This window comes from Brevibacterium sp. FME37, assembly GCF_014897485.1.
Taxonomy (GTDB): Bacteria; Actinomycetota; Actinomycetes; order Actinomycetales; family Brevibacteriaceae; genus Brevibacterium.
On the sequence record NZ_JABUYE010000007.1, the window covers coordinates 115343 to 172843 of the forward strand.

Below are 57501 nucleotides of genomic sequence, written 5' to 3' on the forward strand. Positions count from 1 at the left end.
TCTGACCCTTCGGCGGCTTACGGACCAAGGTAGCTGCGAAGAGCGCGATCCCGATGCCGATGAGGTCGACGGAATTATGACCGGTGTCGATCAGCAGCGCCAGGCTGCCGGTCATGATCGAGCCGATCACCTGGAAGACGAAGATCACCAAAACGATGCCGAAGACGATCGCCAAGCGTCGACGCGAACCTGAAGTGTGTGAGTGGTCATGTGCCATGGGAACCTCCTACACAATCACATTATCATATGCGCATGTCTTTATGAATCGGTGCACCATCACGCGATCTCACCATGACATTCAGACCGCAGAATGCGTACGTGCCCGGCACCAAATGCCGAGCGCGCACGCATCAATTCTGCACAGAGGCCTCGGATCACCCGAGGCTGCCGTCAGTGCCGATCACAGCACAGACTACTTCTTGTCAGGACCACCCTTCGGCCCCTTCGGACCGCCCTTAGTACCGTTCGATCCGGAGCCGTCGGAGTCACCATCATGGCCGTCGCGCCGGCGCAGCGCATCGGCGATATAGGACTGCACATCGATTCCGGTGGCCTTCTTCACATCGTCTCCGATGTGGCTGAGGTCGAGCTCACCGTTCTCGTCGAGGTAGTCCTTCGGGTCGAAGTTCCCACCCGACCAGGCGCTGGGATCCCCCAGCCCGGAAGGCTTCGACCCTCCGCGGCCCGAGTGATTCCTGGAGCCCTTGGAGCCGCTCCCTTCGGAACCGTTCGCCTCGGAAACCTGGCCTTCGACGACCTGGTCATCATCGGCAGAGGCCTCCGATCCAGAGTCGTCCGATTCAGACCCTGCGAATCCAGCCCCGCTGGAATCGCCCGATTCATCGAACGTGGTCGAGTCATCGTGGACCCACCCGCTGGCGGTCTTCGATCCGCCCTGATTCTGGGCCTTATCGACCAGGTTGCCAAGGTCGATGCCTGTGGTGCCGCGCACGACTTCGAGCACCTGTGCGAGGTTGTTCGACACGGAGTTCGCCAGTTTGGACTCTCCGTCGGTTGAGACGATCGAGAGATCCTTGATGTTCGCATACGGTGCGACGAGTTCGCCGGCGATGGTCGGCAGGACCTCGAGGACCTTCGACAGCACGGCCGCATCGTTGAACTTCTTGTAAGCCTCTGCCTGAGCCTGGAGGGCCCCGGCTTCTGCCTCACCGCGGGCCTTGATCGAATCGGCCTGGGCTTCACCTTCGAGGCGGATGGCCTCTGCGTCCTTGGACCGACGATGCAGTTCGGCTGCAGCCTCGGCCCGACCCTGAGCTTCGATCTCGTAAGCGCGGGCATCGGCTTCTGCCTGCTGACGGTAACGTTCTGCGTCTGCGGGGCGCCTGACCTCAGCGTCGAGCTGTTCGGCGCGCAGTTCTGCGGCTTCCTTCGCGACCACACGGTCGCGTTCGAGCAGCTTCTGCTTCTCTGCCGCGTTCGCCAAGGGACCCGCGTTGTCGGCCGACGCCTGCCGCTGATCAGCTTCTTCCTTCAGTGCCGCACGGCGCAGAGCCAACTGCTGCTGCTGTTCGGCGATGGCCTGATCGGTCAGAGCCTGCTGCTTCTGGGTCGATTCGTTCTGCAGCGCCTCCTCGACGGACGATGCGCGGCTGGCGTTCGCCTCGGCGATGGCGGCGTTCTTGGCGACCTCGGCGGCCTGGGGGCGGCCCCAGTCGCGCAGGTAGCTGCCTTCGTCCTCGACCGCGGAGATCTGGAAGGTATCGATGACCAGACCCTGGTTGTTCATCGAGTGCGCGGACTCTTCCTGCACCTGAGCGGCGAAGGAAGCACGATCCTGAATGATCTGCTCAACGGTGAGCGTGCCGACGACGGCGCGCAGGGTGCCGGAGAGGATTTCCGTGCTGTAGGGCTCGATCTGGTCCTGCTGGTCGAGGAAACGTTGCGCGGCCTTGCGCACATCTTCCTCGGTGCCGCCGACCTTGACCTGAGCGACGCCATGCAGGCGCAGCGCAATGCCGTTCATCGAGATGCCGTCGATGGCGACGGCGATCTGACGTGAGGACAGCGACAGGAAGAACGCCTTCTGGACGACCGGGTACACGACCGCGCGACCGCCGATGACGATGCGGCCGCTGCCGCTGGAACCGCTGGCATTTCTGCCGGTGATGATCAGTGCTTCCGAAGGGGAAGCGATTTTGTAGGACCGCAGCATGACGATAGCTGCGATGATGACGATGAGAACGAGGACGCCGATACCACCGGCGCCGAGAAGTAGGTCCATCAGTGGGCCTTCCAGCATTCGAGGATGTTCATGGCGGCCCAAAGGTGGATATCGGGCCCGTTGTCCTCATCCTAGGGCAGGCCCCGACTATTGCACAGAGCCGTCCAGCGCCGAGGTGGTTCTCAGGTTCACTTGCCCCAGTCACCGGGAGGGCCGAGGAACAGCAGCCCGCTGAAGACGATGACGACAAGGATGATTCCGGCGCCGATGGCCAGGAATGGTGAGCGGATCGCCCAGGAGGTGAGTTTCTCGAACCAGTTGCGCGGGGTGCGTCCGTTCGCGCCCAGCCCCCAGCCACCCTCGAGTGCTCCGGCCTTGGCCACGGAGACTTCGAAGGGAATCGTGAGGTAGGGAATGATGGCCGAGCCCAGGCCCGTGGCGATACGCTTCTTGCTCCACATTTGTGAGGTGCCGACGCCGATGACGGCGATGACGAAGCAGATGAAGACGAACCCGTGGATGCCACCGCCGATGCGCACACCGATCTCGGTGATATGGGTGTATTTGAGGATCATGCCGATGATGAGCAGTGTCCAGGTGATGGTCTCTGCAATAGCGAAGGTCTTGAAGAAGAGTTTGGGAGTCACACGGCAATTCTGCCTGAACAAGATGGGCGAGCGCTGAAGGCCCTGAAGCTGACGGCCGTGAATGGGCACGCGGGCCGGTGAACTTTTTCAGTCACCGGCCCGCGTGGCATTCGGGGGATGCTCAGGCCCTGCGGCGGCGAGCTCCCATGGTCATGATCACGCCGAGCACCATCAGTGCGCCAGCCGAGATCACCAGAGGCAGCGCCTCATTACCTGTGCGCGGTAGCTCTTCGCCGCCGTCACCGGCACCCGGACCGTCGCTGTCGGCGGCCAAGACCTCGAAGGAACCGGACAGCGGGTCACCGCCCGCGCAGTCGACCGTGACGTCGTAGGTGCCGACATAGGTTGCGGCCTTGGACTCGTCGAGACCGCGCACGCCGAACTTGGCCACGGAATCGGCATCTGCCGTCGCGGCCTGCTCGAATTTCTCGATGTTGCCGTTCTGCGGCTCCACCGTCATCGTGGCGGAGGTGTCTGGGGTACAGCCGGAGGCTGCCACCTGGACGCCCTTCTCACCGACGAAGTCACCCTGATCGATCGTCTTAGGATCAATGCTCAGACTCCGCTCACCCGGGGCCCGCGTCGGATCATCCGTCGGCGTCTCGGTAGGAGTCTCCGTCGGAGGATCTGTCGGAGGCGTAGTCGGAGGGTCGCTCGGGCCTGGGGCATCGCTGAGATCGTAGGCCAGCGTGTGCACCGCGTAGCCGATGGCCGGCGCGAAGATATCGAGAGACTCTTGGTTCACGTTCTCGATCGTGTCCGTGGACTGGTGGTAGTTGGTGTCGTGCTTATCGCCAACGGTTCCGCCGAACCATTCGGCTTCCTGCTCCGTCTTGGTGCCATCGGCTCCGGAGAACAGTCCACTGGAGGGAATACCGTTGTCGATGAACGCCTGGTAGTCCGAACGCCCCGAGAAGTCCGTTCCGACGTTGGGCTGATCGTTGTCGGCGAAGTAGTCGGTGAAGATCTCCTCAAGCTCCGCCGAGCCCTCGGGCACAGTGACGTCATCGGGGATCGGCACATCGGAGCCGTCCGAATCCAGCGTGCCGACGATGAAGTTGTCGGAGCCGATCATGTCGAAGTTCATGTACGACTTGACCTTCGAGAGCTCTGACTCATCCAGGCTCTCCACGTAATGGGTCGAGCCGACGAGTCCGACCTCTTCTGCAGCCCACCAGCCGAAGCGGATGGCGTTGTCATTCTCGGTCGGCTGCTCGGCCAGGGCCTCGGCGCTGGCCAGCAGTGCGGCCGTACCGGAACCGTTGTCGTTGACACCCGGACCCTCGTTGACGCCGTCGAGGTGGGCGCCGAACATCTGGACGTTGTCATGGTCGCCGGCCTTGGTCTCGGCGATGACGTTCCATGTCTTCGAGGTGGTGTATTCGGTTTCGAGGGTGAAGTCCGCCAGCAGCGGCTCATCCTCGGCAGCGTCCTCGATCTTGGTCAGCAGGTCGTTGCCGACGTTGTAGCTGACACCGACGGTGGGGGCACCGTTTTCAACACGTTCGCCGAGGGTGGCGTTGAGCTCCTCATCGGGTGCTGAGGTGTCGTTGTTGTAGAGGATGACCGCTGCGGCCCCGGCGTCCGTGGCCGCCTGGGTCTTCTCTCCGAAGGAGCAGCTGCCACGTGCCACGAGGACGAGTGCACCCTTCGCACTGTCGTCGAAGTCGCTGGCTGCGCAGCCGAGCTGACCACCGGCCAGGTCGCTGTAGTCCTCGTCGACCGGCAGCGCCACAGACAGGTCAGTCAGCGGTTCTTCGGTACCCTCTGTGTAGCTGGCCGGAGTGACTTCGAGCTTCTCGCCGTCCACGCTGACAGCGACCTCATCGAATGTCTGATCGTCAACCTCGAAGGCCTGTCGTTCGACGTCGAACTTGCCGGTTGCTTCGAGAGTCTTCTCGACATACTCCACGGCCTCCTCATAGCCGGGCGTTCCCAACGCGCGGAATCCCTCATCGGAATGCGACGTCGAGATGTCGGAGATCTTCTGCAGATGATCCATTACGGCGCCTCCGGTGACGCCCATATCGGTGTGTTCACTCGGTCCCGCGTTCCCGGCCGCCAGGGCCGGACTGAATCCACCGAGAGCCAGACCGGTGGCGGCGGTGACCGCCAACCAGGTTTTAGTACGCAACTTCATAGAGTTCCTTTCGCTCCTCAGGTGCCAGACGAACCATGGCTGCTGTTCGCACACAACTGCGAGCGGGCATCTCTGACCGCGTCCGGTCATCGACCGGACGTCACCCACGGGGTAATCGCAGCACACGAATAGCTGAGCACGAACGGGAGGCGCCGGCACTGTCAGAAGTAGACAGCTGCACCGGTGCCAACCTGTCGAACTCAAGGGGAAGCTTGATTCTCACGTTTCGCAATGTCTTCGCTATTGGTAACGAAATACATACATCTATAACGAAACGGTGACACAACTCACATTGAGCTTTAATCTAGTCCATGCTCTGAGCGTTTGAGGTAACGAATTGATAACAACCAACACTTACTCGTTTGCGCAAGTATTGAATTTGCACGTCTACTTCCAGTAGAATCTGACCAGTGATGAACGACGAATCAACAGTCCCCGATGCGCGCCAAGAGCACGATCGCAGGACAATCAGACGCTGGCAGAGATACCTGGCGAACGAGCGACTCGAGGAGCGTGTCTACCGGAATCTGGCCGAGCGTCGCTCCGGTGAAGATCGGGAGATTCTGCTTGCTCTGGCCACCGCCGAGTCTCGGCATCAGGAGCACTGGATCGACCTCCTCGGCGAGCATGCACAGAAGAGGCGGACTCCCGATCTGGTCACTTTGAGCCTCGCAGTCCTGGGCCGACTGTTCGGGTCGGTCTTCGTTCTGGCTCTGGCACAGCAGTCGGAGACGAGTTCACCCTACGACGACGAGGAAGCGGCATCGGCAGAGATGGCCGCCGATGAGCGCATCCATGCCGAGGTCGTCCGCGCTCTCGCCGCCCGCTCCCGAGCCCGCCTGTCAGGAAATTTCCGCGCCGCCGTGTTCGGCGCCAACGACGGCCTGGTGTCGAACCTCGCTCTCGTCCTCGGCGTCGGGGCAGCGGGCGTGGGCAACCATGTCATCTTGCTGACCGGTGTGTCCGGACTGCTCGCCGGGGCACTGTCCATGGCCGCCGGGGAATACATCTCCGTGCGGTCCCAGCGCGAGCTGCTCGATGCTTCGACTCCGGATCCCGAGTCGCGCCATGCACTCGCCGATCTCAACATCGATGCCAATGAGCTCGCTCTCGTCTTCCGTGCCAGGGGCATGGACTCCCCCGCAGCCGATGCTCGAGCACATAGGACGATCGCGGCGGCGAAGAATGAAAAGGCGCCACAACTGCCCGGCATCGACTCCGGCGTCGACCGCAACGAACTGGGCACCGGGTTGGGCGCGGCACTGTCGAGCTTCGGCTTCTTCTCCTCGGGTGCGCTCATCCCGATCCTGCCCTACATCTTCGGCATGACCGGACTGCCCGCCGTGCTCCTCTCAGCAGGCCTCGTCGGACTCGCGCTGCTCTTCACCGGCGGCACCGTCGGGCTGCTGTCGGGAACTGCTCCGGCCCCACGTGCTCTGAGGCAGCTCGGCGTGGGATTCGGCGCAGCTGCCGTGACCTATGCCCTGGGCCTTCTGTTCGGCGTCAGCACAGGCTGAGTGCAGCCGAGGCTCGGCGCAGGTTCCCAAGAACCTAGACTGTCGGTATGACCGATGCTCTAGTCCTCATCGACCCCGCCGCGTCCACCGTTGAGGTGGCCGATCTCGGTGCCCCGCAGCTGCCCGTCACGGATCTGTCGGCCCATCGCGGTGACGGCATCTTCGAAACCGTTCTCGTGCGCATCGGCGGCGGGATGACCGTTGTGTCACGTGACCGTCATTTCGCACGATTCTGCGACTCCGCCTCGGCGCTGGGCCTGCCCGATCCCGATCGGGAGCTGTGGGACCGCGGGCTCGACACCGTGATCGCCGAGGTGCACGCCGCCGATCCGACCACCACCGAGTTCGGGGTCCGCTATGCGCTGTCACGCGGCACCCAGAATCCCGACGGAAGCCAGAGCCCTCGTGGCTGGGCGTTCAACGTTCCCGTCGATGAGAAGATCAAGCACGCACGAGCGCAGGGGATCTCGGCCGTCAGCCTCGATCGCGGCTACGACGCCTACCTCGGAAGCAAGGCACCCTGGCTGCTCGTCGGGGCCAAGACTCTGTCCTACGCGGTCAACCAGGCCGCCGGCAGGTACGCGGCGGAGCAGGGTGCCGATGAGGCTCTGTTCGTCTCTCACGATGGAGTCGTCCTCGAGGGGCCGACATCCAACCTCATCATTCGCCGAGGCGACACTCTCCTCACGCCGCTCCCGGAAGCAGGTCTGCTGTCGGGGACGACCCAGCGCCTGATCTTCGATCACGCCGCAGAGCTCAGCTTCAGTGCCGAATATGCGGACCTGAGCCTGAGCGAGGTCATCGAAGCCGACGGCGCTTGGTATGTGTCCTCGATGCGCACGGCCGTGTCACTCAATCAGCTGGATGGAAACCCGATCTCACGCGATGAGGAGCTGACCGCGCAGCTGCAGGCGCTGATCAAGGCCGGCTGATGCCGTCGGCCGGGCCCGTTGCGGTGCGGCACGCTGCAGGATGACCTGAGACAGACGTTCCCGCTGCCCGACGATTCTCCGCAGAGCGAGGAGACGGCACGATGACTGTCAGAATCAGTGCGAGGATGCAGGCACCGCAGCCGGCGAACCACAGGATCCAGAAGATGTCGGCGAACAGGGGGAAGAGCCCCAGGATGAAACTCAGCGCACCGAAGACGAACAGCCCGGTGATGACCAGGACTTTCCATTTGCTGAGCATTTCTGCTCCTCTCGTACGCTGAAGCTTCAATCTATCGGTCGCCTAAGCGGTGCACATCCCTCAAAAGTATGAAGTTCCGCCTCCTGCGTATGAGCCGGTGTCCTGCGCTAGTGTGGTCACGAACGGATTCGCACTCCAGCGACATCTGCGCGACGCATCATCGTCGCAGGCAAAGCGTCTAACGAAAGGACACGAGCATGGGAAAGCTCGCATGGCAGGTCATCGGCGTCGGAGCGCCCATCGTGGCAGCATTCGCGGCTCGCAAGACCTTGACCTTCGCTTGGGAGAAGTCGACCAAACGTCCCGCACCGAACAACCCCGTCGATGACGAGATCTCGATGTCCGAGGCTCTGGCCTGGACGATCGTTTCGGGTGTCGGCGTTGCAGTGGCTCAGCTCGTCGTGCAGCGTATCGCCGCCAGCACCGTGCGCAACAACTTCGGCGACGATGCTCTGCCCAAGAAGTTCCGCAAGCAGATCGAAGAAGACGTCAACTGATCTGTCGACATCGTTGAACGATCAGCACCACTGATCGTTCTCCACGCTGATCGGGCAGAATCGCTGACCCGTCAGCCGTAGAGTCGGTCGATCATCCCGGCCAGATCCGCCACGGCGATCTGGCCGGGTGCCGACGACTCCCCGAGTTGCGCAAATGTTGCACAGCTGCCGAAGTCAGCACCCATGACCCGGCTGGCCCTGCCCAGCTGACCCATCGAGATCCCGAGGACTGGAATCTCCAAGTCGTCCTCCGCGAGTGCAGTCGACCGCAGGAGCTCCGCGACATCCGCACTGCTGGTGGGCATCATCGCAATCTTCGCGACATCTGCCCCTGCCTCAGCCATCGCCGCGAACATGGTTGCCAATGCCTCTGCCGAGTCCGTTCCGGCGAAATTGTGATGTGAGGCGACCACTGAGATTCCGTGGTTGTGAGCCGCACCGATGAGTTCTGCCGCACCGCCGCGATCGATCTCAACATCGAGTGCCCATACGGCTCCTGAAGTGATTCCTGCCAGGCCAGTAATGATCGCCCTGAGAATCTCCGTATAGTCTTCTTCGCTCACCTCCGCGCTTCCGCCCTCGTATCCTGTTCGCAGCGTGATAAGAACCGGAAGCCCTGCAGCGGACACGTGTGAGGCAAAGCCCAAGACCGCCTCGGCGAGGCCCTGGGGGTCGGCTGCACCGGGCTTCGGATCCCGCGACTTCGTGATACCGGCGATCACGGGATCGATGCGCCATTCGATGACGTCGACGGCTCCGGTATCGGCGATGGCGCTGCACTGCCGCGCGATCTCGTCGGGTGCCGTTGCCTGGACGGGAACGATGATGGCCGGGCGCCGTGGATCAGCGACCGCCGGAGTCGCCGCTGACAGGGTCGTTGCCGCTGCGGACGAGTCGAGCACCGATCGGGGACCTGCGGCATCATTGAGGAACGGCAATTGCTTCATGGCCCAAGCCTAGGCGTTGAGGCCGGCGCACCAGTGGAGAGGAACACCACGTGGAGACCAAGGACCAGCTCACGATCACCACTCGCGATGGATTCCCGCTCGCCATCCAGGTCAGCGGCCCACCCGAGGCTCCGGCCCTGCTCCTCCTCCAGGGGCAGTCGAACTCTCACGAATGGTGGGACGAGCTGCGCTCGGACTTTGAACCCCAGTTTCGCACCGTCACATTCGACTACCGCGGCACCGGCGGCAGCCGGGGCGAACTGAGCGAACTGTCGACGGCGAGCTTCGCCGCCGATGCTGCCGAGGTTCTCGCTCATTTAGGTATCACCCAGGCTGTTGTCTATGGAACGTCGATGGGTGGGCGCATCGCTCAGATGCTGGCCTTGGATTTCCCCGACCTCATCAGCGCATTGGTCCTGGGGTGCACAATGCTGGGAGGTCCGAAGTCCGTCAAACGGCCCCGCGAGGTCGGGCAGTCCTTGGCGCGGCTGCGCGGTCGCGAACACACCCAGTATCTGTTCTCGCTCTTCTACACGCCGAACTGGACCGTGGCTCCCAGGTACAGCAAATTGCTCGGCGATGACACGATGACCGCCGAGGAATCTGCGGCACATCTGCGCATCAGCGCTCACCACAACGCCTGGGCCCGTCTGCCGGAGATCGCTGCGCCAACTCTCATCGTCCATGGCGATGCTGACCTCATGAACCCCGTCGACAACGCCCACCTGCTGCATGAGCGCATATCGGGCTCCCGGATTCTCATCTGTCCCGGCGGTCGACACGGTTTCTTCGAAGAGTTCGCCGAGGTGGTCAACCCTGAGATCCTCGGGTTCCTGAGCGCCAGCTCTTGAACAACTCTTCCTGAAGAGTCCCTGACTCACGGCCACATCTCCCCGGAGAGCTGACAACCTCGTTCACCATCAAAAATCCGCATTGTGTAACAAATCGGATAAGGCTATGCCTATATGCCTCAAGAGCTGTTTGTAACAATCAAGTAACGCATGCTTTTACATCACTCCAGGTCAGATGGGTCGTCAAGTCCGCCACACCGCGTTCTATCGACAAAGCCTCTTCCGAAATTCCTGAACAAAACTACAATAGGGAGTGAGATATCCGTGTGCGGTGAGGCGAGTGTGCGATCCAACCAGTTCGGATCGACCACCACCGCATCGCAAAACGGGGGTGAAGCCTCTCGTTCTTGCGGAGAGTCAAGAATGCAAGGAGGAATCGCGTGAGCGTTGTCAAAGCGTCAAACGTTTACAAGGTCTTCGGCAAGCGCCAGAACGAGGTCGTCAAACGACTCGAACAGGGCGCAGACCGCAAAGACCTCACCAAACTCGGCACAGCCGCAGTCATCGATGCCAGCTTTGAAGTCGAAGCAGGCGAAATCTTCGTCGTCATGGGACTGTCAGGTTCCGGCAAATCGACATTGATCCGCACGCTCAATGGCCTGTGGTCGACCACAGCCGGATCCGTCGAGGTCCTCGGCACCGATTTGGCCAAAGCTGATGCGTCTACGATCCGAAAGGTCCGCGGAAAACACGTCTCGATGGTGTTCCAGCACTTCGCGCTGCTGCCCCACCGCACGGTCCGCGAGAACGCAGCTTATGCTCTTGAGGTCCAAGGCATGGCGAAGGCCAAACGCCTGGAAAAGGCTGAAGAATGGCTGAAGACTGTCGGTCTTGATGGTTGGGGCGATAAATACCCGCAGCAGCTGTCGGGCGGCATGCAGCAGCGCGTCGGCCTGGCCCGCGCACTTGCGGCCGAAACTGACATTCTGCTTATGGATGAAGCATTCTCCGCTCTTGACCCCTTGATCAGGCGCGAAATGCAGGAACAGCTGGTCGAACTCCAGTCACGCCTGAACAAGACAATCATCTTCATCACCCACGACCTCAATGAGGCAATGTTCCTCGGCGACCGTATCGCCGTTATGCGCGACGGCAAGATCGTCCAGATCGGTACCGCGGAAGAGATCCTCACCGAACCCGCAGATGACTATATTGCCGAGTTCGTTCAGGACGTCGATCGCACTCGCGTGCTCACCGCATCGTCGATCATGCGCGAGACCAAGGCCACGATCAGCGTTGAGGCAGGTCCCCGCCTGGCGATGAAGACTCTTGAGGACAACAATTCCTCGGGACTCCTCGTCCTCGACGATAACCGCACTGTCCTCGGACTGGTCAGTGATCGCACTGTGGTGAAGGCTGCCAAGGAAGGCCATCAGACGATCCGCGACATCGTGGAGAAGACAGACCTCATCACCGTCAGTCCGGACACTCCGCTGTCCGAACTCTTCGCACCAAGCTCCACAGCCAAGGTGCCGTTGACTGTCGTCGATGAGAATAGCCGACTGCTCGGAATCGTGCCCCGAGTCGCGCTCCTCAACTCGATGGCCGATCCCGGTCCTGCCACAGGAGAGCTCCCGACGGTCCAAGAAGCACCGGAGCCGATGGTCGAATCACCGACCGCTGGCGATAACGATTCTGAAAAGGGTGCGGCTTTCGCTCAGGAATACACGCTCCCGACGGAGTCGACTTCCACCGGTGATGCCGTCGAAGCCAACAATGACGCAGAAGGGAGGGACCTCTGATGAACTTCATGAATCCGCGTATTCCGCTCGGTGATTGGGTCAGCGACTTCCTCGACTGGTTCACGAAAGCGTTCCAAGGGCTGCTGGACTTCATCAACTTCGTTCTCGGTGGCCTCTACGACGTTCTCTACCTCGTCTTCTCATCCCCGATCTATTTTGTGATGATCGTCATTCTCGCGATCATCGCCTATTTCGCATCGGGATGGAAGCTTGGACTCTTCACCCTCATCGGCTTCTACTTCGTGCGCACACTCGACCAGTGGGACAACACGATGTCGACCCTTGCGCTGGTGCTCGTCGCAGTCATAGTCGCGCTGATCATCGCGATCCCACTCGGTATCCTGGCTGCGAAGATCAGCTGGGTGTCAACGGTCGTCAAACCGATACTTGACTTCATGCAGTCGATGCCTGCTCTGGCCTACCTCGTGCCGGCGATCCTGATGTTCGGCATCGGCCAGACCCCAGGCGCAATCGCAACAATCATCTTCTCCCTGCCCCCTGGCGTCAGGCTCACTGAGCTTGCGATCCGCCAGGTGAACACCGAGGTCGTTGAAGCCGGGCAAGCGTTCGGCGCCTCCCCAGGACACATCCTCAGCAAGATTCAGATCCCTCTGGCGATGCCGACGATCATGGCCGGCGTCAACCAGGTCATCATGCTCGCCCTGTCGATGGTCGTCCTCGCCGGCATGGTCGGTGCGGGCGGACTCGGTGGCGCCGTCGTCGGCGGCATCAGCCAACTTGATGTCCCACTCGCCGTTGAGGCTGGCCTCGCGGTGGTCGTCGTGGCAATCTTCCTCGACCGTGTGACCGCTGCCCTCGGACAGAGGACACCGATTGAACGGGCACGCAAGGCATCTTCCTGATCCACACATTTCAAGAAATGAAGGAGCATCTCATGAAAACGAGAACACTAACCAAGCTGGGCGGCATTCTTGCTGCCAGCGCCCTCGCCCTCACCGCTTGCGGTGCCTCGAACTCAGGTGGCGAGGAAGCAGGCGGGGGCGACGAGACCAAGGCCAGCGACAAAGACTGGTCAGCTTGCAAGCCTGGCGATGACTCCAAGGACGTTGCAGATATCAGCGATGATAAGAAGGAAGTATCGCTGGGAATCTTCAACGGCTGGGATGAGTCGTACGCCACCACATATCTCATCAAGAACGTCCTGGAAGAAGACGGCTACAAGGTCAAGACCGACGAGCTCGACGCTGGACCGATGTTCACCGGTGTGGCAAAAGGCGACATCGATTTCTTCACCGACGGTTGGCTGCCGCTGACCCACGAGAGCTACATCGAGAAGTACGGTGATGACCTCGTCGATCATGGTTGCTGGTATGACAATGCCAAGCTCACCATCGCCGTCAACGAGGACTCTCCCGCCAAGACCATCGAAGACCTCAAAACGATGGGCGACGAGTACGACAACACACTCTACGGAATCGACGCTGGTGCAGGTCTGACGAAGACCACGAAGGAAAAGGCGATTCCGGAATACGGTCTCGACAACCTCGAATTCAAGATCTCCTCGACCCCAGCCATGCTCGCACAGCTGAAGAAGTCGACCGATGCCGATGAGAACGTGGCAGTGACACTGTGGCGTCCGCACTGGGCCTACGATGCTTTCCCAGTTCGTGACCTCAAGGATCCGAAGAATGCCATGGGAGACGCCGAGAGGATCTTCAGCTTCTCCGGCAAGGACGCAGCCGAAGAGCACCCATATGTCTCACAGCTGCTCCAGAACCTCGTCCTTGACGACGACCACCTCGCCAGCCTTGAGAACCTTATGTTCTCCGAGGACAACTACAACGGCAAGGACCACGAAAAGGCCGTCGCCAAATGGCTGAAGGAAAACCCTGACTTCGTCGACCAGTGGAAGAAGGGCGAACTCGCCAAATAAGCGAGCTTGCCGTCGATGACAGTTTGCTGTCATGCGACGAGGGGCAGTATTGCAAGCTGATGACTTGCGATGCTGCCCCTTTCTTCCGCACGTGCGATTGCCTGTGCTCCCGGCGACTCTCAACAGAACAAAAATGAAGAAGGATGAACTAATAAAATGTCTCGGTTGATCAAACTTGGCGGTGTCTTGGCAGCAAGTGCCCTCGCATTGACTGCCTGCGGTGCATCGAATTCGGGCGGCGCCGGCGGTGAAGAGACAAAGTCTGCATCGGACAAGGATTGGGCGAACTGCACACCCGGCGACGGCTCCAAGGACGCCAGCGACCTGACTGATGATGACAAGGATGTTTCGTTCGCAGTGTTCAACGGCTGGGACGAGTCATATGCCACCACCTATCTGATCAAGAACGTCCTCGAAGCCGACGGCTACAAGGTCAAGACCCAGGAGTTGGATGCCGGTCCTGCCTATACGGGCATCACCCAGGGCGACGTCGACTTTGTCACCGACACCTGGTTGCCGCTGACCCACGCAAGCTACTTGGAGAAGTTCGGCGACAAGATGGTTGATCATGGTTGCTGGTATGACAATGCCAAGCTCACCATCGCCGTCAACGAGGACTCTCCCGCCAAAACCATCGAAGACCTCAAAACGATGGGCGACGAGTACGACAACACACTCTACGGAATCGAAGCCGGTGCAGGTCTGACTGAGACCACGAAGGAAAAGGCGATTCCGGAATACGGTCTCGAGGACCTCGACTACAAGATTTCGTCGACCCCAGCCATGCTCGCACAGCTGAAGAAGTCGACCGATGCCGATGAGAACGTGGCAGTGACACTGTGGCGTCCGCACTGGGCCTACGATGCTTTCCCAGTTCGTGACCTCAAGGATCCGAAGAATGCCATGGGAGACGCCGAGCGCGTGTACAGCTTCTCCGGCAAGGACGCAGCCGAAGAGCACCCATATGTCTCACAGCTGCTCCAGAACCTCGTCCTTGACGACGACCACCTCGCCAGCCTTGAGAACCTTATGTTCTCCGAGGACAACTACAACGGCAAGGACCACGAAAAGGCCGTCGCCAAATGGCTGAAGGAAAACCCTGACTTCGTCGACCAGTGGAAGAAGGGCGAACTCGCCAAATAAGCGAACTTGCCGGGATCACAAGTCCGACATCAGTCAGGGAACTGACTGAGCAAGAAGAGATCGCAGTGAGGGAGGGTTGCAGACGTCTATCTGCAACCCTCCCTCACTTGCTGCAACGAGACGCGTTAGCAACGCCTGGCCGCTCATGCATCTTCTCAGCGCTGCCGACAGCGCCCGCGCCTCGGGAAACAAATGGACAAGGAGTAGTCATGCAGACCAAGAAGTTCTTACAATTCGGCGGAATCGCCGCCGCAGCCGTGCTGATGATGTCAGCGTGCGGAGCGAGCAACAGCGGTGGAGGATACGGCGACGACAACGATTCTGCTGCCGGTGATAAGGATTGGTCGAAATGCGCGCCGGGCGCGGACGGCGCTGACCTGGAGTCGCTTGAGGCCGATGATGACAAGAAGGTGAAGTTCGCGGTCTTCAACGGATGGGACGAAACCTTTGCCAGCGTCTACACCATCAAGAATCTGCTCGAGCAGGATGGTTACGAGGTCGAGGTCCAGGAGTTGGAAGCAGGACCCGCCTACAGTGCTGTGGGGCGGGGCGACATCGACTTCCATATGGACATGATGATGCCCACGACCCACGCAAGCTATTACGACAGAGTCAAGAACGATATCGATCTGCAAGGCTGCTGGTACGGTGCGGCCCAGAACACCATCGCCGTCAATGAAGATTCCCCTGCCCAAACCATCGACGATCTAAAGACCATGGGCGACGATTACGATAACACCCTCTACGGAATCGAAGCGGGAGCAGGACTGACGAAAGTGACCAAGGAAGAGGTCATTCCCGACTACGGTCTCGAAGGATACGAATATAAGATCTCGTCGACACCGGCCATGTTGGCCCAAGTGAAGAAGTCCACCGATGCAGGAGACAACGTCGCGGTCACCTTATGGCACCCACATTGGGCCTACAGCAAGTTCCCCATGCGTGACCTCGACGACCCGAAAGATTCGTTCGGTGACAAAGAGATCCTGTACAACGTTGGAAACAAGGACTCAGTGAAGAAGTTTCCCTACGTCTCTCAGGCGGTCAAGAACTTCGCAATGACCGAGGAACAGTTGGCAGACCTGGAAGCCCTCATGTTCTCCGAGGACGAATACAACGGGGAGACACCTGAAAAGGCGGTTGCTGAATGGCTGGGTGACAATCCAGCTTTCGCCAAGGACTTCCGAGCTGGCAAGCTCGAAGGCTGAATGCCGAATGCGTGTGGCCCGGTTGTCATCGACCGGGCCACACGTGTGCGCTAGGTTGGCAGTAGAAGGCTCCAGCATTTCTGCGAGAATGCCACCACTAGAGCCGATCCGACGATGCTGAGGAGACCTGAGATGGATCCGATCGAGGCACCCCGCACTGAAGCCGAGGACGACGATCTCTCCCAGACGACGATGACCACACCCGTCGGTCCCATCACCGTCACCAGCTATGGGCAGTCCATCGTCCGTGTGAAGTGGGTTGAGCCCGACGACAGCACAGGCAGCGACGCCGTTGTCCCGGACCTCAATGCATCCAATCCGCTCCTGGCCGAAGCGCTTCGACAACTACGCGCCTATTTCGACGGCAGTCTCACCACTTTCGACCTGCATCTGGACCTCGGCCCGATCTCCGCGACTGCGCGACAGGTCCTCACTACTCTCAATGACACTGTCGAATTCGGCACCACCGTCACCTACGGCGAACTCGCCCAACGCAGCGGAACCGGAATCCATGCCAGAGGAATCGGCAGCATCATGGGGATGAATCCACTTCCGCTGGTCATCCCCTGCCATCGTGTCGTCGCCAGCGACAGCCTCGGCGGGTACTCAGGCGGCCGTCGTGGCGAGGGGGTGGCCACGAAACGCTGGCTGCTCGAGTTCGAGGATGCACTTCCCCCAACACTGTTCTGAATCACCCTTCGAAGAGGCTCTGCCCGATGTACTCCCCCTCTTTGATTCCTGGCGGAATCGCCCACACGGTCGACCCGATCGGAGTGGTCCATTCGTTGAGCAGATCCACCTCGGCGAGGCGGCGTTGGATCGGAAGGAATTGCCGGTCGATATCCGCCTGGAACGAAGCGAACAGCAATCCCGCGCCCTGACCGGCACCTGTTCCATAGTTGAACGTGCGCCGGTGGATCTGTGTCTCGGGACCCAGACCATCGCGCGCCCTGGCCACATGTGAGGCCGCCGAGATCTTCGTCAGTCCTCGCTTGTCGACCGCCTCGAAGTCGGGGACATCGAACTCGTCGGAACCGGACAGCGGTGCCCCGGTGTCGAGTGTTCGCCCGGTCGCGAACTCCCGCGCGGGCCGATCAGCCTTGTCCCAGGTGTCGAGGTTCATCGCAATGTCGCGCAGCACCAGGGTCGTTCCCCCGCGCATCCACTCCGGCAGATGATCGCCGAGGTTGTCCGGCGGTGCCCCGCGTGCAGAGTGGACTGCATCGGACTGTCCGGTCCCCTGCCCCCAGATGATACGAGCGAAGTCCTCAGATCCAGGCCCGGGATTGGCCGTCCCGTCCAACTGCCCGAAGAGATTTCGTTGGGTTCTTCCCTCCCCTTGGCTGCCGTAGGAACGGCGGAATCCCTCTCTCTGCCAGGCCACCTCGGCGAAGTTCCGGGAATCCTTCCACAGCATCCGTTGGGCATGTGCCAGGGTCAGAGGGTCATCACCACAGATCTGGAGGAGCAGATCCCCTGTACAGCGGTCGGGGTCGAGATCGTCGATGGGGAACTTCTCCAGCGGGCCCAACCATTTCGGCACGGATTTCTCACCCGCCAGCTTGACCAGTCCGCGTCCGAATCCGAAGGTGACTGTCAGGCGCGCGGGGTCATGGGCGAGTTCGGGTTCGGAGTCAGCCAGTGGACCGCTCCCCTGTGTCAGTGCCGCGGCATCGGCGGTGAGCAGCCTCAGCCAGCGAGTCACGTCGGTGGCCTTGATGCCGGGTTTCAGCGTCAATGCCAGGAAGAGCGCGTGCGCCTGGGGTGGGGTCTCGACTCCAGCCTGATGTGGGGCGTAGAACGGTTCGGTGACCGGGCCGTTGGCTCCGCTGAGGTCTCTGGACGGTGCGGCTTCAGCACGGTCACCAGCAACGGATCGTCCCACCCCGAAGCCTGCGACGGCGCCGACGACTCCTGTTCCCCCGGCCGCAGCCGCCGACGCGATGAGGCGCCGGCGGCTGAACCCGTGATGACGAGGTGCGGTTTCTGCGGACTCAGTGGTCACCGTGATCTCCGTGGTCCATCTCGTCGTGATCCATATCCCCGTGATCCATATCCCCGTGATCCATGTCCTTATGGTCCATGTCCTTGTGGTCGCTGTCTGAGCCGTCGCCCTCGTCGTCGGCCTCGCCAGGGGCGTAGTTCTCCTGCGCCCCGGAGTAGTCCTTGGCGATGGCGGTCACCGGGATGGTCTGTTTGTCGGCGGTGACGAGGTCGAGTGAGATCTCCTCACCCGGCTTGATCGGCTTCGCCAACCCCATGACCATGATGTGATCACCACCGGGCTTGAGACTCAGGGACTTACCCGCAGGGATCGTGAAGCCGCCCTTCTTCTCCTGCATCGACATTCCTCCCGAGTTGTCTTCGAGAGTCTCGTGGAGTTGGACCTGGTCGGCGTCATCGTACTTCGCAGCGACGAGGTTGATGTCCTTGTCGCTGTTGTTCTTGAGTTCTCCGAATACAGCGGTCATGCCGTCGTCGGCGGCCTTGACCCAGGCGTCGTCGAGGCTCAGGGAGTCGACGCTGATCTGGGAGCTGCTCGCCTCTTCGGGCTCGCTTGCCTGGCTCTGGTTACAGGCACTGAGCCCGATCATGAAGGCAACTGACATGGTGGCCATCAAGGTGGTGTTCTTTCGCATTTCGTCTGCACTTTCAGTGTGTCGGTGCAGCCGGGCACGGGTCGTGACGGATGGTGCGGCAGGTGCGTTGAGGCAGGCGGGCACCCGGTGTTCGGGCACCCGGTGTTCCGGCACCCGGTGTTCCGGCACCCGGTCGCACGGTACGCTTCGTCGACGACGGTGTTCGGCTGTCACCAATGATGTGTGAGTCGGCGGAGTTTCCGCCGCTTGTGATGCTCTGAGGTCAGACGAGTGCGGGCGGACCGCGGCGGTAATTGGAACCGACGACGGCAGAGGTGATGGCCTGGGGCAAAACGACTTCGCCCTGGGCGACTCGGCCAGGGAATTCGGCCAGGACACCGACCGCCTCGGCGAGGGCGCGGAGTGCGGTGGCGATCGGTCCCAGTGCCAGCTGCAGGATGGTGAGAATGATGTCTTCGCCGCGTTTGAGAGCCACCGCGGTGACGAGGACCGCGGCCAGGTGCGCGAGCACCATGGCCAGACCTGCACTCGTCCCGTCACCGACCATGTGCGACATCGGATGCGACATCGGAGCAACCTGACCCAGGTCGAGGGCACCGGTCCCGTGGTTCATGTGCTGCTGGTGGCCCATGGCCGATCCGGTCGTCGCGGCAGCGGTGGAAGCGGGCGCGGCAGTGAACCAACCCATCGACAGGTGCATGAGGATCTGCCCCAGACCGAGCAGTGACCCCAGCGCCAGATACCCGAGGCGACGGCCAGCGAGGATCGTTGCAGCCCACAGAACGAAGACGAAGACGATCACGATGCCGAGGGGAGAGGTCGTACCGCCCGCGCCGACGTGCATGAGCACGGCCAGCAGGGTCGTAATGAGCGCGGCGAAGAGAGCACGAACCGACTTATTCGACCCGGTCATGCCTCTCCTCTCTTGGGGCTGCGCACACGGCTGACATCAGGGGTGAGACTCAGAAGACTCAAAACTTCTACTCAGTGTAGAACTAAGAGGGCATCAGACGCCAGAGAAGTTACATCCTCAACCAGGTGTCGGCGGTCTTCTTGATCATGGCTCCGGCCTCTTCGGCCTCGCCCAGCCAGGTCACCGGCTGCCCCTCGGGGTCGATCACCGCGTCGGAGAGGATGATGACGTCGAAGTTGCAGACGAGTGCGGCCATCGCCGAAGCACGGACCGATCCCGGCAGGTCTCTGGCACCGGCGTCGTCATTGTCGCCTGCCGCGTCCGTGTCGTCGGAGGTGTCGTCCGATTCATCTTCTGCGTCGTCGAGAGTCTCGATTGTGTCCACGTCACCACCGGCGATGACGATGCGGTCAACGCCCATGTCGTGGAGGCCGGGTGCCAGGTCGCGGATGCCGTCGAAGACATCGGGCTTCTCCGATCGCAGCACGAGATCTTCCTCGTCGGGGACGAAGATGGACAGTTCCTCATCGTCGACGTCGACGAGTTCGTCCTTCGTTGAGGCGAAGATGAGCACACCGCCGACCGTGCGAGTGCGGCCGACGATGTCGACTAAGATCTCGGCGTTCTCGTCGGAGGTGTAACTGGCGTCGTCGGTGTCAATCAGGAGCAGGGCATCCATGTCTCCTATCGTGCCATGTTCTCAGCCTGGATGCTCATGTCCGCGTTCAGCAGCAGGTAGTCAGCGGGCATTCCGACGCCCAGCAGACTGTGCTGGTCATCGGCGCTGAGTCCCAGTGTCCGCAGCGGTACCAGACTCGCGGCCTGGACGGCTTCGAGCGGGCTCATACCCACCTCAGCCACCGCTCTCATCACCGCATCGTCCATCGTCAGCGTGGACCCGGCGATGGAGCCCGTCGCACCGTCCTCGCCCAACAGTCGGGCCACGGAATCCTCCACCTGTACCGGCAGCGCTCCGAGCATGTAGTCCCCGTCAGCCATCCCAGTCGCGGCCATAGCATCTGTGATCAGCGCGATCCGCCCAGGAGCCAAGGTCGCCAACATTCGCGCCGGCGCGGCCGCCACGTGCACTCCGTCGTTGATGAGTTCCAGCGTGACGTGTCCTGCCTCGATTGCGGCGAGGATCGGGCCCGGTGCCCTGTGGTGGATTCCGGGCATCGCGTTGAACGTGTGGGTGAGGACGCTCGCGCCCGTGTCGAAGGCCCGTGCCGCTTCCTCGTAGCCGGCGCCCGTGTGCCCGATGGCCACGCTCACCCCCGCCGAAGCGAACCGTGAGATCGCGTCGAAGGCACCCGGCAGTTCGGGGGCGATCGTGATCTGAGCCAGCGTTCCGTCAGCAGCCGTAAGGATCGATTCGACCGCCTCGGGGGTGGGAGCTGTGAGCACTTCGGGTGCGTGCGCACCCTTGAAGTCCGGGGACAGGAACGGACCCTCGGCATGGAGACCGAGCACAGCAGGGTTGTCATGGCAGAGCCTTGCTCCTGCGCTCAGCGAGCTGCAGAGTCCCTCGATCGTGTCCGAGACGTAGGAGAGGGCGAGCGCCCGGGTTCCGTGCCGGTGATGGACTGCGAGCACTTCGCTGAGTCCGGCCTCCCCGTCTTCGGCGCTCGATCCCCCTGCCCCGTGGCAGTGGATGTCGACGTAGGAGGGGGCCAGGTACGCTCCTCCTGCGTCAATGGTCTGGACTCTCGCCGAGGCGGGCAGGTCCTGCCAGCCCGAACCGCGGCCGCGTGAGATGACGGTGCCGTCGGCCTCGGCTAGCCAGTCATCGGCGCCCTCTAAGGTGAAGCCGGCCGGATCGCCGTCGAGGATGATGACGTTGTGGATGATCGTGTCCGCGGGCGCGTCGGCAGGCTGTGCGCTCATGGGCTCTCCTGGTGCATCGGTGCGAGCTCGACGTCGTACCCGGCCTGGACCAATTCGTCGGCAGCGCCTGCCTCGAGCTGGGAGTCGGTGATGATCGTCTGGAAGACTTCTGTGCCGCCGACCGAGGCGAAGGATCGTCTGCCGTACTTCGAGGAGTCGGCGACGACGATGGCCTGCTCGGCACGTTCGGCCATCAGTCGGTTGACGTAGGCTTCGTCCTCGTTGGCTGTCATACCCCCGGCGGAGGCGGAGATCGCGTGGACGCCGACGAACGCCAGGTCGAGCCAGATGCTGCGCAGCACGGAGTCGACGAAGGAGCCGACGAGTTCGAAGCTCGAGGTGTTGATGACTCCCCCGCACACGATGACCTTGATGCCCGGGTGGATGGCAAGTCTGTTCGCGATGTCGACCGCATTGGTGACGATGGTGAGGTCGCGCAGGAGATCGTCGCGTCGACTCAGGGCGTCGGCGACCATGAACGTGGTCGTGCCCCCGGAGAGTCCGATCACGGAGCCCGGGGAGATCCGGTCAACTGCCGCTCGCGCGATCGCCGCCTTCGCCTCTGTTGAGGCTGCCTCCTTGTAGCGCAGCGACAGGTCATAGTCGACGGCGCGCCTGGTGGCGCCCCCGTGGGTGCGTTCGACGAGCCGGCGCTGTTCGAGCAGGTCAAGGTCACGGCGGACAGTGGCCAGGGAGACGCCCAGCTCCTGGCTGAGTGCCTCCACGCCGACGGTTGTCTCCCGGTCGAGTTTCGACAAGATCGAGTCGAGGCGGTCCTCACGCGTGCTCATAGAATCAGTCTCTGTCCTCGCCCATGGGATTGCAAAGGAGACGGATCAGGCGGGCCGTTTCGGCTGCGAAGGCGTCACGTGCGGGTCCGAGGTATTTCCGTGAGTCGACCATGTCCGGGTGAGCATCCAGAGTCGCGCGCACGGAGCCTGAGAAGACCTTGTTGAGGTGGGTGGAGATGTTGATCTTGGCCATGCCCGCGGCTACAGCACGGCGAATCTCATCATCGGCGACGCCCGAGGAGCCGTGCAGAACCAGGGGCACCGGCACTCCGACGGCCAGCTTCGCGATGAGTTCGAGGTCGAGGCGGCTGGTCCGCTCGACCATCGCATGCGAGGTGCCGACGGCCACGGCCAGCGCATCGACTCCAGTCTCCGTCACGAACTGCGCTGCCGCACTCGGGTCGGTGCGCACACCGGGTGCGTGGGCACCGTCCTTGCCGCCGATCTCACCCAGCTCCGCTTCGACGCCGATTCCGCGTTCATGGGCATGACGGACCACCTCGGCAGTGGCCGCGCAGTTCTCCGCGAAGCTCAGATGCGCTCCGTCATACATCACGGAGTCGAAGCCGAGCTCCAGGGCCTCGGACACAAGATCGACGTCGGTCGCGTGATCGAGGTGGACGGCGATCGGAACCCGCGCGGATTCCGCAATGGCCATCGCGGCGCGGGCGATCGGGGTCAGGCTGCCGTGGTATTTCACGCAGTTCTCGGAGATCTGCATGATGACAGGCACATCTGCCTCTTCAGCGCCAGCCGCGATCGCCTCGGCGGTTTCCAGGTGGATGACGTTGAATGCGCCGATGGCGGCGTCCGTGCTGGTCAGCAGTTCGATCGTAGCGGCCCTGGTCATGCTTGCTCCTTCGTGATGACGACCTCGTGTCGCAGGTTCTGCCACTCGGGGTGGACTTGGCCCGCTTGGGACATGAGCACCGCAGAGGCAGAGAGCGCGACCGCCTCCCTGAGGATCGCGCGAACGTCTTCATCAGGCAGCCGAGCTGGCTCAGGACCCTGCGACTTCGCTGCCAGGCACCGGGCCACGCCTGCCACAGCGGCGTCACCGGCTCCCGTGGGATTGCCCTGCAGGACCCTGCCCAGACGCGCGCTCGAGCGCGGCCCGGTCCGGTCGACGAGGACCATCCCCTCCTCCCCGCGGGAGACGAGGACGTGGCCTGCGCCGGCACGAACCAGCTCCCCCGCCGAGGCGATCAGGTCCTCATCGGCGAACAGTTCGTTCAGTTCCTCCGCGTTCGGTTTCACCCAGTCGGCACCGGCCCGAGCCGCTCGGAGCAGTCCAGGCCCTGAGGTGTCGACGATGACGCTGACTCCGGCCGCATGCGCCGCTGTCACCAGGTTGGAATGAAAGTCTTCGGGGCAGTCTGCCGGGGTTGAGCCGGAGAGGACGAGCACGGACACTGCCGGCTCGGAGAGGCGTCGACTGATGGAATCCGTCAGCGCTTCCCACACCTCGGGTGGGTGCTCAAAGGCTGTCTCGTTGAGTACGGTGGCACGTCCGGACCCCTCGACGACGGCATAGCTGCATCGCAGCCTGCTGGGAGTCGGAGTGAGATCCCACACCGGTGTGCCACCGGTCGAAGCTTCGACCTCGGCCGAGCGGGCGGCCTCGGGCCGGTGCTCGTCTGCCACAGGGCCCTGCACATAGGCTCCGATTCCGGTGTCGGCGAGGACACGGGCCACGTTGATTCCCTTACCGCCGAGCCTGCCTGCTGCGGGGTCGATTCGGTGCGAGCGTCCCAGGTCCAAGCGCGAGACGGTGACGGTGATGTCCCAGGCGGGGCTGAGCGTCGCGGTGACCACGCGCGGCGCATCCGCGGCGCGCGCTTCTGCGTGCCCGGCACTCATGCCGCATCCCTCGTCAGCAGCCCGGCGCCGATGAGTCCGGCGACGGGGCCCAAGCCAGCACGGCGGATGCTCGGCATCCGGTGGAAGTCCAGCCGCGGCCGCAACGCCGCCTCCACTCCGTCGAGAAGTTCATCGGCCCCGCTCAAGCCGCCTCCCAGCACGATCGTCTCCGGCGCGATCACTGCCGCGATCTGCGCACACATCGCGGCGAGAGCCTCGACCGCTTCGGCGAACACCTCATGTGCAATCGGATCACCCGAATGCACGGCGTCGAGGACGTCCAAGGATCCTGCGACCGTGGTCCCGCTGCGCTGGGAGTACCGCTTCGCGATCGACGACGCCGAGGCGATGTGCTCGATCGGTCCCCGGAACAGTCCCTCGGCGGTGTCGACGGTGACTTCGGTGAAACCCACCTCTCCCGCATAGCCGCCCGCGGAGATCAGGCGACCGCCGACTCGGATCGCTCCGGCGATGCCTGTGCCGATGGTGATCATCACGGCATCGTCGGGAGTGTGCTCGATCAGCTCGAATTCGGCCCTTCCGGCTGATCGCACATCGTGGGAGAGCCTGACGTCGAGATTCAGGATCTGGCTCAGCAGCGATCGGAACGGCACGTTGCGCCACCCGAGGTTTGCGGAATGGATTCCGGTCCCGCTGGCCTCGTCGACGATTCCGGGGATGACCACTGCCGCCTCGGCGATGGCGTGTTCTGGGTTGCCCTCGGCGAGGGTTGAACGGAAGTCCGCGATGACATCCATGACCTCCGCCGCCGCGCTCTGTGTGCATTTAGGGGTGGGTGCACTCAGCGCGTCGACGATCCTCCCGGTGGAGTCGAAGAGCGCAGCCTTCATCCCGGTGCCTCCGACATCGACGGCGAGCGCCACCGGACCGGCACCCAGGCTCAGCCTCTGCGCCACGCGGAGGATCTCTGCGCGAGCCGTCATTCGTCCAGGACCACAGACCGTGTCAGTGAGCGCGGATTGTCGGGGTCGACGCCGAGGCGGCGGGCCCTGATGAGTGCGAGCGCGTGCACACGCACGAGCTCGGCCAAGGGATCGCGGTCGGATGCGACGAATCTGGCCCCCGTGGCCTCGACCTGCTCGCGCAGCCCTGCCGGAGCATCACCGAGCTGCCAGGTCACACGCCCCTGCTCGGCGATGGCGATGGGCCCATGGCGGTACTCCATCGACGAGTACGACTCGGTCCAGGCCTGCGCGGACTCACGCAGCTTCAGCGCGGCCTCATTGGCCAGACCCCACGTCCACCCCAGACCCAGGAAGCTGAACTGCTCGGCGTCGAGGAGTTCAGCGTCGAGGATGCTGTCCTCGAATTCGGAGAAGTCGGGCGAGATTCCTGCTAGGAGGGTCTTCGCGTCCTGTATCGCGGTCTCCAACTGGCTCCTCTGCTCCAGCCAAGAGCGCATGGCTGTGATGGCTGAGGTGCCGAACCTCGTCTGGACGACGGATCGCTCATCGGCGAAATCAAGGGCGATGACGTCCGTGGCGCGCTGTGCGATCGGCGATCCGTCGCTGCCGACGATGGCGGTGACCGGTGTGCGATAGCCGAGACTCTCGAGTGCGTCGACGACCTCGGTGGTGGTGCCGGACCGGGAGATCGCAATGATGCGGTCGTAGCTCCGATGCGTGGGGTACTCGCTGGCGGTGAAGGCATCGGTCTCGCCCTTGCCCTGCGTCTCTCGCAGGGACGCGAACACCTGCGCACCGAACCACGAGGACCCGCAGCCGATGACCGCGACCCGCTCTCCGTCCTGCGGCTGGGCAGCAGCGGAGGCAGCGACGTGCAGGGTCCGCTCCCATGTCTCCGGCTGACTCCGCAGTTCCTCTGCCATGAACTCACCAAGACCCGACATCGATCACACTCCTGATTGTATTGATGATCAAACAATCATAATCATGGCACATTTCCGTCTTGACAGATAGTATTCACGTGCGCTCTTGTGTGTTTCGACGACACTGGTGCCTCGTCGACCTGCGGGCTGGAATTCACCCCAGCGTGCGGGCGCGCTCGGCGTCGATACCCAGGACGTGTTTGTCGAGGAAGGCCAGGACCGTGCGGTACCAGACTTCGGCGTTGCCGCGGCCGGCCACCCAATGGCCCTCGTCGGGGAAGTACAGGAAACGGTGCTGAGTGAGTCCCTCTGCATCCAGCGGAGTCTTGGACCGGGTGAGCAGGTCGTACCAGAGTTCCTGGCCCTGCCCGATCGGCACCCGGTAGTCCTTGTCGCCGTGGATGACGAGCATCGGCACCTCGATCCGATCGGCGAACAGGTGCGGTGAGTACGTTCCCGACTGCTTCCTCATAGCTACGTCCCAGGAGGCGTTGTCCGTGGTCCGACCCATCGACGTCGTGTTCCATAGGGAGGCGTGGGTGATGATGCAGGCGAACCGGTCGCTGGCGTGTCCGGCCACCCAGTTCGCCATGTAACCGCCGTAGGACCCGCCGGCCAGAGCTGTGCGTTCGGCATCGATGTCGGTCCGTTCGATGGCCGCGTCTGTCAGGGCGAGGATGTCGGTAAAGGGTGCCCCGCCCAGCTCCTGCTGGCCGCGGTCGATCATCGACTGGCCGTAGCCGGTGGAGATCGCGGGGTCCGGCAGCAGCACCGCGTATCCGGCGGACACGAACGGTCCCGGATTCCATCGGTACGTCCAGGAGTTCCAGGATCCCCAGGGCCCGCCGTGGGCGAAGACGACGAGCGGGAACGGGCCTTCCCCCTCGGGCAGTGCCAACCAGGCGCGCACTGCGGTGCCGTCGTCACCAACTGCCGCCACCTCGGTGAGGGTGCCGGTCCCGTCGATGACGGTCGCCGGGTTCGCGAGCTCGCTGATCTGGCCCGAGACCAGGTCGATGGCGATGGGCAGGGGTGCGACGTCGATCGCCGAGGCGGTCGCCACGACAGTGAGTCCCTGCACCTGCAGTCCCGCAAACGTATATTTCTGACCGGGACCGCCCACCAGCCGCCGAGGCTGTTCGTCGTTGACATCACCGATGAAGACGCTGCCCCGGCCGTGATCGTCGGCGCTGGCCACGATGGTGGAGTCATCGGCCCAGACTGGGTCGAACCAATGATCTGCTTCGGGCCACACCGGGTTCAGCGACCCGGTGTCGAGGTCGAGGACCATGAGCGTGGCGGACAGGTTCGTCGTCGACGTCCAGAACTGCTCCCGGGTGACCAGGGCGCGGGTTCTATCGGGGCTGATGGCATCGATGCCGTACCCGTGATCGGCGGCAGCCTCAATCAGCAGGCGAGGTGCAGCATGTTTGTGGAGGTCGATCTGCCAGATCTCGCTGGCTTCGAGCTGGCCGGGGATCGGCTTCTCGACCTGGACGAGGACGAAGCGCGCCTCGTCATCGACGGCCCAGTCCACGAGGCGACCGGGCGGCAGAGGCAGATAGCGAAAAGTCAGGCCGGTGGAGGAATCTGCGTCGGTACCAGACTCCACGGAACCGACTGCCTCGGAATCGGCGGCCTCGCGCGTGAGGTCCGCGGAGAGATCCTCGCCGAACTCGTCGCCGATCGTGTCCAGGTCTGCGATCGCCAGAGTGTCTCGGCCCGGGCCCAGGTCGTGGTCCCACCGGCGGATGGGGAACCCGGAATGCAGGATGGCGCTGACCTTGGATTCGCTGCGTTCTTCGCTGAATTCCTGGTGTTCGTCCTCGTTCGCGGCCCAGGTGTGGACGGGGAACTGGACAATCAGGGATTGGCTTTTGACTTCGATTCGGGAGAATCCGCCGTCGTGATCGGCGAGCTTGCGTGCCTCCCCGGACTCGGGCAGGGCCCAGAGGCTCGGGCTCTGTGCGTCCTTGCCGTCTTCACCGGTGCGTTTGGCTGCGAAATAGATGGTTCCGGCCTCGCTGATCGCGGCCGCGCCGATGGACTGATCTCCCCGGGTGATCCGGCGAGGACTGTCCTCGCCGATGTCGGCGAGATGGGAGAGGTAGGTGTTGCCCTCGGCGTTGAGGAAGGAGTACTGAGCGATGACATGGCCGCTCTGGTTCGTCAGGAGGCCTTGCAGTCGGCGGGCGTCGAGGAGAGCAGTCACAGCGTCGTTGGTCGTCATGATCCCATCCTAGGATCATCGCCGAGGTTCGGGCCGGGAAACGTCTATTTGAATCTCGGCGCGGGAACCTTCTCGTCGTCAATGGTGAGGGTGGGCAGCATCTGCTTGAACTCTTCCGCGGCCTCGGTGTTCGACTTCAGTGAGCGCATCTCGACCCCGATCTCGACGACGCGCCCATTCGTCTTGTATCCGATCCTGGCACCGTACATGACGGTCTGCTTCTTGTTGATCGCGACGATCTCCTGCGGGCCGAGTTCGCCCTGGAACGTCCAGTAGTATCCGGCTGCCAAATTGCCTGTGCGCTGCGCGGTCACCGTGGATTTCGGCTCCGAGAAGGTGAATTTCTTCTTCGCGTCGACGATCGACTGTGGAGAGTCCTCATACCCTTTGGAGCAGGTGATGAGGACCGAGTCGCTCTCGATGGGGGTCTCGCCGCGGGAGAAGGAGTGGAATTCGTCGCCGGATGACCCCTCCGACCAGCCATCCGTCATCGCAATGCTGACGTCGACGGGGCATTCGGCGCCGAGGTTGCGCGAGACCTTCTTCATCCCATCGGGGATTCCGTCGTCAGCAGGTGCCGTGGTGGGGTTCTCTCCGACGTTCTTCTTCACAGCTACACGGACAGGACCCGAATCCCGTTCTGCGGTGCGGATCTGCAGGGCCGAGCAGCCGCTGAGGACGAGACTGAGCAGTGCAGCTCCGGCCACGACTGTTCGTACCTTCGCAGCGTGTCTCATCACCGTTCGTCCCTCGGCCGCAGATGACTACGGCTCTGAGGCTGCTCGGTCGAATGAGGCTGCTCGACCGAATCGGACTGCTGCATCGGTGGGTATTCTGGCGGTCGTTGAGGTTGTGGCGGATGGTTCTGCCAGGCCTGTTGTGGTCCCGACTGCGGACTGCTGGAGCCCGGGACAGGTCCCGACTGTGGCCCGGCGGGTCCTCGACCCGCCCCTGGGCCGGGTTTGAACTGAGAGTGCTGACCGGAGTCCTGCGGGAACCCTCCGCCGATTGATTCTCCCGTCGAACGGTGAACCAGATTGCCGTCGACGCGTTCGAGGCGTCGTTTCGAGGTTCTTCGCGGGGAGCCCAAAATCCGGCCCTGAAGCTCCGCCTCGTTGGGCTGCCGGGGCGGCAGGAACCCGGGCATCTGGCCCGAATCGGGAAGCTGCACGGGCTGGACCGGATGAGAACCGGCAGCGGCATGCCCGACCTGATCGACCATCGGCGGCACGGTCACCTGAGCGGCGTCGCCGAGGACCGGCAGCACCATGCGCACCGAGGTGCCCACACCCTCCTGGCTGAAGAGCTGCACGGAACCGCCGTGGCGGGTCACGATTGCTCTGACCAGTGAAAGCCCCATTCCGGAACCGGCCACCGCGCGGACACGGGAGCCGCGTGAGAGTTCGTCCCACACCTGCTCCTGCTCGGTCAGTGGAATGCCGCTGCCGGTGTCGGCGACCTCGACGACAACCCACCTGTGGCTGTCGATGATCTGCTCATTGGCACGCAGTTCGACGACCTCGGCCTGAGAGGAATACTTGAGCGCATTGCCCAGCAGGTTGAGAATCGCGGTCAGCAGCAGATCTTCCTCACCGGCGACATCGGGCAGACGCCAGGGGGCACGGGCGACAGTGGCCACGATCATGCGGTCTTCGGCCCCGGGCGCCGTCGATGCGTCGTCGACGGCCTGGTGGATGAGCCGATCGAGATCGACTCGGGAGTATTCGATGATGCGGGTCTCGACGTCGGCGAGCTTGCGCAGGTCTGCCAGGAGACGTGCGACTCGGCGTGAGGAGATGTCGACCTGTTTGGCAGCGGATTCGACCTCTTCGATCGAGCCGCCTTCGCGGACGACGTCGCGGATACTCGCGGCCGAGGTGCGCAGCGCGGTCAGTGGATTCTTCAGCTCATGGTCGAGACGAATGAGCATCCGGTTGCGCTTGGCAAGGGAATCCTCGCTCGCCGCTGCCTCGATCGATTCTCGCAGTGCGGCCTCACGTCTGCGCAGATGTCTCCAGGCGAAATACGCGCCGATGGCCAAACCGGCCAGCACGAGGAACAGCAGCAGGAGGAACAGCCAGATCTGGACCTCGAAGACCAGAAATTTCGTCATGGGGTCCTCTGACCGTCTTCGCCTCGGACCTCACCGACGAATCGGTAGCCGCGGCCCTGAACGGTGGCGATCCACCGCGGTTCGGCGGCGTCCTCACCGAGGACACGGCGCAGTTCGGCGACACGGGAATCCACCGCGCGGGTGCCCACGGCCTCTTCGAAGCCCCACAGGATCTCGAGCAGGCGGGAGCGTTCGATGAGTTCGTCCTTGTGGACCATCAGGTATTCCAACAGGGTGAAGCCCTTGGGCGTGATGACCAGTTCACGATTGCCCATCCAGGCGCGCCTGCCCACACGATCAAGGCGCAGTCCGAAGCTCGAAGCCAGCACCGGAGCTGTGGCCAGGGGTGGCCCGTCGCTGCGAGTCCGGCGCAGCACTGCGCGGATTCGGGCGACGAGCTCGTGCGGATCGAAAGGTTTGTTGAGGTAGTCGTCGGCGCCCTCTTCGAGCGCCATCGCCCGCTCGACGGCCTCTCCGACCTGAGTCAGCAGCAGAACCGGAACCCAGTTCTCCTCCTGGCGCAGCCGTCGCAGAACCTGTCTGCCGTCGGCACCTGGCATGAGGACGTCGAGGACGCAGACATCAGGATTGTGGCGGTGGATCTCGTCGAGGGCCAGCAGTCCGTCGCTGGCGGCGAGCACCCGAAAACCGGAGCGTTCAAGGAAGGGGACAACGGCGCCGAGCACATCGGGTTCGTCATCGGCGACCAGCACCAAGGGCTGGGGCTGCTGTTGATTGTCAACCGTCATTGGGGTCCGTTCCGGTTCCTCTTCTGCGTTCCCACGCGAGTTCTCTGGCCTCTGCTCGATCGACAGCCTCGGCGAGCTCATCTCGATACAGCATAGAACGACGCAGGTGTTTGGTGCGATAACCGGCGCGCCCCACCATATGCGTGGCCACGGGAATGGTGACGAGCTGGAAGGAGATGATGATCGCCAACGTGGTCACTGTCGACCATGTCGGGTACTGGATCCCGATCGCCACAGCCACCATCAACAACCCCAGGACCTGAGGTTTTGCACTGGCGTGCATGCGAGACAGAAGGTCGCCGAAGCGCAGCAGACCGAGCGCGGCGGCCAAGGACAGCACCCCGCCGAGGAGGATGAGCGCTGCGGAGATGATGTCGAGGATCATCTGCTTCCCCCTTCCTCTTCTTCGGGTTCGGGTCCCGTGCGGTCACCGTCGTCGGAGTCGTCTGGTCCCGGGTCGGGCCCTATGCCCAGGCCCTCACCTTCGGCGTCGGGATCGGTTCCCTGGTCGAGGCCCACCGTCACGGGCTCTTCGTCGTCGTGCACGGTGACGGCGTCGGGGCCATCAGCGACGTCGGAGATTCCGCGGGCCACGTCATCGGGCCACTCCTCCCCGCCATCGGCTTCGGTTGGCTGGCCGGTGGTGCTTCCGGTTTCGGTCTGGCTGCCATCGGCTGATTCCTGGGGCATATGCCAGTCGGAGCTGGTGAAGTCGCTGAGTGAGCCCACCTCGGCGCCGGGTGTCATGGAATCGGACTTGGATACGTACCGGGAGACGCTGACGGATCCGACGAACCCGAGCATCGCCAACACGATGAGCACGGGCAGAAGGTCCGTGCGACCCGACAGCGCCATGAACCCGCCCAGACCGCACATGATGGAGGCCAGCACAACGTCAGTGGCAATCATGCGGTCAAGGATCGAGGGTCCGCGGATGATGCGATAAAGGGCCATGACCGCCGAGGCGGCCAGCAGCACCGAGGCCACGACGACGAGGGTGTCGAGCACGATCTGACTCATCGGACATCTCCGTATTCGTCGGCGATCGGGTCGGGGTTGACCTTCAGCGCAGCGAGATCACGGTGAGAGCCGAGAGCCAGGATGAGCAGCCGCTCGATGTGATAGACCTGCGCTTTGGCAGAGATGATCTTCTCCTTGGAATCACAGTCGAGAACGTGCAGATACAAGACCCCCATCGCCCTGTCGCTGTCGATGATGATCGACCCGGGGATCAGACTGGCGGTATCGGCCACGAGCGTCATCAGCAGATCCGAACTCGTGCGCAGGTCACAGGCGATGACCGAACCGGCACCTACCGCGCGAGGACGAAAGGCGAACCAGGCGACCTCGACAGAGGCGTGGATGAGTGAGTACAGGAACCACAGTCCGTAGTTGAGGGCGTGGATGATGTTGAACCGACCGGAGAGCACCACCGGGGGCAGGTAGAAGACACGGGTCACAACCAGGGCGAGGATGATGCCCGAGAGGATGTGCATGAGTGACACGGAGTCCCAGAGCATCACCCACAGCACCACGAGGAAGAACACCAGCACGAGCTGCTGGACGAAGCTGCGTCCCTTCGTCATCCGCGGAGGCCGATTCGTGCTCATGAGCCATCACCGCCCAACACATCCGTCACATAGTTGACCGGCGACTGCAGATTTCCCGCAGCACGGTCGGACAGATCCCACAGGGGACCGGCGAAGACTGTGAGGATAATCGAGGCGACGACCACGACCGTGGTGGCTGCGAACATCGATCCCGGCACCCCGATCTGTGACTTCCAGGGCTTGCCCGCGAGCTTGGCCTTCTTGCGTTCGGCGAACTCGGCCACGAGTTCCTCGTTCGGCTCCTCCGCGTCCGCGGGGTCGCGCCAGAAGGCCAGGTTGAAGGTACGCCCGATGACGTAGAGGGTCAGCAGGCTGGTCACCGTACCGGCGACGATGAGCGAGACAGCGAGCCAGTCGTGATCGGCGAAACCGGCGGCGAAGAGCGCAACCTTGCCGATGAACCCGGAGAACGGCGGGATGCCTGAGAGGTTGAGGGCAGGGATGAAGAAGATGATCGACAATGCCGGTGAGAGCACCATGAGCCCACCCAGGGACCTCGTCGAAGTCGACCCACCTCGCATTTCGACCATACCTATGGCCAGGAACAGCGCGGTTTGGACGATGATGTGGTGGACCGTGTAGTAGATGGCGGCGGAGAGTCCGACAGTGGTCCCCAGAGCCACACCGAAGAGCATATAGCCGATGTGGGAGACGAGGGTGAAGGACACAATCCGCTTGATCTCCGACTGGGCGATCGCGCCTAAGATTCCGACCACCATCGTCAATGCCGCGGCTATCAGAAGAGGCACTCGCAGGGAGGACTCGGCAAACAGGAGCGTCTCGGTCCGGATGATCGCATAGATGCCGACCTTCGTCAGCAGTCCCGCGAACACGGCGGTCACCGGGGCCGGAGCGGTCGGATAGGAGTCGGGCAGCCAGAAGGACAGCGGGAAGATCGCGGCCTTGATTCCGAAGCCGATGAGCAGGAGGACATGCAGAATCATCTGCACATCCGGCGGCAGCTCGCTCAGTCTCTCAGAGAGCTGCGCGATGTTCACTGTTCCGGTCGCCGAGTAGATGACGCCGATCGCTGCCAGGAAGATGACCGATGAGACGAGCGAGACGACGACGTAGGTCACGCCCGCCCGGATGCGCTCTGCCGTAGCACCCAAGGTCAGCAGCACGTAGGAGGCGACGAGGAACATTTCGAAGCCGACGTAGAGGTTGAACAGGTCACCAGCAAGGAAGGCGTTTGCGACACCCGCGCACAGCACCAGATAGCTGGGGTTGAACACGGAGATCGGGGTCTCGTTCGAGTCGTCGTTGGCGTCCTGGCTGAGTGCGTAGATGAGCACACACAGGGTGACCAGCGAGGAGACGACGAGCATGAGCGAGGAGAGCCTGTCGGCGACGAGCACGATTCCTGCCGGCGGTTCCCACCCGCCGATCGCCACGACCTGCGGGCCGTTGGCATCGATGCCGAAGAGCATGACGAGCGAGATGACCATGACCGCACTCAAGATCAGGATCGACACGATGTTCTGAGCGCGGGAGTGCTTCGACAGCACCAGCGCCAGTCCCGCACCGATGAGGGGCAAGAGGACGGGCAAGGGCACAAGCACAGGAAGGAGATCGATCATTTCTTCTCCTCCGTCGTGGTTCCCTTGGAACCTTCTTCGCTGCTGCCCTCGCCTGCGTCGCGTTCTTTGGGGGTGCCGTCGTCGTCGAGGTCGATGGCGCCGGTGATCGGGCTCTCGGCCTCATCACCGAATTCGGTGTCGTCGTAGTCCGTGCTCGCCTCCGCCTCGGAGTCGATCATCTTCGTGATCGCCACCTGCAGGTCGGCGGTGTCGTCCTGCAGCGAATCGGCTCGCACCAAGCGCCAGGAGCGGTAGATCATGGCGAGCAGGAACGCGGTGACCGCGAATGTGATGACGATGGCGGTGAGGATGAGTGCCTGTGGCAGCGGATCGGACATGCCTTCTGTGGACAGGTTCTCCCCGTCGGTCAACGGCGGATTTCCTGTGCCGGCGGTGAGGATGATGAGGAGGTTGACGCCGTTGCCGAGGAGGATGAACCCCAGCAGCACGCGGGTCAGTGAGCGTTCGAGCATGAGGTAGATGCCGCTGGCGAAGAGGACTCCCATCGCCAGGACCATGATGAAGGGCAAAGTCATAGCCGTCCCCCTTCGGCGCCGTTGTCCACGTCGAGGTGATTGACCCGGTCGAGGATCGACGAGACGGCTTCGTGCTCGGCCTCGACGCTGAAGGTCTCCGAGAGGTTGTATGACTGGTTGAGTCGTTTGGTCAGCATCATTTCGTCGCGCTCCTGGTGCAGGTCCACCTCGGCGCCCAAGGATCTGAGGATGTCGAGCATGAGTCCCACGACGATGAGGTAGACGCCGATGTCGAAGAACGTCGAAGTTCCGAACGACAGGTGCCCGAGCACCGGAATATCGCCTTCGAGGTAGACGGACCTGAACACGGTGTCGCCCCAGATCCACCCGCCGATGCCAGTGAGTACGGCCATGATCATGCCGGTTCCCAGCATGCTCGAGGGGGTGAAGCGGGCCGCCTCGGCGAGTTCGAACTTGCCGCCGGCGAGATAGCGCACGACCAGTGCCAGACCGGCTACGAGGCCACCGGCGAAACCGCCGCCGGGTTCGTTGTGACCGGCGAAGAGAAGGTAGAGGGAGAAGATGAGGACGGCGTGGAAGACCAGGCGGGCGGTGACCTCGAGGATGATGGACCGGTTGCGTGGTGCCAGTGTGCGTCCGGCGATGAGCCAGGAGACTCGACGCTGCGTCACGTCTTCGCGTTGGGGGTCGCGGAAGTAGCCGATCTCCTCGGGGACCGGCTGGAAGCGCACACGTCCCTGCAGTTCGGTGCCGTCACGGCGGGAGACGAAACGATGGAGGTGTCCTTCACGGCCGCGCACGAAGATCAGTCCGGCGATGCCGGTTCCGGCAGCGACGAGGACCGAGATTTCACCGAGGGTGTCCCAGACGCGGATGTCAACGAGGGTCACGTTGACGATGTTCTGGCCGTGGCCGATCTCGTAGGCGAGCTGGCCGAAGTCCACGGACACCGGGTCGCTGATGCGCACGCCGGCGGCGATGAGCACGACGAACATCATGGTCACGCCGACCGCGGCGCCGATGATGGCGCGCCACGCCGGAGTGAAGCGGCCGGTGCTCTGACCGATCCGGGCAGGCAGACGGCGCAAGACGAGGACGAAGACGACGATGGTGATGGTCTCGACGAGAACCTGGGTCAGCGCCAGGTCCGGGGCTCCGACGAATGCGAAGTAGGCGACCATCGCATAGCCGGAGATTCCGGTGACGACCACAGCGGTGAAGCGCTTCTTGGCGCGGGTCGCTGCCACCGCGACGATGATGAGGACTGCGGCGACGATGAAGTCGAGCGGGGTGTCGAAGAGTTTGAAATCGATGTTCCAGGTGTCATTTGTGATCACGGCCAGGCCGATGCCCGCCACGAGGACGAGGTAGATCACGCTCTGATAGAACGGCAGCGAACCGCGCTGGGTGCGGGAGGTGACCCACAAGGCCAGCTTCTCCATCCAGCTGATCAGCTTGCTGTAGAGGTCGTGGAAGTCGAGGCCCGAGGGCAGAGTCGACTGGACCTTGGCGAACGAGTCGCGGACGAAGAAGAGTCCGAGGCCCGTTGCGATCGTGACTGCTGACAGAGCCAGAGCCGGTTCGAGTCCGTGCCAGATTGCCAGGTGGTAGTCGCCGTCGCCGGGGTCGATGGCCGGCAGCGTCGAGGTCCAGGCTCCGAAGTAGCCGTCGATGAGTCCGACCGCCGGGCCCAACACCACGGTGAGCACGGTGAGCATGACCGGGGAGATGATCAGGGTGATCTTCTCATCGCGGCGGGCGATGTCGTCGACACCCTCTTTGCTTGAGAACGCACCCCAGACGAAGCGTGCCGAGTAGGCCACGGTGAGCATCGATCCGATCATGACGCCGATCAGCGCGATGATCGAAGCTTTGTCACCTGAGGCGAGGAGGGTCGAATAGACGGCTTCCTTAGCCGCGAAGCCCAGCAGCGGGGGCAGACCGGACATCGATGCCGCGGCGATCGTGGCGCAGACGGCGACGACCGGGAACGCTTTCCAACCTCCGGAGAGCTTCGTCAGGTCACGTGTGCCGGCACGGTGGTCGATGATGCCCACACACAGGAACAGACAGGCCTTGAACAGGGCATGGGCGATGAGCATCGCCAGGGCGGCCTTGGTGATGTCGGGAGAGCCGAAGGAGGCCATCGTCGTGAGGAATCCGAGCTGGGAGACCGTGCCGAAGGCAAGCAGGAGTTTGAGGTCGGTCTGTTTGAGGGCCTGCCAACCGCCGATGAACATCGTGAGCAGACCCAGGGTCAGCAGGGTCTCTGACCAACCGGGCAGCGCGTGGTAGCCCGGAGCCAGGCGCAGGATGAGGTAGATTCCGGCTTTGACCATCGCCGCCGCGTGCAGGTAGGCGCTGACCGGGGTCGGTGCGGCCATGGCACCGGGGAGCCAGAAGTGGAAAGGAATCAGCGCGGACTTCGACACCGCTCCGACGAGGATGAGGATTACGGCTGTGACGATGACCGGTCCGGTGTCCAGACCGAGGCTCGCGCGCTCCATGAGGGTCGAGATCTGACTTGTTCCAGTCGCTGAGGTCAGCAGAATCATGCCCACGAGCATGGCCAGTCCACCGGCAGTGGTGACGATGAGGGCCTGCAGCGCGGCCTGGCGGGAGCGGCGGCGGGATTGGCTGTGGCCGATGAGCAGGTAGGAGAAGACCGTCGTGCCTTCCCAGAACAGGTAGAGCATGAGGAGCTCATCGGCGAGGACGAGTCCGTACATCATTCCGGCGAAGGCCATGAAGACTGCAGAGAACCGGGCCAGTCCGGGCTCATCCGGCGGGAAGTAGCGGGCGCAGTATACGAAGACGAGGGCACCGACGCCGGTGACCAGGAGACTCATGATCCAGGAGAGTTCGTCGAGGCGGAAGATGCCGTCGAGACCGAGTGCCGGCAACCAGCCCATGCTCTCGACCCACGGCCCGCCTGCTGTCCCGAAGATATCGGGGACCTTTGCGAGGGTGAGGATCAGCCCAGCGAACGGCACCAGGGCAAGAAGGAAGAACCCGTTGCGACCGAGGCGTTTGACCAGTGGGTACGCAATGACAGCAGCCCCGAAAAAGGCTCCTGTCATGACTATCACCGGCGGACACCTCCGTCATTTATATAATCTGCCCGAATGCAGTGCTTGCAAGTATTTTCTCACGACACACTACGTATCTCCCAATCAATGGAGCGGTTGGCGACCGTCATATTGAACACTATTCGTGCAGATTCCCCACGAACACGGTGAACATTCCCGTGCAGATTTCGTTGCAGAAACCTGCGGCAGCTCGCGCACGAGGCTGGGTCGGCTACGGAGCGGGCTGATTCAGCTGCGGAGTTGGCTGCTCGTGACGAGGAAGCCGGTTTCGTCCAGGCCGGTGCCGTCACAGCCGATGAGCAGTTCCGCTCCGATGCTGTCGACGAGGCTGGCCACCTGGTTGCGCATCCGCCGGAAGCGCCGAGTCTGGGCCGGCTGATAGCGCTTCGACTCGGCATCCATCCAATGCAGGTGATATTCGATGAGAGGCATCTGAAGATGCTTGGCAATGATCGGCGGCACCCAGTCAGCCTCGGACACACGAACTTCGAGGATGCCAGCTGCCTCGTGGATGTCCCCGAGCGGGACGAGGAGGGAGTAGCCGTCGAGGATGACCGGCGCCGAAGCGTCGAAGAGAGGATCGTCGATCGCAGCCTGGGCAAGGACCGCCTCATCGGGCGTCGGAAGCGCCTGCTGGAAGGCATGCGGGGCGTGCTTGCGCACAAGCGACAGTGCCACATCAGGCTCGAGCCAATAGGGCGAATAGAGGTAGAGATCGATCTTCGCCTCCGGATCGGGCACGATGACCCGAGTCGGCAGGCCATCTTCGTCTGCGAGGCGAATGCCTGTGTGCAGGCGTGATGCCACGGCCAGGATGAGGCTGAGCATCCGCTCCTCTTCCCTATCGGGCAGACCCCGGGGAAACGCCTTATGCAGTCCGTCGGCGTCGCTGAACCAATCCGGCGGCGGTACCGGTTCACGGTCCCGGGGGCAGTCGATGACAACCGCGTGATGAGCCCAGTCGGGCAACTCGAGCGCGGCGATCGCAGACTCGTCGAGGTCGACGCCCTCACTGAGACGCGAATGTCGGCTCAACCTCAGCTGGCCGTTGTCGTCCAGGCGGGGAGCAAGGTCGGGCAGCCGGTTGTGCACGAGCGCGAGCACATCGGAGACCTCGACCTGTTCATCGAGGAGAAGCAGATGGAAACCGCGCAGGTCCGCCGAGACATCCGTGTCATTGACACGCTCGGCCCCCTCACGCTGCATCCGCAGCTCTCGGCGAGTGGTCACATGTCCCTCCGGAAGAAGTTCAGGTGCGAACGGGAAGCTGTGGGGCCCTGCTGTCCCTGATACCGGTTGCCGGTGGCCTGGGAGCCGTAGGGGTTGAGGGCGGCCGAACTGAGACGGAAGAAGCAGAGCTGGCCGATCTTCATCCCCGGCCACAGGGTGATGGGCAGAGTCGCGACGTTGGAGAGCTCCAGAGTGACATGACCGTTGAATCCGGGATCGATGAAGCCGGCAGTGGAGTGGGTCAGCAGCCCGAGCCGCCCCAGCGATGACTTGCCCTCCAGACGTGCCGCGACATCATCGGGCAGAGTGACGAGCTCGTGCGTCGCGGCGAGCACGAATTCGCCCGGATGCAGCACGAAGGGCTCTCCCGGTGCAGCTTCGACGAAGCGGGTGAGCTCGGGCTGATCGAGGCTCGGGTCGATGACAGGGTATTTGTGGTTGTCGAAGAGACGGAAATAGCGGTCCAGGCACACATCGACGCTGGCGGGCTGGATCAGAGAAGGGTCATAGGGGTCGAGGGCGATGCGTCCGGAGTCGAGCTCGGCGCGAATGTCGCGATCGGAAAGGAGAGTCACATTTCCGATGGTAGTCGCCCGGGGCTCAGGAGTGCAGTGATCGGGGCTCCAGAGGGGGCGAAAAATCTCACAGCCGCCGCAACACGCCGCAATTTGGTAACGAAACCGTAACAATCCCCGCTGTTTTTGCTGGTTTTCTCCCGTGTGTCTCCCCAAAGGGGACCGTGAATGCCTTAGAGTTAGGAGCTGTACGAACCCGCGCACGATGGTGCCTTCCTCTTCTTAAGCCAAGGAATGCCGGGAGTTCCATCGCCTTTCGTGGGTTGACAACAATCGAAAGGCATTACTGTGAAGACCTCGCGTCTTGTGCTTGCCCCCGCAGTAGCCGTTGCATTGACAGGTCTTGCTGGCGCTCCCGCGTTCGCAGCGACAGAGTCCGCTACGGTGCCGGCAGCAAGTAATCTCTGTGCATATGACGATGCACAGCAGTCTGACGACCCCGAAACCGACTCCAAGGTTCCCGACAGCTCGGACCCACAGGCGACTCTGTCAGATGCACAGGTGACCCGGGCCGATATCGCGGACCGCAAAAAGGGCATCGGATTCTCCGGCACCGGCTTCACCCCCGATGACAAGGCGACCGTCACGGTCGTCGGCACCGATGGATCCAAGTACTCGCCGAAGACGAAGCTCACCGTCGACGATAAGGGCAAGGTGTCCGGCACCTACTTCTTCTCCGTCACGGACGACGCCAAGGTTCCTGCGGGCAACTACTCGCTTTACCTCACCGATGAGAAGACCGAGAAGGACTCCTCGAAGGTGTCCTTCGAGGTCGTGCCCAGCGCTTCAGACGTCGACGACAAGGCCAAGGGCGACGATTGCACCTCTGCAACCGGTCCTGCTCCAACCCCGTCGGAGACCAAGACGGAGGACCCATCCGAGAGCGCAAAGCCGACTCCGTCTGAGACCAAGTCGGACGAGCCGAGCGAGAAGCCTTCTGAGACCAAGTCCGAAGAGCCGACTGAGTCCGAAACGCCCGAGCCCACGGACACCGACGACAAGTCGAAGGCCAAAGCTGACGAGACCACGGAGGCACCAGCTCCCACCGAATCTGAGGCTCCAGAGTCCGAGGCTCCGGAGTCCGAGGCTCCGGAAACCGCGGACGCGACCGAGGCAGCGCCTTCGGAGACAACCGCTCCGGCCAGCCCCGGAACCGATGAGGGTGAGAAGAAGGCCGCGGCCACCGCGACCCAGGCGCTCATCATCGATCCGACCGAGATCAGCTCCGAGGACTTCCTCGACGAGGGCATCAAACTCGGCATCACCGGTGCACAGCCAGGTGAGAAGATCACGATCACGGTCGAGCATGCCCAGGGCAAGGTCGACCGCTACACGATGACCAAGGAAGCTGATTCTGAGGGCAAGGCGACCTTCGGAGTGCAGGCGAAGGTCAAGGCTGTTCTGGGAACCTACAATGTTCGTGCCCAGGCGGACAGCTTCGACAAGCCACAGGGCGGCAGCTTCACCGTCGTCACCAACGGCACCTCGGTCGATGAAGGCGGAGCCAACGGCAGCGACAGTGGCAGCGACCTGCCCCGCACCGGTGCTGAAATGACCGGATTGGCCCTCGGCGTCGGACTCCTCGTCGTCGGTGCCGCAGCTGTCGTCATCACTCGTCGGCGGATGACCGCCTCCGACGATCCTGCGGAGTTCTAAGGTCCGTTGAACGATGAATTGTCCCTAGCGGGGCTGCACCTCGGAAGACACCAGATCGATCTCGGTCGTCTCCGAGCAGGGACAATGCTCGGTCTCATGGGCAGCACGGACAGCACCACTGAGGTGGTGCTGTCCGTTGCTGCGCGCTCCGACGTCGCACCTCCACCGCAGTTCCCGACCGGTCTCCGGTCGGGGCGAACTCGTGTGCGCAGCTGGGTCAGAAAGTATCTTCGCGAAGCCAATGCCGGATCTGGGGAGGCGGCATTGGCTCAGGCGTACACGGAGTTCGGGGTCAAACCCGAAACACTGAAGTCCCGGCTCGGCGAACTCGATGCCAGTGAATATGCGAAACTCGGCTTGGCTGTGGCGTGGGCGAGCGGTTCGACATGGTTGACCTTCATCGACCCCTTCGCATCCGTCCCCGGCCATTTGCGTGCCGGCCTGCGCGGCCGCTTGGCCGATCTGGCCGCAGCACACGGCCGCGGGATCGTCTTCACCTCGAATACGCTGACCGATTTCACCGTCGCCGAGGCGGGGACGGCCAATATCGAAAAAGGTGAGCTCGTCGCGTTCGGCACTCTGGAACAGGTCGTCACGGAACCTCGGGGCTCCCTGCCGGCCGAACTCAGCGGTGTCAACGTCTATTCCGGGTTGGCGCGCAAGGGCTGGCTGTCGATCGGTCACTCCGCGGTCAAGGCGCGAACAGAACTCGACGGGAAGGTCTTCGTCACGCTGGGGTGGCGCAGTGCGCTCCTATCATTGGACGAACACGACCCGGCGTTCACCTCGGCGACGGTGTTCGAAGCCATTGTGATCGGACTCCGCGATCGCGGATCCTGCCTGCAGGCGAAACTCTCGCCGGTGGATACGGAGATGGGACTCGCCCTCGACGTGGACCTGGCCGACGTGGCCGGGGTCTCCGGTAGCTCTGGTAGTTCCGGGGGTGGGGGTGGATTCGGAGTCCTGCACCCCAGCCTCGGCGAATCGATCGCCTCACTGCGCGCCAACGTCAAAATCGGCACCCATGTCTTCGTCGAGGTCGACACCTCGGCGCTGCACGCGTATTCGGTGGAATAACCCCTGCCACTCCACTGTCCCGTGTGTCCGCACTGCTCATGGCCTCAAGTTGCGGGCAATTGGCATTAAACTGAAATCCCCTCCATCCCCCACCGATTCAGGAGAATCAATGCGAACTTCGCGCAAACTTCTGATTTCGGCGCTTCTGGTCATCGTCCTCACTGTGGCCGCGGTTCCCCTCCTCAACCTCACCGTCTACACACCTGCCCGCGCCGCTGAAGCCTATATTTCGGCAATCGAGCATGCCGATGCCGAGCGCGCGTTCTCTTACCTCTCCTCCCCCACCCCGTCATCGACTCTGGCACTCAATCATGATGTGCTCTCTGCCGCTCCAGACCTGCCGCGCGATGCCGAGGCGAAGACGGTCTCGATAGACGACGACCATGCGAAGGTCTCACTGAGCTATGTGCTGTCCTCGCAGACGCAGACCGTGGACCTGTCCATGGTGAAATTGCCGGCGGCTGCCGGGCTCTTCGACAGGTGGGTCATCGAGCAGAAGAAGTGGCCGACCCTTGATCTGCAGGTCGAAGGCTCGTCGACTGCCACTGTCAACGGGTACGGAGTCGCCGCCGGAACGGTCCCCGTGCTGTTCCCGGCGACCTACCTCGTCGGCTTCGATGCGACCTATCTCAAGTCGAAGCCCGAACGCGCCGAGGTGATCGCACCGACCGACACCGCCCAGATCGCGCTGTCGCCCGAGCCCACTGCGAAGCTGGAGCAGGCTGTCAACAAACAGGTCAGCGAGCATCTGCACAAGTGTGTGAAGGCGAAGACTCTGTACCCCTCGGACTGTGTGTTCGGCTACGACACGGACAACGAGATCCTCGGTGATGTGAAGTGGTCGCTGGTACGTGAACCCCAGGTCAGCCTGGCCGCCTCGGGCAATGACCTCGAGCTCACTCCCTCAACGGTGGAGGTGCGCATCCAGGGACGCTACCGCGACATCGTCACAGCGGCCGAGCATGACTTCGACGAAACCCTCTCCTTCGTCATGGGAGGCTCTGTCATCGTCAAGTCCTCACAGGTCCGCTTCGATCCGCGTCGCCTCGGCGACGTCACCGTGAAGTAGCGGCGAGTCTCAGGCTCCGCGGAGGTCGAGGGTGAGTTCAGCGGGGGCGGAGGCGACGAGGTCGACTGGAATGCCCCAGTCCTGCTGGTAGAGATGGCATGCCGCGTGCAATGGAATCTCTCCGCCTGGTTCGCCGTCGCAGGCGGCAGCGCGTGCGGTCACGTGCAGGACCCCTGATGCAAGTTCAGGGTTGATGACGATGTCGCGCTTGAGACCTTCCGCTCCTCCGTCGCCGGAGACGATGAGCTCTGGAGGTGTCGACGAAACCTGCAGATACGTAGGATCACCCCACCGGTCATCAAGCTTCTGACCTGCTGGAACAGTGAAGCTCACGGTCACGGACACTGGGCCCGACGCGATCTCGGTCGAAGGGCGATTGCTGGTGAGCGCACCCTCGTCGACGCGCTGAGCATCCTTGGGCAGCTTCACTCTCGTCAGGGCGTGTGAGGCGGACTCGACGATGAGGAGTTCGGCTTCAGCGGCTTCGGTGCCGTCGGTCGATTCGGCGGCTGAGGCGGCTGAGGCGGCTTCGAGGACGAAGATGTCGGAAGGTTCGCGCAGGCCACGGGCCAGGGTCGAGACCTCGTTCGTGGTGAAGTCGTAGCGGCGGATCGCCCCGTTGTAGGTGTCGGCGATCGCGATCGAACCATCAGGCAGTCTCCGCACCCCAAGGGGATGCTGCAGCCTGGCTTCGGCTGCGGGTCCGTCGCGGAATCCGAAGTCGAAGAGTCCCTCGCCGATGAGCGTGGACACGGATCCGGTGTTCGGGTCGAGGCGGCGGATCGCAGACGTCTCAGAGTCGGCGATGAACACATCACCGTCGGAGCTGAGGTCAAGGCCCGATGTCTGCGCGAACCACGCGTTCTCAGAGTCGCCGTCGGCCAGGCCTTCGTTCATGGTGCCCGAGAGCAGGCGGATCGACCCGGCTTCGGGGTCGAACGACCAGATAGTGTGGTTGCCTGCCATCGCCACAACCACCTCGGCGGTGGAAGGGACGAAGAGGACATCCCACGGCGAGGAGAGCTTCACGTCGAGAGCGGGACCGTCGTAGCGGCCGAGTTCACCGTAGGTGCCGACCACGTTGTCGATCGCGCCGACCATATGCTGCGCACCGGTGCCGGCGATCGTCGTCACGGTTTCGGTCTCGAGGTTGATGCCGCGCAGCGTGTGATTGACGGTGTCGGCGACGACGAGGTGATAGCCGGCCTTCGCCGCCACATCATCGGGGAGGACGGTGATGCCGCCGGGTTCGCTGAAACTCGCCGAGGTGAGATCGCCGTCGTCCGCTCCGCGTTCACCGGTGCCGATGCGGCGGATGATCGTCTGTCCGCTGGAATCGTATTCGACGAGGCTGTGGTGTCCCGAATCGGCGACGAGCAGGTTGCCTGAGGACAGTGCGGTGACTTTCCCGGGGTAGAACAACTCGGTCTCCGGCGCTGGTGGCGGCACGTATGGTCCGTCGCCGGAGTGCAGTGTGCCCTTCGCCGAGTGCTCTTCGATGAGCCCCTCGATGATCTCACCGAGCCCTGCGCCGTGGCCTTCACCCGACAGGGTCGCAACCAGGTAGCCCTCGGGGTCGATGACGGCCAATGTGGGCCAGGCCCGGGCGGTGTAGGCCTGCCAGGTGACGAGGTCCGGGTCGTCGAGGACGAGGTGTTCGACCTGGTAGCGCTCGACGGCCTGATCGACGGCCTCGACTGTGCGCTCGAACTCGAACTTCGGGGAGTGGACGCCGACGATGACGAGTTCCTGTGCGTACTTCTCCTCGAGCGGGCGCAGCTCGTCCAGCACGTGCAGACAGTTGATGCAGCAGAAGGTCCAGAAATCGAGCAGGATCACCTTGCCGCGCAAGTCGGCCAGGCTCAGCTCCTTGCCTCCGGAATTCATCCATCGGCGGCCGATGAGTTCAGGTGCGCGCACCTTGACGACGTGGGGCGCGGCGGACTTCGACGCGGTGGACGATGATGCAGCGGAGGGATCTCCCGCCGAGGCTGCGGTTTCCTGCGGACTGTTAGTCATGCCTCCATCTTCACAGATTCACCGCCGAGGCGGGAGTCCGGGTGTCATCATGTGACCTTCCGTCGCGGCCCGGGATGGCGCGCCTCCGCGCTTTGTGGGTTCCGCGGGGCTCCGCACGTTTCAAACCGGAGCTTCGCACACCTCGGGTCTGGGCTTCTCACGTCACACGGGGACGAGGATCGGGGTGTCGATTCCTTCGGCTTTCAGCCTGCGCACGCGCTGGCCGTAGACCTCCTCGACGAGTTCCTCGCTCAACGCCTCTTCCGGTACTCCATCGGCGACGAGTTCTCCATTGCCGAAGACGAGCACTCGGTCCGCATATCTCAGAGCGAGATTGAGGTCGTGGAGGACCACGATGATGGCCGCTCCCTCATCTCGCAGATTCCTGACCGATCGCAGCAGGGTCTCCTGGTGTTTGAGATCGAGGGCCGCGGTGGGTTCGTCGAGGAAGATGACGGGCGTCGTCTGCACTCTCGTCCGGGCATAGGAGACACGAGCGGCCTCGCCACCGGACAGCGTCGTGATATCCCGGGTTTCGAAACCGGCGAGATCAGAGTCCTCGATCGCCTCGGCGACCAGCTCCTCGTCGCGCACAGGGTCGACGCCCCAGGGCAGACGCCCCATATGCACGGCTTCTCTCACACTGAACGAGAAGTTCGAACTGTTGTGCTGGAGCATGACCGATCGCTTCCTCGCCAGGGGTCCTGGCTTCCACGAACGAACGTCGATGCCCGAGATCTCCACCCTGCCCTGCGTCGGCGCGACATCTCCGGCCAGCAGGGACAGCATCGTTGATTTTCCAGCACCGTTGGGCCCGACGAGAGCCACGACTTCCCCGGCCCGCAGGCTGAACGAGATTCCGGAGACGAGCTCACGACCGTCGACGGCAAAGGTCACATCCTCTGTTCGGATGACAACCTCGGCGGTGGGGTCCTCTGCTTCCTTCATCACTTCTCTCATCATCTTCGTCACCATGAGCTTTTCCGCATTCGCACGACCAGGAACAGGAAGAAGGGCGCCCCGACGGCCGCGGTGAAGAGTCCGATGGGCACCTCGGCCGGCGGGGCCACAACGCGGGAAGCGCAGTCGGCGGCGACGATGAGGATCGATCCGACGATCGCCGAGATCGGGAGCAGTCCTCGGTGGCCGGGGCCGACGATGATGCGCACGATGTGCGGAACGACGAGCCCGACGAAGCCGATAGCACCGGCGAAGGCGACCGCCGCACCCGTGAGCAGTGCGGTCGCGACGATGATGACCAGGCGGCTCCGTTTGACGTTGAGACCCAGGTGCTGGGCTTCGCGTTCCCCAAGTGTGAGCACGTCGAGAGCGCGGGTGCTGATGAGCAGAATGGCCAACCCGATGACGAAGATCGGCACGGTCGCCGCTATCTGCGCCCAGGTGACCTTGCTCAGCGAGCCCATCTGCCAGAACGTCAGCGTCTGCAGCTGCGCATCATCGGCGATGAACGTGAAGAAGCCGGTCAGCGCCTGGCATCCGGACCCCACGGCGATACCGACGAGCAGCATGCGCGAGGTTCCGGTGTTGCGACCGGGCCGAGCGAGGACGTAGATCAGGCCGGTGACCGCGAGACCGGCGAGGAAGGCGCCGAGAGGCAGCAGCCAGGTGATGGAGCTGCCGGCGAGCACGATGACGCCGACCGCGCCCGCCGAGGCTCCGCCGCTGACCCCGATGATGCCGGGGTCGGCGAGCGGGTTGTTGAATAGGCTCTGCAGAGCGGCACCGGAGATCGCCAGCGCCGCGCCGACCAAGACGCCCATGAGCACGCGGGGGACGCGCAGCTGCCACACGACCGAGACGTCGCGCTGGCTGAGGTCCCCACCGTCGACGAGTCCCAGCTGGGCGAACACGATCCGGGCGACGTCGCCGAGCGGTATGCGCAGCGGACCGACCGACGCCGAGATGGTCATGAGCAGAGCCAGAACGGCCAGGCCGATGACCACACAGGTCAGAAGCGGCAGCCGTCGCACATCATGACGCCTCTCCGACTTCTTGTCTGCGCGCCTCTCGGCTTTCTGGTCTGTGCGCTGACCGGGTTCAGCAGTGCCACGATGATCCTTCGTGACACTGCTGTGCTCGGAGACTGACCGAGTCACGGAAGCTTCGCGACGGCCTTGGCGAGAGCCTGGGCTCCGACGCCGATTTCGGGGCTGGAATACTTCAGCTGGGCATCGGGCATGACGAAGATCGCGGAGTTCTCTCCGGCAGGGGTCTGCTGGAGCGTCGGGAATGCCTCCCAGAGACCCTCCTCACCGCCCCACTTCTCGTAGTCGGATTCGGCCATGACGATGACGTCGGGCGCAGAGGAGACGATTCCCTCGTTGCTGAATTCGCGGGAGTATCCGCGCAGCTTCGACTCCGACCCGACGCTCGTGTAGCCGAGGGTCTCGATCATCTCATTGCCCGGCGTTCCGGTGCCCGCCACTGCGTTCTGCCCGCCTGCACCATTGGCCGTGACCTCGATGACGGACAGATCCTGCTTATCGGATTCCTTGGCCATCGTGGCGGCATCGGCAAGCTGGTCGTCAACGAGTTCGGCCAGTTCCTCACCGGCGTCTTCGGCTCCCACATAGGAAGCAACGGCCTTGAGCTTGTCTCCCTGCGACTGCTGATCATCCATGACGACAGCTTCGGTGCCGGCGTCACGGAACTGCTCGGCGACCGAGCCATGACGCTTGGTGTTGTCGCCGATGAAGAGGGTGCCGTTCATCGCGAGCAGTCCCTCGACTCCCGTTTCCTTCGTGAATTCGAAGTGCTCCGGCGCCCCAAGCCCCTCCGGGGACGTCGAGTTCTCGGGTGCGGCGGCGATGTTGTCCTTGAGGCCGAGCGCTCCGAGAGTGGAGGCGACCCCGTCCCCGGCGACGATGATCTTGTCGATGTCCTTGACCTCGACCTCGGTGTCCGTGCCGTCCTTGACCTTCGCCGGCAGCTTCGGCTCCGCCTCGATCGAGGAGAAGTCGCTTGTTCCCCCGACCTTTTCCCAGCCTTCCGGAAGGGGGACAGAGAGGTCTGAGCCCGAATCCGCCTCGTCGGAGGTGTCATTCGTGGCTCCGGAGCTGGCCCCTCCACAGCCGGCGAGTGCGAGGGCACAAGCGGCACCGATGATCGTCAAGCTCTTTTTCATTGCTCTCCTTGGTACAGCCGCGATCTCTTCCGAGATCCCGGGCGACGTTGTCGTGGTTCCGTTCAGGGTGAAGCCATTCAGGGTGCTCGTGGGTCTGCCAGCCATCGCGATGGAGCGGTGCAGAGAACTCGACCGGCGACTGAGTCCACCCAGCACGTCAAGAATCCGATGAGCTTCTATGTCGGTAAGCCTAACCTAATCCCTTAGACTAGCAATGTTGTCAGCAGTCCTGTCCAGCGCGGAACCTCGAGGTCCGCAATGCGATACTCACCCGGCTGCTCGGACGATACCGTCCACACCTGCCCAGAAGGACCATCTGCAAGGATTCATTCGTGCGCTTCACAGACATTCAGGCCGCCTATTTTGGGGCCGACACCGGGATCGCCAGCGCTTCTGCCGACAGCGAGGAGCGATTCTGGAATGACGTCGCCACGCTCGGCACCCCCATAGTCAACCCGTGTGAGACCGACGAAGATATGCGGGATATCACATTCCTCTACCGCGTCACCGACCCCGAGATCCGCAGTGTGAGACTCGTGGCCAATCGGGTAACCGACAAACACCGTCAGGCACTGGGCATCATGAGCCGCGTGCCCGGCACGGGAATCTGGGGCGTGACCCTGACCTTGCCCGCCGATCTCCGCTGTTCCTACGGTTTCAGCCCCTCGACCTCGGACATGCCAGAGCCGATGGGCACGGGGCGGAATGTCGGGCCGTCGGTATTCGTCGATGGATTCAACGCCGATGCGCCCCTGCGCAGGCCGAACGTGTCCGAGCCCACCGTCGGGACCTCCGTGTTCTCCGGGCCCCTGGCACCCGATCACAGCATGTGGTCCTCCGCCGAGGCGGCCCCCGGATTCGTAACTACTTCCGTTCGCGAGATCGGCGGGATCACCTGCCCGGTGCACGTCTATACGCCCGACACGAAGCGGCCGGAGGGTCTGCTCGTCCTCTTCGACGGCGACGACTGGTTCGAAGGGCTCGATGTGGCCCGCGCCTGCGAAGCGGCCGGTCTGCCGCCGATCGTGATCATCGGCATCGGCGCCCGAAGCCGCGCGCTGCGGGTCGGCGCTCTTGGAGGCAACCGGGAGTTCCTCAAGCAGGTGACAGATGAGCTGCTGCCACAGATCGAGGACGATCTGGGGCAGCAGGGCTATGCGCTGCCCGACCGCTCGCAGCGGATCGTTGGAGGTCAGAGCCTGGGCGGGCTGTCGGCCCTGCTCATGGCACTCGACTCCCCCACAGCTGTCGGTGCAGTCCTCGCACATTCATCGTCGCTCTGGTGGCATCCGGGAGGCGAGGCAAGCCCGGCCGATCTCAACCGACTCAACACCGACACCTGGCTGACGTGCCAGTTCTCAGAGGCGAAGCGCCCCGAGGTGGAGTTCCACCTCGCCGTAGGCAGCCGAGAGGACCTCATGATCGATCACACGCGCCGACTCGCTGAGGTGCTCAGCAATAAGGGGTGCGAGACGTCGCTGTCTGTCTATCAGGGCGGTCACGACTTTGCCTGTTGGCGCGGGGCGCTCATCGACGGCTTGCGAGCCCACTTCCGCCAGAAGGCGCAGAGTCCCAGCGGTAATGACGGCCGTGCCTTGAAGCCGCGTCAGGATTAGTCGCGGGTTCCGAAGACGCTCGAACCGACGCGGACCATGGTGGCGCCTTCGGCGATGGCGAGTTCGAAGTCGCTGCTCATCCCCATGGAGAGTTCGCTCGCTTCGGCGGGCATGACGCCCGAGGTGAGGAGCTTCTCGCTGAGTTCACGGAGTTCGGTGTAGCTGGGACGGATCTCTTCGGGCGTCCGCCCGGGAAGACCGATCGTCATGAGTCCGCGCAATCTCATCCGGGTGAACCCACGAAGTTCGGAGATGAGTGCCTCAGCATCCTCGGGCGCGATCCCGGACTTCGAGTCCTCACGCGAGGTGTTGACCTGCACGAAGCAGTCAATGGTCTGATCGAGGACGTCCAGTCGATTGCTGATCTTCGTCGCAAGCTCAAGAGTGTCGACGGATTGGATGCAGTGCGCATGGCGCAGTGTGTGATTGACCTTGTTCTTCTGCAGGGGGCCGATAAGATGCGCCTGATGGTCCAGATCCGCAATGTCATCGGCCTTGCTCACCAGCTCCTGCACCTTGTTCTCCCCGATGAGCGTGAAGCCGTGCTCGATGGCGACGCGGATCCTCTCTGCCGGTTGAGTCTTGGTCGCGAGCAGCACGCGCACGTCATCACGTGCTCGTCCGCTCGCCTCGGCGGCGGTCGCTGTGCGTTCGGCAACCTCGTCAAGGTTGTCTCTGATAGACGCGATCGCGTCCTCGGTCAGTGATGCAGGTGTGTCTGAAGAACTCATGCTTCCAGTCTTCCACGTCCCTGCGCAGCCTGCAGGCCCGGGTGGACTGCCGACCGTGGGAGCGGTCGACTGAGAACCCGGAGTCTGCGAGCCATGAGGTCGCGTTGCAGCATCTACTCGGGCAGGCCCGGGGCCTTCGGATCGATGTTCCTGATCAGCGCCGAGGTGTCGAGGCCGTCGAAGCCCTCGTCCATGAGCTTCTGCAGCTGAGCGTGGACGAGCTGCGCGGCCGGCAGGTCGAGGCCCTGCGTTTCGGCGCCGGCGAGGGCGAGTCCAACATCCTTGTGCATGAGTGCAGTGGCGAAGCCGGGCTGGAACGAGTTGTTCGAGGCTGCGGTCTCGGTCACGCCGGGCACGGGGTACCAGGTGCGCAGCGGCCAGGAGTCTCCGGAGGAGACTGTTGCGATGTCGTAGAAGACCTTCGGGTCAAGCCCGAAACGTTCGGCGAGCACTGCACCTTCGACAACGCCCTGCAGACTGATCGAGAGCATCATGTTGTTGACGATCTTGGCGGCCTGACCAGCGGCCTCTCCACCGGCGTGGAACATGTTGCCGGCCATCGGCTCGATGAAGGACTTCGCCTCGGCGACATCCTCATCGGTTCCGCCGAGCATGAAGGTCAGAGTCCCAGCTTCGGCGCCGGTGACGCCGCCGGAGACCGGACCATCGACGAAGCGGAAGCCGGCCTTGGCTGCCTCGGAGTGCAGGGCGCGGGCGGAGTCGAAGTCGATGGTCGAGGAATCCACGAGGAGGGTCTTCCTGTCAGCATTGGCCAGCACGCCGTTGGGCTCCAGGTATGCGGTGCGGGCGTGCTCACCCTTCGGCAGCATTGTGAAGACGATGTCGGCGCCGGCGACCGCCTCGGCGATCGAGCCCACGGCAGTGACACCGTGTTCAGCTGCCGCGGCGACGGCCTCTGGCACGAGATCGAAACCATTCACAGTGTGACCGGCCTTCACCAGATTCGCGGTCATCGGACGACCCATGTTTCCCAGGCCGACCCATCCAATTGTCGACATAATATGCCTCCTCGCATCATGTTCTTCAGGTGGTGCAGTGTTTCCCCTCACATTACGCCAGTCGCTGAGGCAACACGGTTCGCGCAGAATCACATATTCCGCACCGGATATGTGCGCGCACGCAGATAGGATGGAACCACTATGGCTTCATATGCACCAGGCGGGTCCGGTTCGCAGATCTCTCCCGAAGATCTGCTGACACTGCTTGCCGTGGCTCGGCTGGGAAAGTTCACCGCCGCCGCGCACAGCCTCGGCCTCAACCACACGACGGTGTCCCGACGTATCGCAGCGCTGGAGAAGGCCTACGGCGAGCGGATGCTCGTGGCCTCACCGGACGGTTGGGAGCTCAGCACTGCCGGACGACTCCTGCTGCCGGTGGCCGAGGACATCGAGTCTGCTCTGGGGCGCATCGACGCCCACTCCAGCTCTGCCCTATCCGGGACGATTCGCCTGGCCTGTCCGCAGGCCTTCGCCCTGGAATTCGCGGTGCCGGCCCTAGCCCAGCTGCAACGGAGCCATCCCAGTCTGCAGTTCGAACTCATCACGGCAACGCAGCGGGCCCGGCAGTACCGGTCGGGCGTCGATATCGAGGTCGTCGTCGGCCGGCCAGACGCTCCACGCAGCGTCGCGAAGCACATCCGCGACTATCGGCTCCAGCTCTACGCCTCCCGCGAATACTTGCAAACCCATTCGCTGCCGATGACGCTTGACGATCTTGCCGAGCATCGTCTTGTCTACTACATCGAGAACTCGCTCCAGGTCGATGACCTCGACGAGGCGGGCAACGCACTGCCGCGCGGCAAGGGATTCTTCCGCTCCACCTCGGTGCATGCGCACGTGCTTGCCACATCAGACGGAGTTGGGATCGGGATCCTGCCCGACTTCCTCGCTGTGGGCAACAGTCGCCTCGTGCAGGTGCTGCCTGAAGAGTTCTCGAAGCCTGTCTCCTACTGGGCTTCGGTCCGCCACGAATCCCTGCGCAATGCAGGGGTCCGCAGCGTCCTCGAAGTTCTCTGAGACAGACTCGCACGTCGAGACTTAGGGTCTCAGGCCGCGGACCAACCACCGTCGATGCTGTGGGCACTGCCGTTGATGACGGCGGCCGCGTCACTGGCCAGGAACAGTGCCAACTGCGCAATATCCTCCGGTTCGGCAAGCTTCGGCACCGCAGAGTGGCCGAGGAAGACCTGCTCGAGCACTTCGTCTTCGCTGATGCCGTTCGTCTTCGCCTGGTCCGTGATCTGCCCCTTGACCAGGGGTGTGAGCACGTAGCCCGGGTTGATGGCGTTGCAGGTGACGCCCTGGGGGCCGGCTTCCAGCGCGGTCGTCTTCGTCAGTCCCATGAGCCCGTGCTTAGCGGCCACATAGGCTGATTTGTTCGCCGAGGCGCGCAGGCCGTGGATCGAGGAGAGGTTGATGACCCGCCCCCATCCCCTTTTGCACATCGCCGGCAGCACGGCCTTGGTGAGCACGAAGGGCGCTTCGAGCATGAGAGTGTTGATGAGCCGCCATTCCTCAAGCGGGAATTCCGTGATCGGGTGGATCCTCTGTATGCCGGCGTTGTTGATGAGGATATCGACGTCGAGATCGACCCCATCCAGCGCCGAGGTATCCGCGAGATTGACCGTCCACGCCTGCCCTCCGATGTCGTCGGCCACGGCTTCCGCAGACTCCGCGTGGACGTCTGCGACGATAACGTGCGCTCCGGCTGCGGCGAAAGCTTCGCTCATAGCCTTGCCGAGGCCGGAGGCGCCCCCTGTGACGAGGGCGCGTTTGCTGCTGAGATCGACCATTGCTGTCCCTTCAAACGTGTTGTGCTTCCACTGTATTGTGCGCTGTCATGGTTTCGGGCGGTGCCGATATTCATCGGAACCGCCCGATACCATGTGGTGGTGAGCTGATCAGCCTTATCTGATCAGCTCAGCGCGATCAGCATGAAGTGATCAGCGCTGCGCGGCGTCTCGACGGTCTTTGTCCACCTGATCCAGTGAACGCAGATCGATGCCCTTCGTCTCCTTCGTGTACAGAAGCGCGATCATCGAGATCACAGCGGCTGCGAGGAGATAGAACGCGATCGGCACCGAGGACTCGAACTTCTGCAGCAGCGCAGTGGCGATGATCGGCGCAAACGATCCGGCCACGATGGCCGTGACCTGGTAGCCGGTCGAGACGCCCGAATTGCGCATGCGGGTCGGGAACATCTCCGACATGATGGCCGGCTGACCGGCATACATCAGTGCGTGGAAGATGAGTCCCAGCAGCAAGGCGAGGAAGATCATCAAGGCGTTGCCTGTGTCGTACATCGGGAACGCGAAGAAGCCCCAGGTGGCCGTCAACGCGATGCCGATGCCGTAGGGGAGCTTACGACCGACTCTGTCCGTTGCCGCTCCGACCAGTGGCACGATGACTGCGTGGATTGCGTGGGCGGCGAGCAGTACGCCGAGGATCTCTGCCTGTTCGACACCGACGGCGATGGCCAGATAGGTGATCGAGAAGGTCACGACCAGGTAGTAGTGGATGTTCTCCACAAATCGCAGTCCCATCGCGGAGAAAACCTCGCGGGGGTAGCGCTTGAAGACGGCCTTGATGCCGTAGTCCACTCCCTCCTCGATCTCTTCGGACTGAACCTCATCGAAGATCGGAGCGTCGGAGACCCTGGTGCGGATGTAGTAACCGATGAGTACGATGACGGCCGAGAGCCAGAAGGCGACGCGCCAGCCCCAGGAGATGAAGTGCTCTTCGGTAAGTGTTGCCGTAAGGACGAGGAGCACACCGGTCGCAAGCAGATTGCCCAGCGGCACACCCGACTGCGGGAAGGATGCCCAGAACCCGCGTTCCCTGTTCGGGGAGTGCTCGGCCACGAGAAGGACGGCGCCGCCCCACTCGCCGCCGACGGCGAACCCCTGGATCAGGCGCAGAATGACCAGCAGAACCGGAGCGAAATAGCCGATCGAGTCGAAGGTCGGCAGGCAGCCCATGAGGAATGTGGCCGCACCGACGAGGATGATCGAGAGCTGCAGCAGCTTCTTGCGTCCGTACTTGTCGCCGAAGTGGCCGAAGATGATGCCGCCGAATGGCCGCGCGATGAACCCGACAGCATAGGTAGCGAAGCCCGCGAGGATCGCGTTCAGCGGGTCGTCCGAGGGCGGGAACAGGATATGGAAGACCAGCGTGGCCGCGGTTCCGTAGAGGAAGAACTCGTACCACTCGACGATAGTTCCAGCCATCGAGGCTGCGACGACCTTGCGCAGCTGCGTGCGAATCGTCTTTCTCTCGGCATTGTTCGAAGAACTCATGACTCTCCTTGATTTCCACGATCCGCATCAGCGTTGAATGCGCGAATCGACTTGCTGTGGCGTCTCAGCCCGTGCGGAGGTGTGCCTGTAAGCCCCAGCTATGCGGCTTCAGGTCCACGTCATCGGCGCGGATTGTGTCACGCCGTAGATAAATATGATCCAAGCAACAGTCTGCGCCATGTGAAGAATGAATGGGTGCAGGAACGGCTCGAATTCGGGAATTATCTGTGCACATTCCCGCACACGAGGTGTGCAGTCATCTGCCTCGTGGGCTGGAGTTCGCGTCGCGCTGTGCCATATTGGCGAGCATGTCGTTGTAGGCGCGAAGTTCTGCGTCGTCGGTGCGGGCTTCGCGGCGGTCGCTTCGCTTGGCTTCGCGATCCGAGGACTTCGACCATTGGAAGGCCACCATGATCGCGATGAACAGGGTGGGGAGCTCACCGATGCCCCAGGCGATTCCACCACCCAACTGTTGATCTTCGATCGCCGAGTAGCCCCAGTCAGCGCCGATGTTTCCGAACCAATCACCCTCGATGAGAACTTCTGAGCTCATGATCGAGATGCCGAAGAACGCGTGGAAGGCCATCGTGATGAGCAGCATGAGCAGGCGCAGCGGATACGCCGGTCGCTTCACTCCGGGGTCGATGCCGATGAGCGCCTGCGCGAACAGATAGCCCGCGCCGAGGAAGTGGATGATCATCAGCTCATGGCCGAGGTGCCATTCGAGCGCGTATTTCATGATGCCCGAGTAATAGAAGATCACAAGCGAACCAGCGAAGTTCACGCTTGCGAAGATCGGGTTCGCGAAGAACCTCATGTACGGAGTATGGACGAGCCACAGCACCCATTCGCGGATGCCGCGCGAACCGTCCGTGCGCGCCTTCGTCCCCCGCATGAGCATCGTGATGGGCGCACCGAGGACCATCGGCAGGGGCACCACCATAATGAGAAGCATGTGCTGGATCATGTGTCCGGAGAACTGGATCTCGCCATAGACCCGGGCACCGCCGGAGGTGACGTAGACGAGGAAGATCATGCCGAGCAGCCAGCAGATCAGGCGATGGATCGGCCAGGAATCACCTCGGCGCCGGAGGTTGATGAACCCGACGATATAGGCCGCAGACAGGCCGACGGCAACGACGACCCACAGCGGATCCAGGGACCATTCGGTGAAGTAGCGGGCGAAGCTCGGCGAGGGCGGAAGTGGGTCGCCGGTCAGGATCTCTGCGGGGGTCGGGTCGCCGACAGGTTCCTGGGAAACCGGGGGTTGAGACCGTGACAGAGCGACCGCGAGGCCCATGGTGGCGCCGAAGATGATGAATTCCACGATGATGAGGCGCCAGAATTCCCTAGTCGCCGAGGCGGCGTCCCCCAGTCGTCGGATGACGAACTGGCGATGCCAGAACCCGACGAGACCGAGCAGAATAGTCGCGAAAGCCTTCGCCACGATCACCTGCCCGTAAGGGGTCATGAGGTCAGCGAAGCTGTGAACGCGCAGCAGGGAGTTCACAACACCGGAATAGGCGACGATGGCGAAGGCGATGAGCGCGAACGACGAATAGCGTTCGATCGTGGTGCGCAGCTGGTGCGAGCGGGCGAGGTCCGAGCCCAGAAGAGCGATGGTGAAGAGGCCGCCCAACCAGATGATGACGCCCACTAGGTGGAGACCGATGCTGTTCACGGCCTGGGTGTGTCCGGAGGCTTCGGCGGAGTGTCCCATCAGCGCCAGCGGGATCACCACGCCGACGCCGAGGACGCCTGCCAAAGCGATGCCCAGGTAGCTGCGGGTGCCGAAGCACAGGGTCGAGGTGACGGCGATGAGGACGACGATGAGTGTCCAGAGTTGACCGAAGGCGATCTGGGTCAGAAACACGCCGAGCTGATTGGAGAAGTCGAGGTAGGCCTGCGCACCGACCGTGTCGGCAAAGGTGAGGACGAGGACGGCCACGGCGGAGATGGTCCAGGCGACCGAGGCCACCTCGGCGATCTTCAGGGTCTTTTCCCACAGCACATTGAGCGGGGTCTCGTCGGGGACCCCAGAATTGGCGGCTGCGGAAGTCGCCTTCCGGCTCCTGCCGCGCCCCCGGGTGCGGGGCAGGATGAGGAGGGCGAACATCAGTGCGCCCAAGGTCAGTGCCATCGAAATGTTGAAGACGAACTTCGCGGCGGGCAGACCGTACCGAACATAGGGACCTGGGTCATTGAGGAGCGTCGCAGAAGCCGCTCCGGTGAATAGCATCGCGGCCAGACCCACGGCGAGTCCGCCGATGACGACGAGGGGAACGGCGGCGCGAGACGTGAATCGGGTGACCGATTCGAATACCTGAGTGCTCACTGGTGGCAG

The 57501-nt window shown here is 63.0% G+C and carries 52 protein-coding genes (1 of these 52 running past the window's edge); 15 read left to right on the top strand and 37 right to left on the bottom strand.

All coding sequences use genetic code 11. From position 1 onward, the window contains the following. The 4 genes from INT29_RS10295 to INT29_RS10310 all read right to left on the bottom strand — a co-directional run. Positions 1–217: the start of a cation diffusion facilitator family transporter gene (locus tag INT29_RS10295; protein ID WP_101571543.1), read on the bottom strand. 692 nt of this gene lie to the left of the window's left edge; only the first 217 of its 909 coding nucleotides appear in the window; it begins with the start codon at positions 215–217; its stop codon lies beyond the left edge, outside the window. A 195-nt stretch (positions 218–412) separates the two neighbouring features. Further along, positions 413–2242: a flotillin family protein gene (locus tag INT29_RS10300; RefSeq protein ID WP_193071558.1), complete on the bottom strand. Its 1830-nt coding sequence runs from the start codon at positions 2240–2242 to the stop codon at positions 413–415. A 128-nt stretch (positions 2243–2370) separates the two neighbouring features. Further along, complete coding sequence (locus tag INT29_RS10305; protein ID WP_101571545.1) at positions 2371–2829, bottom strand: DUF3817 domain-containing protein; 459 nt, start codon at positions 2827–2829, stop codon at positions 2371–2373. A gap of 121 nt (positions 2830–2950) precedes the next feature. After that, positions 2951–4969: a M28 family peptidase gene (locus INT29_RS10310; RefSeq protein WP_193071559.1), complete on the bottom strand. Its 2019-nt coding sequence runs from the start codon at positions 4967–4969 to the stop codon at positions 2951–2953. A 413-nt stretch (positions 4970–5382) separates the two neighbouring features. Here INT29_RS10310 and INT29_RS10315 point away from each other — a divergent pair, with 413 nt between their 5' ends. Both INT29_RS10315 and INT29_RS10320 read left to right on the top strand, forming a co-directional pair. After that, entirely contained in the window at positions 5383–6486 is a 1104-nt protein-coding gene (locus tag INT29_RS10315; protein ID WP_101571728.1) for a VIT1/CCC1 transporter family protein, read from the top strand. A gap of 47 nt (positions 6487–6533) precedes the next feature. Further along, positions 6534–7418 (top strand): aminotransferase class IV, encoded by an 885-nt coding sequence (locus INT29_RS10320; protein WP_193071560.1) that lies wholly within the window; start codon positions 6534–6536, stop codon positions 7416–7418. On the opposite strand, the gene INT29_RS10325 is transcribed toward INT29_RS10320, so the two are convergent. Continuing rightward, positions 7405–7677 carry a hypothetical protein gene (locus tag INT29_RS10325; RefSeq protein WP_193071561.1) on the bottom strand — a complete coding sequence of 91 codons (273 nt, stop codon included), beginning with the start codon at positions 7675–7677 and terminating at the stop codon, positions 7405–7407. The genes INT29_RS10320 and INT29_RS10325 overlap by 14 nt on opposite strands. Positions 7678–7874: 197 nt before the next feature. Here INT29_RS10325 and INT29_RS10330 point away from each other — a divergent pair, with 197 nt between their 5' ends. After that, positions 7875–8174: a DUF4235 domain-containing protein gene (locus INT29_RS10330; RefSeq protein ID WP_101571554.1), complete on the top strand. Its 300-nt coding sequence runs from the start codon at positions 7875–7877 to the stop codon at positions 8172–8174. 71 nt (positions 8175–8245) lie between these two features. Here INT29_RS10330 and aroD read toward each other — a convergent pair whose 3' ends face one another. Continuing rightward, positions 8246–9121 carry a type I 3-dehydroquinate dehydratase gene (gene aroD / locus INT29_RS10335; protein WP_226841839.1) on the bottom strand — a complete coding sequence of 292 codons (876 nt, stop codon included), beginning with the start codon at positions 9119–9121 and terminating at the stop codon, positions 8246–8248. A 50-nt stretch (positions 9122–9171) separates the two neighbouring features. Between aroD and INT29_RS10340 the strand changes: the two genes are divergently transcribed. The 7 genes from INT29_RS10340 (at position 9172) to INT29_RS10370 (ending at position 16649) form a co-directional block, all read left to right on the top strand. Beyond that, entirely contained in the window at positions 9172–9972 is an 801-nt protein-coding gene (locus INT29_RS10340; RefSeq protein ID WP_101571558.1) for an alpha/beta fold hydrolase, read from the top strand. A gap of 380 nt (positions 9973–10352) precedes the next feature. Then, positions 10353–11714: a quaternary amine ABC transporter ATP-binding protein gene (locus INT29_RS10345; protein WP_101571560.1), complete on the top strand. Its 1362-nt coding sequence runs from the start codon at positions 10353–10355 to the stop codon at positions 11712–11714. After that, the gene (locus INT29_RS10350) at positions 11714–12577 is read left to right on the top strand and encodes an ABC transporter permease (RefSeq protein WP_101571562.1); all 864 of its coding nucleotides are present in this window, start codon (positions 11714–11716) and stop codon (positions 12575–12577) included. The genes INT29_RS10345 and INT29_RS10350 overlap by 1 nt, the downstream gene beginning before the upstream one ends. A 32-nt stretch (positions 12578–12609) precedes the next feature. Next, complete coding sequence (locus INT29_RS10355; protein WP_193071562.1) at positions 12610–13608, top strand: glycine betaine ABC transporter substrate-binding protein; 999 nt, start codon at positions 12610–12612, stop codon at positions 13606–13608. Positions 13609–13764: 156 nt separating this feature from the next. Then, positions 13765–14751 (top strand): glycine betaine ABC transporter substrate-binding protein, encoded by a 987-nt coding sequence (locus INT29_RS10360; protein WP_101571566.1) that lies wholly within the window; start codon positions 13765–13767, stop codon positions 14749–14751. Between the two features lie 209 nt (positions 14752–14960). Next, on the top strand, positions 14961–15959 hold the full coding sequence (locus tag INT29_RS10365) for a glycine betaine ABC transporter substrate-binding protein (RefSeq protein ID WP_193071563.1): 999 nt from the start codon (positions 14961–14963) through the stop codon (positions 15957–15959). Positions 15960–16091: 132 nt separating this feature from the next. Continuing rightward, the gene (locus tag INT29_RS10370) at positions 16092–16649 is read left to right on the top strand and encodes a methylated-DNA--[protein]-cysteine S-methyltransferase (protein ID WP_226841840.1); all 558 of its coding nucleotides are present in this window, start codon (positions 16092–16094) and stop codon (positions 16647–16649) included. A 1-nt stretch (position 16650) separates the two neighbouring features. On the opposite strand, the gene INT29_RS10375 is transcribed toward INT29_RS10370, so the two are convergent. The 22 genes from INT29_RS10375 to dcd form a co-directional block, all read right to left on the bottom strand. Continuing rightward, positions 16651–17964: a Dyp-type peroxidase gene (locus tag INT29_RS10375; protein WP_319020876.1), complete on the bottom strand. Its 1314-nt coding sequence runs from the start codon at positions 17962–17964 to the stop codon at positions 16651–16653. Beyond that, the gene (locus INT29_RS10380) at positions 17954–18577 is read right to left on the bottom strand and encodes a copper chaperone PCu(A)C (protein ID WP_226841841.1); all 624 of its coding nucleotides are present in this window, start codon (positions 18575–18577) and stop codon (positions 17954–17956) included. The genes INT29_RS10375 and INT29_RS10380 overlap by 11 nt, the downstream gene beginning before the upstream one ends. A 244-nt stretch (positions 18578–18821) precedes the next feature. Then, positions 18822–19472 (bottom strand): hypothetical protein, encoded by a 651-nt coding sequence (locus tag INT29_RS10385; protein WP_193071565.1) that lies wholly within the window; start codon positions 19470–19472, stop codon positions 18822–18824. A gap of 109 nt (positions 19473–19581) precedes the next feature. Then, positions 19582–20151 (bottom strand): hypothetical protein, encoded by a 570-nt coding sequence (locus INT29_RS10390; RefSeq protein WP_193071566.1) that lies wholly within the window; start codon positions 20149–20151, stop codon positions 19582–19584. Between the two features lie 5 nt (positions 20152–20156). Next, on the bottom strand, positions 20157–21356 hold the full coding sequence (locus INT29_RS10395; RefSeq protein ID WP_193071567.1) for an N-acetylglucosamine-6-phosphate deacetylase: 1200 nt from the start codon (positions 21354–21356) through the stop codon (positions 20157–20159). Further along, positions 21353–22147 (bottom strand): DeoR/GlpR family DNA-binding transcription regulator, encoded by a 795-nt coding sequence (locus INT29_RS10400; protein WP_101571578.1) that lies wholly within the window; start codon positions 22145–22147, stop codon positions 21353–21355. Before INT29_RS10400 ends, INT29_RS10395 begins: the two co-directional genes overlap by 4 nt. A 4-nt stretch (positions 22148–22151) precedes the next feature. Then, a complete protein-coding gene (locus INT29_RS10405; RefSeq protein ID WP_193071568.1) occupies positions 22152–22997 on the bottom strand; it encodes a class II fructose-bisphosphate aldolase in 846 nt (281 codons plus the stop codon). Then, positions 22994–24007, bottom strand: a complete 1014-nt coding sequence (locus INT29_RS10410) for a 1-phosphofructokinase family hexose kinase (RefSeq protein ID WP_193071569.1) — start codon at positions 24005–24007, stop codon at positions 22994–22996. Before INT29_RS10410 ends, INT29_RS10405 begins: the two co-directional genes overlap by 4 nt. After that, positions 24004–24951: an ROK family protein gene (locus tag INT29_RS10415; RefSeq protein ID WP_193071570.1), complete on the bottom strand. Its 948-nt coding sequence runs from the start codon at positions 24949–24951 to the stop codon at positions 24004–24006. Before INT29_RS10415 ends, INT29_RS10410 begins: the two co-directional genes overlap by 4 nt. Next, on the bottom strand, positions 24948–25856 hold the full coding sequence (locus INT29_RS10420) for an SIS domain-containing protein (protein ID WP_226841843.1): 909 nt from the start codon (positions 25854–25856) through the stop codon (positions 24948–24950). The genes INT29_RS10415 and INT29_RS10420 overlap by 4 nt, the downstream gene beginning before the upstream one ends. Before the next feature lie 154 nt (positions 25857–26010). Beyond that, positions 26011–28086: an alpha/beta fold hydrolase gene (locus tag INT29_RS10425; RefSeq protein WP_193071572.1), complete on the bottom strand. Its 2076-nt coding sequence runs from the start codon at positions 28084–28086 to the stop codon at positions 26011–26013. A 44-nt stretch (positions 28087–28130) separates the two neighbouring features. Beyond that, positions 28131–28823 (bottom strand): hypothetical protein, encoded by a 693-nt coding sequence (locus INT29_RS10430; RefSeq protein ID WP_101571589.1) that lies wholly within the window; start codon positions 28821–28823, stop codon positions 28131–28133. Then, on the bottom strand, positions 28823–30199 hold the full coding sequence (locus INT29_RS10435; protein WP_193071573.1) for a sensor histidine kinase: 1377 nt from the start codon (positions 30197–30199) through the stop codon (positions 28823–28825). The genes INT29_RS10430 and INT29_RS10435 overlap by 1 nt, the downstream gene beginning before the upstream one ends. After that, complete coding sequence (locus INT29_RS10440) at positions 30196–30948, bottom strand: response regulator transcription factor (protein WP_101571593.1); 753 nt, start codon at positions 30946–30948, stop codon at positions 30196–30198. The genes INT29_RS10435 and INT29_RS10440 overlap by 4 nt, the downstream gene beginning before the upstream one ends. Continuing rightward, positions 30938–31333, bottom strand: a complete 396-nt coding sequence (gene mnhG / locus INT29_RS10445) for a monovalent cation/H(+) antiporter subunit G (protein WP_101571595.1) — start codon at positions 31331–31333, stop codon at positions 30938–30940. The genes INT29_RS10440 and mnhG overlap by 11 nt, the downstream gene beginning before the upstream one ends. Beyond that, the gene (locus INT29_RS10450) at positions 31330–31968 is read right to left on the bottom strand and encodes a monovalent cation/H+ antiporter complex subunit F (protein ID WP_101571597.1); all 639 of its coding nucleotides are present in this window, start codon (positions 31966–31968) and stop codon (positions 31330–31332) included. Before INT29_RS10450 ends, mnhG begins: the two co-directional genes overlap by 4 nt. Then, entirely contained in the window at positions 31965–32558 is a 594-nt protein-coding gene (locus INT29_RS10455) for a Na+/H+ antiporter subunit E (protein WP_193071574.1), read from the bottom strand. Before INT29_RS10455 ends, INT29_RS10450 begins: the two co-directional genes overlap by 4 nt. Beyond that, positions 32555–34138 (bottom strand): Na+/H+ antiporter subunit D, encoded by a 1584-nt coding sequence (locus INT29_RS10460; RefSeq protein WP_101571601.1) that lies wholly within the window; start codon positions 34136–34138, stop codon positions 32555–32557. The genes INT29_RS10455 and INT29_RS10460 overlap by 4 nt, the downstream gene beginning before the upstream one ends. Next, positions 34135–34674: a Na(+)/H(+) antiporter subunit C gene (locus tag INT29_RS10465; RefSeq protein WP_193071575.1), complete on the bottom strand. Its 540-nt coding sequence runs from the start codon at positions 34672–34674 to the stop codon at positions 34135–34137. The genes INT29_RS10460 and INT29_RS10465 overlap by 4 nt, the downstream gene beginning before the upstream one ends. Next, complete coding sequence (locus tag INT29_RS10470; protein ID WP_193071576.1) at positions 34671–37715, bottom strand: Na+/H+ antiporter subunit A; 3045 nt, start codon at positions 37713–37715, stop codon at positions 34671–34673. Before INT29_RS10470 ends, INT29_RS10465 begins: the two co-directional genes overlap by 4 nt. A 237-nt stretch (positions 37716–37952) precedes the next feature. After that, entirely contained in the window at positions 37953–38954 is a 1002-nt protein-coding gene (locus tag INT29_RS10475; protein ID WP_193071577.1) for a hypothetical protein, read from the bottom strand. Continuing rightward, complete coding sequence (dcd, locus tag INT29_RS10480; RefSeq protein WP_101571608.1) at positions 38951–39529, bottom strand: dCTP deaminase; 579 nt, start codon at positions 39527–39529, stop codon at positions 38951–38953. Before dcd ends, INT29_RS10475 begins: the two co-directional genes overlap by 4 nt. A 384-nt stretch (positions 39530–39913) precedes the next feature. Here dcd and INT29_RS20640 point away from each other — a divergent pair, with 384 nt between their 5' ends. From INT29_RS20640 to INT29_RS10495, 3 genes are all read left to right on the top strand, one after another. Next, a complete protein-coding gene (locus INT29_RS20640) occupies positions 39914–41185 on the top strand; it encodes an LPXTG cell wall anchor domain-containing protein (protein WP_193071578.1) in 1272 nt (423 codons plus the stop codon). 96 nt (positions 41186–41281) lie between these two features. Further along, positions 41282–42262, top strand: a complete 981-nt coding sequence (locus tag INT29_RS10490) for an ABC transporter (RefSeq protein WP_226841845.1) — start codon at positions 41282–41284, stop codon at positions 42260–42262. Between the two features lie 109 nt (positions 42263–42371). Then, entirely contained in the window at positions 42372–43331 is a 960-nt protein-coding gene (locus INT29_RS10495) for a hypothetical protein (RefSeq protein WP_193071580.1), read from the top strand. A 9-nt stretch (positions 43332–43340) separates the two neighbouring features. Here the strand turns inward: INT29_RS10495 and INT29_RS10500 are convergent, their stop codons facing one another. The 4 genes from INT29_RS10500 to INT29_RS10515 all read right to left on the bottom strand — a co-directional run bounded on the left by INT29_RS10500 (position 43341) and on the right by INT29_RS10515 (position 48495). Then, a complete protein-coding gene (locus tag INT29_RS10500) occupies positions 43341–45350 on the bottom strand; it encodes an NHL domain-containing thioredoxin family protein (RefSeq protein ID WP_193071581.1) in 2010 nt (669 codons plus the stop codon). Positions 45351–45512: 162 nt separating this feature from the next. Next, positions 45513–46298 (bottom strand): heme ABC transporter ATP-binding protein, encoded by a 786-nt coding sequence (locus tag INT29_RS10505; protein ID WP_193071582.1) that lies wholly within the window; start codon positions 46296–46298, stop codon positions 45513–45515. Positions 46299–46318: 20 nt separating this feature from the next. Then, a complete protein-coding gene (locus INT29_RS10510) occupies positions 46319–47467 on the bottom strand; it encodes a FecCD family ABC transporter permease (protein WP_257930125.1) in 1149 nt (382 codons plus the stop codon). Then, positions 47464–48495, bottom strand: a complete 1032-nt coding sequence (locus INT29_RS10515; protein ID WP_096159515.1) for a heme/hemin ABC transporter substrate-binding protein — start codon at positions 48493–48495, stop codon at positions 47464–47466. Before INT29_RS10515 ends, INT29_RS10510 begins: the two co-directional genes overlap by 4 nt. A gap of 332 nt (positions 48496–48827) precedes the next feature. On the opposite strand from INT29_RS10515, the gene INT29_RS10520 reads away from it, so the two are divergent. Further along, the gene (locus tag INT29_RS10520; protein ID WP_193071583.1) at positions 48828–50111 is read left to right on the top strand and encodes an alpha/beta hydrolase-fold protein; all 1284 of its coding nucleotides are present in this window, start codon (positions 48828–48830) and stop codon (positions 50109–50111) included. Here INT29_RS10520 and INT29_RS10525 read toward each other — a convergent pair. Both INT29_RS10525 and mmsB read right to left on the bottom strand, forming a co-directional pair. Beyond that, the gene (locus INT29_RS10525) at positions 50108–50842 is read right to left on the bottom strand and encodes a YggS family pyridoxal phosphate-dependent enzyme (protein ID WP_101571622.1); all 735 of its coding nucleotides are present in this window, start codon (positions 50840–50842) and stop codon (positions 50108–50110) included. The two genes, INT29_RS10520 and INT29_RS10525, sit on opposite strands and share 4 nt — an antisense overlap. Positions 50843–50955: 113 nt before the next feature. Continuing rightward, complete coding sequence (gene mmsB, locus INT29_RS10530) at positions 50956–51912, bottom strand: 3-hydroxyisobutyrate dehydrogenase (protein WP_374701023.1); 957 nt, start codon at positions 51910–51912, stop codon at positions 50956–50958. A gap of 90 nt (positions 51913–52002) precedes the next feature. Here mmsB and INT29_RS10535 point away from each other — a divergent pair, with 90 nt between their 5' ends. Then, entirely contained in the window at positions 52003–52878 is an 876-nt protein-coding gene (locus INT29_RS10535) for a LysR family transcriptional regulator (protein ID WP_096159519.1), read from the top strand. 29 nt (positions 52879–52907) lie between these two features. Here the strand turns inward: INT29_RS10535 and INT29_RS10540 are convergent, their stop codons facing one another. The 3 genes from INT29_RS10540 to INT29_RS10550 all read right to left on the bottom strand — a co-directional run bounded on the left by INT29_RS10540 (position 52908) and on the right by INT29_RS10550 (position 57492). Beyond that, on the bottom strand, positions 52908–53654 hold the full coding sequence (locus tag INT29_RS10540; RefSeq protein ID WP_101571624.1) for a 3-hydroxybutyrate dehydrogenase: 747 nt from the start codon (positions 53652–53654) through the stop codon (positions 52908–52910). Positions 53655–53804: 150 nt separating this feature from the next. Further along, complete coding sequence (locus INT29_RS10545; RefSeq protein ID WP_226841847.1) at positions 53805–55157, bottom strand: MFS transporter; 1353 nt, start codon at positions 55155–55157, stop codon at positions 53805–53807. Positions 55158–55413: 256 nt separating this feature from the next. Continuing rightward, positions 55414–57492, bottom strand: coding sequence for a cytochrome c oxidase assembly protein (locus INT29_RS10550; RefSeq protein ID WP_193071584.1), 2079 nt, complete (start codon positions 57490–57492; stop codon positions 55414–55416). Positions 57493–57501: the final 9 nt, after the last annotated feature.

What these genes read in the sequence shown, in the direction of transcription:
- INT29_RS10300 (WP_193071558.1), bottom strand. Translation starts at nt 2,242, where the DNA reads ATGGACCTACTTCTCGGCGCCGGTGGTATCGGCGTCCTCGTTCTCATC.
- INT29_RS10310 (WP_193071559.1), bottom strand. Translation starts at nt 4,969, where the DNA reads ATGAAGTTGCGTACTAAAACCTGGTTGGCGGTCACCGCCGCCACCGGT.
- INT29_RS10315 (WP_101571728.1), top strand. Translation starts at nt 5,383, where the DNA reads ATGAACGACGAATCAACAGTCCCCGATGCGCGCCAAGAGCACGATCGC.
- INT29_RS10320 (WP_193071560.1), top strand. Translation starts at nt 6,534, where the DNA reads ATGACCGATGCTCTAGTCCTCATCGACCCCGCCGCGTCCACCGTTGAG.
- INT29_RS10325 (WP_193071561.1), bottom strand. Translation starts at nt 7,677, where the DNA reads ATGCTCAGCAAATGGAAAGTCCTGGTCATCACCGGGCTGTTCGTCTTC.
- INT29_RS10330 (WP_101571554.1), top strand. Translation starts at nt 7,875, where the DNA reads ATGGGAAAGCTCGCATGGCAGGTCATCGGCGTCGGAGCGCCCATCGTG.
- aroD (WP_226841839.1), bottom strand. Translation starts at nt 9,121, where the DNA reads ATGAAGCAATTGCCGTTCCTCAATGATGCCGCAGGTCCCCGATCGGTG.
- INT29_RS10350 (WP_101571562.1), top strand. Translation starts at nt 11,714, where the DNA reads ATGAACTTCATGAATCCGCGTATTCCGCTCGGTGATTGGGTCAGCGAC.
- INT29_RS10355 (WP_193071562.1), top strand. Translation starts at nt 12,610, where the DNA reads ATGAAAACGAGAACACTAACCAAGCTGGGCGGCATTCTTGCTGCCAGC.
- INT29_RS10360 (WP_101571566.1), top strand. Translation starts at nt 13,765, where the DNA reads ATGTCTCGGTTGATCAAACTTGGCGGTGTCTTGGCAGCAAGTGCCCTC.
- INT29_RS10365 (WP_193071563.1), top strand. Translation starts at nt 14,961, where the DNA reads ATGCAGACCAAGAAGTTCTTACAATTCGGCGGAATCGCCGCCGCAGCC.
- INT29_RS10370 (WP_226841840.1), top strand. Translation starts at nt 16,092, where the DNA reads ATGGATCCGATCGAGGCACCCCGCACTGAAGCCGAGGACGACGATCTC.
- INT29_RS10380 (WP_226841841.1), bottom strand. Translation starts at nt 18,577, where the DNA reads ATGGCCACCATGTCAGTTGCCTTCATGATCGGGCTCAGTGCCTGTAAC.
- INT29_RS10385 (WP_193071565.1), bottom strand. Translation starts at nt 19,472, where the DNA reads ATGACCGGGTCGAATAAGTCGGTTCGTGCTCTCTTCGCCGCGCTCATT.
- INT29_RS10390 (WP_193071566.1), bottom strand. Translation starts at nt 20,151, where the DNA reads ATGGATGCCCTGCTCCTGATTGACACCGACGACGCCAGTTACACCTCC.
- INT29_RS10395 (WP_193071567.1), bottom strand. Translation starts at nt 21,356, where the DNA reads ATGAGCGCACAGCCTGCCGACGCGCCCGCGGACACGATCATCCACAAC.
- INT29_RS10400 (WP_101571578.1), bottom strand. Translation starts at nt 22,147, where the DNA reads ATGAGCACGCGTGAGGACCGCCTCGACTCGATCTTGTCGAAACTCGAC.
- INT29_RS10405 (WP_193071568.1), bottom strand. Translation starts at nt 22,997, where the DNA reads ATGACCAGGGCCGCTACGATCGAACTGCTGACCAGCACGGACGCCGCC.
- INT29_RS10410 (WP_193071569.1), bottom strand. Translation starts at nt 24,007, where the DNA reads ATGAGTGCCGGGCACGCAGAAGCGCGCGCCGCGGATGCGCCGCGCGTG.
- INT29_RS10415 (WP_193071570.1), bottom strand. Translation starts at nt 24,951, where the DNA reads ATGACGGCTCGCGCAGAGATCCTCCGCGTGGCGCAGAGGCTGAGCCTG.
- INT29_RS10420 (WP_226841843.1), bottom strand. Translation starts at nt 25,856, where the DNA reads ATGGCAGAGGAACTGCGGAGTCAGCCGGAGACATGGGAGCGGACCCTG.
- INT29_RS10425 (WP_193071572.1), bottom strand. Translation starts at nt 28,086, where the DNA reads ATGACGACCAACGACGCTGTGACTGCTCTCCTCGACGCCCGCCGACTG.
- INT29_RS10430 (WP_101571589.1), bottom strand. Translation starts at nt 28,823, where the DNA reads ATGAGACACGCTGCGAAGGTACGAACAGTCGTGGCCGGAGCTGCACTG.
- INT29_RS10435 (WP_193071573.1), bottom strand. Translation starts at nt 30,199, where the DNA reads ATGACGAAATTTCTGGTCTTCGAGGTCCAGATCTGGCTGTTCCTCCTG.
- INT29_RS10440 (WP_101571593.1), bottom strand. Translation starts at nt 30,948, where the DNA reads ATGACGGTTGACAATCAACAGCAGCCCCAGCCCTTGGTGCTGGTCGCC.
- mnhG (WP_101571595.1), bottom strand. Translation starts at nt 31,333, where the DNA reads ATGATCCTCGACATCATCTCCGCAGCGCTCATCCTCCTCGGCGGGGTG.
- INT29_RS10450 (WP_101571597.1), bottom strand. Translation starts at nt 31,968, where the DNA reads ATGAGTCAGATCGTGCTCGACACCCTCGTCGTCGTGGCCTCGGTGCTG.
- INT29_RS10455 (WP_193071574.1), bottom strand. Translation starts at nt 32,558, where the DNA reads ATGAGCACGAATCGGCCTCCGCGGATGACGAAGGGACGCAGCTTCGTC.
- INT29_RS10460 (WP_101571601.1), bottom strand. Translation starts at nt 34,138, where the DNA reads ATGATCGATCTCCTTCCTGTGCTTGTGCCCTTGCCCGTCCTCTTGCCC.
- INT29_RS10465 (WP_193071575.1), bottom strand. Translation starts at nt 34,674, where the DNA reads ATGACTTTGCCCTTCATCATGGTCCTGGCGATGGGAGTCCTCTTCGCC.
- INT29_RS10470 (WP_193071576.1), bottom strand. Translation starts at nt 37,715, where the DNA reads ATGACAGGAGCCTTTTTCGGGGCTGCTGTCATTGCGTACCCACTGGTC.
- INT29_RS10490 (WP_226841845.1), top strand. Translation starts at nt 41,282, where the DNA reads ATGGGCAGCACGGACAGCACCACTGAGGTGGTGCTGTCCGTTGCTGCG.
- INT29_RS10495 (WP_193071580.1), top strand. Translation starts at nt 42,372, where the DNA reads ATGCGAACTTCGCGCAAACTTCTGATTTCGGCGCTTCTGGTCATCGTC.
- INT29_RS10500 (WP_193071581.1), bottom strand. Translation starts at nt 45,350, where the DNA reads ATGACTAACAGTCCGCAGGAAACCGCAGCCTCGGCGGGAGATCCCTCC.
- INT29_RS10505 (WP_193071582.1), bottom strand. Translation starts at nt 46,298, where the DNA reads ATGAAGGAAGCAGAGGACCCCACCGCCGAGGTTGTCATCCGAACAGAG.
- INT29_RS10515 (WP_096159515.1), bottom strand. Translation starts at nt 48,495, where the DNA reads ATGAAAAAGAGCTTGACGATCATCGGTGCCGCTTGTGCCCTCGCACTC.
- INT29_RS10525 (WP_101571622.1), bottom strand. Translation starts at nt 50,842, where the DNA reads ATGAGTTCTTCAGACACACCTGCATCACTGACCGAGGACGCGATCGCG.
- INT29_RS10535 (WP_096159519.1), top strand. Translation starts at nt 52,003, where the DNA reads ATGGCTTCATATGCACCAGGCGGGTCCGGTTCGCAGATCTCTCCCGAA.
- INT29_RS10540 (WP_101571624.1), bottom strand. Translation starts at nt 53,654, where the DNA reads ATGGTCGATCTCAGCAGCAAACGCGCCCTCGTCACAGGGGGCGCCTCC.
- INT29_RS10545 (WP_226841847.1), bottom strand. Translation starts at nt 55,157, where the DNA reads ATGAGTTCTTCGAACAATGCCGAGAGAAAGACGATTCGCACGCAGCTG.